General features: G+C 60.5%; 53 protein-coding genes and 4 tRNA genes (1 of these 57 running past the window's edge). 3 read left to right on the plus strand and 54 right to left on the minus strand.

Translation table 11 applies throughout. From position 1 onward, the window contains the following. Window positions 1-621, plus strand: partial view of a diaminopimelate decarboxylase gene (gene lysA, locus QCE58_RS14370; protein WP_250481693.1) — the 3' end only. 642 nt of this gene lie to the left of the window's left edge; only the last 621 of its 1,263 coding nucleotides appear in the window; the start codon falls outside the window, past its left edge; the stop codon is at window positions 619-621. A gap of 50 nt (window positions 622-671) precedes the next feature. Here the strand turns inward: lysA and msrQ are convergent, their stop codons facing one another. From msrQ to QCE58_RS14395, 5 genes are all read right to left on the minus strand, one after another. Next, window positions 672-1,310, minus strand: a complete 639-nt coding sequence (gene msrQ / locus QCE58_RS14375) for a protein-methionine-sulfoxide reductase heme-binding subunit MsrQ (RefSeq protein ID WP_250481694.1) — start codon at window positions 1,308-1,310, stop codon at window positions 672-674. 3 nt (window positions 1,311-1,313) lie between these two features. After that, on the minus strand, window positions 1,314-2,303 hold the full coding sequence (gene msrP / locus QCE58_RS14380) for a protein-methionine-sulfoxide reductase catalytic subunit MsrP (RefSeq protein WP_175983045.1): 990 nt from the start codon (window positions 2,301-2,303) through the stop codon (window positions 1,314-1,316). Window positions 2,304-2,435: 132 nt separating this feature from the next. Next, window positions 2,436-3,638, minus strand: coding sequence for a c-type cytochrome biogenesis protein CcsB (ccsB, locus tag QCE58_RS14385; protein WP_008344060.1), 1,203 nt, complete (start codon window positions 3,636-3,638; stop codon window positions 2,436-2,438). A gap of 4 nt (window positions 3,639-3,642) precedes the next feature. Beyond that, window positions 3,643-5,874 carry a cytochrome c biogenesis protein ResB gene (locus QCE58_RS14390; protein ID WP_250435271.1) on the minus strand — a complete coding sequence of 744 codons (2,232 nt, stop codon included), beginning with the start codon at window positions 5,872-5,874 and terminating at the stop codon, window positions 3,643-3,645. Window positions 5,875-6,050: 176 nt separating this feature from the next. Further along, window positions 6,051-6,725, minus strand: coding sequence for a cytochrome c (locus QCE58_RS14395; RefSeq protein WP_033536975.1), 675 nt, complete (start codon window positions 6,723-6,725; stop codon window positions 6,051-6,053). A 301-nt stretch (window positions 6,726-7,026) separates the two neighbouring features. Here QCE58_RS14395 and yihA point away from each other — a divergent pair, with 301 nt between their 5' ends. After that, window positions 7,027-7,689 carry a ribosome biogenesis GTP-binding protein YihA/YsxC gene (yihA, locus tag QCE58_RS14400; RefSeq protein ID WP_008344055.1) on the plus strand — a complete coding sequence of 221 codons (663 nt, stop codon included), beginning with the start codon at window positions 7,027-7,029 and terminating at the stop codon, window positions 7,687-7,689. A gap of 254 nt (window positions 7,690-7,943) precedes the next feature. Beyond that, window positions 7,944-8,942 (plus strand): porphobilinogen synthase, encoded by a 999-nt coding sequence (hemB, locus tag QCE58_RS14405; RefSeq protein WP_008344053.1) that lies wholly within the window; start codon window positions 7,944-7,946, stop codon window positions 8,940-8,942. Window positions 8,943-8,978: 36 nt separating this feature from the next. Here the strand turns inward: hemB and dsbD are convergent, their stop codons facing one another. From dsbD to QCE58_RS14650, 49 genes are all read right to left on the minus strand, one after another. After that, window positions 8,979-10,799 carry a protein-disulfide reductase DsbD gene (gene dsbD / locus QCE58_RS14410; protein WP_008344051.1) on the minus strand — a complete coding sequence of 607 codons (1,821 nt, stop codon included), beginning with the start codon at window positions 10,797-10,799 and terminating at the stop codon, window positions 8,979-8,981. Further along, on the minus strand, window positions 10,792-11,124 hold the full coding sequence (gene cutA, locus QCE58_RS14415) for a divalent-cation tolerance protein CutA (RefSeq protein ID WP_250480724.1): 333 nt from the start codon (window positions 11,122-11,124) through the stop codon (window positions 10,792-10,794). Before cutA ends, dsbD begins: the two co-directional genes overlap by 8 nt. Window positions 11,125-11,271: 147 nt before the next feature. Next, window positions 11,272-11,667 (minus strand): 50S ribosomal protein L17, encoded by a 396-nt coding sequence (gene rplQ, locus QCE58_RS14420; RefSeq protein WP_008344047.1) that lies wholly within the window; start codon window positions 11,665-11,667, stop codon window positions 11,272-11,274. A gap of 138 nt (window positions 11,668-11,805) precedes the next feature. Then, complete coding sequence (locus QCE58_RS14425; protein WP_008344045.1) at window positions 11,806-12,783, minus strand: DNA-directed RNA polymerase subunit alpha; 978 nt, start codon at window positions 12,781-12,783, stop codon at window positions 11,806-11,808. A 134-nt stretch (window positions 12,784-12,917) separates the two neighbouring features. Beyond that, window positions 12,918-13,541, minus strand: a complete 624-nt coding sequence (gene rpsD / locus QCE58_RS14430) for a 30S ribosomal protein S4 (protein WP_008344042.1) — start codon at window positions 13,539-13,541, stop codon at window positions 12,918-12,920. Window positions 13,542-13,701: 160 nt separating this feature from the next. Beyond that, window positions 13,702-14,106, minus strand: a complete 405-nt coding sequence (rpsK, locus tag QCE58_RS14435; protein WP_006052224.1) for a 30S ribosomal protein S11 — start codon at window positions 14,104-14,106, stop codon at window positions 13,702-13,704. Between the two features lie 28 nt (window positions 14,107-14,134). Further along, window positions 14,135-14,500: a 30S ribosomal protein S13 gene (gene rpsM, locus QCE58_RS14440; protein ID WP_008344037.1), complete on the minus strand. Its 366-nt coding sequence runs from the start codon at window positions 14,498-14,500 to the stop codon at window positions 14,135-14,137. Window positions 14,501-14,541: 41 nt separating this feature from the next. Then, window positions 14,542-14,658 (minus strand): 50S ribosomal protein L36, encoded by a 117-nt coding sequence (gene rpmJ / locus QCE58_RS14445; protein WP_004199844.1) that lies wholly within the window; start codon window positions 14,656-14,658, stop codon window positions 14,542-14,544. Between the two features lie 20 nt (window positions 14,659-14,678). Further along, entirely contained in the window at window positions 14,679-14,897 is a 219-nt protein-coding gene (infA, locus tag QCE58_RS14450; RefSeq protein WP_004521905.1) for a translation initiation factor IF-1, read from the minus strand. A gap of 8 nt (window positions 14,898-14,905) precedes the next feature. Further along, window positions 14,906-16,252, minus strand: coding sequence for a preprotein translocase subunit SecY (gene secY / locus QCE58_RS14455; RefSeq protein ID WP_008343935.1), 1,347 nt, complete (start codon window positions 16,250-16,252; stop codon window positions 14,906-14,908). Between the two features lie 41 nt (window positions 16,253-16,293). After that, window positions 16,294-16,728, minus strand: coding sequence for a 50S ribosomal protein L15 (gene rplO, locus QCE58_RS14460; protein ID WP_008343934.1), 435 nt, complete (start codon window positions 16,726-16,728; stop codon window positions 16,294-16,296). Window positions 16,729-16,757: 29 nt separating this feature from the next. Further along, window positions 16,758-16,940, minus strand: coding sequence for a 50S ribosomal protein L30 (gene rpmD / locus QCE58_RS14465; RefSeq protein ID WP_250481695.1), 183 nt, complete (start codon window positions 16,938-16,940; stop codon window positions 16,758-16,760). A 10-nt stretch (window positions 16,941-16,950) separates the two neighbouring features. Continuing rightward, window positions 16,951-17,469: a 30S ribosomal protein S5 gene (rpsE, locus tag QCE58_RS14470; protein WP_008343875.1), complete on the minus strand. Its 519-nt coding sequence runs from the start codon at window positions 17,467-17,469 to the stop codon at window positions 16,951-16,953. 14 nt (window positions 17,470-17,483) lie between these two features. Beyond that, entirely contained in the window at window positions 17,484-17,849 is a 366-nt protein-coding gene (rplR, locus tag QCE58_RS14475) for a 50S ribosomal protein L18 (protein ID WP_008343872.1), read from the minus strand. 12 nt (window positions 17,850-17,861) lie between these two features. Further along, window positions 17,862-18,392 (minus strand): 50S ribosomal protein L6, encoded by a 531-nt coding sequence (rplF, locus tag QCE58_RS14480; protein WP_008343868.1) that lies wholly within the window; start codon window positions 18,390-18,392, stop codon window positions 17,862-17,864. Between the two features lie 18 nt (window positions 18,393-18,410). Continuing rightward, entirely contained in the window at window positions 18,411-18,806 is a 396-nt protein-coding gene (gene rpsH / locus QCE58_RS14485; RefSeq protein ID WP_008343866.1) for a 30S ribosomal protein S8, read from the minus strand. A 14-nt stretch (window positions 18,807-18,820) separates the two neighbouring features. Then, window positions 18,821-19,126 (minus strand): 30S ribosomal protein S14, encoded by a 306-nt coding sequence (gene rpsN, locus QCE58_RS14490; RefSeq protein WP_008343864.1) that lies wholly within the window; start codon window positions 19,124-19,126, stop codon window positions 18,821-18,823. A gap of 7 nt (window positions 19,127-19,133) precedes the next feature. Next, entirely contained in the window at window positions 19,134-19,673 is a 540-nt protein-coding gene (gene rplE / locus QCE58_RS14495; RefSeq protein WP_008343862.1) for a 50S ribosomal protein L5, read from the minus strand. 14 nt (window positions 19,674-19,687) lie between these two features. Further along, window positions 19,688-19,996 carry a 50S ribosomal protein L24 gene (gene rplX / locus QCE58_RS14500; RefSeq protein WP_008343860.1) on the minus strand — a complete coding sequence of 103 codons (309 nt, stop codon included), beginning with the start codon at window positions 19,994-19,996 and terminating at the stop codon, window positions 19,688-19,690. Between the two features lie 9 nt (window positions 19,997-20,005). After that, complete coding sequence (gene rplN / locus QCE58_RS14505; protein ID WP_006998478.1) at window positions 20,006-20,374, minus strand: 50S ribosomal protein L14; 369 nt, start codon at window positions 20,372-20,374, stop codon at window positions 20,006-20,008. 302 nt (window positions 20,375-20,676) lie between these two features. Continuing rightward, window positions 20,677-20,949, minus strand: a complete 273-nt coding sequence (gene rpsQ, locus QCE58_RS14510; RefSeq protein WP_008343854.1) for a 30S ribosomal protein S17 — start codon at window positions 20,947-20,949, stop codon at window positions 20,677-20,679. Continuing rightward, entirely contained in the window at window positions 20,946-21,140 is a 195-nt protein-coding gene (rpmC, locus tag QCE58_RS14515) for a 50S ribosomal protein L29 (RefSeq protein WP_008343853.1), read from the minus strand. The genes rpsQ and rpmC overlap by 4 nt, the downstream gene beginning before the upstream one ends. Before the next feature lie 10 nt (window positions 21,141-21,150). Then, window positions 21,151-21,567 (minus strand): 50S ribosomal protein L16, encoded by a 417-nt coding sequence (rplP, locus tag QCE58_RS14520; RefSeq protein WP_008343852.1) that lies wholly within the window; start codon window positions 21,565-21,567, stop codon window positions 21,151-21,153. Window positions 21,568-21,569: 2 nt separating this feature from the next. Continuing rightward, entirely contained in the window at window positions 21,570-22,364 is a 795-nt protein-coding gene (rpsC, locus tag QCE58_RS14525) for a 30S ribosomal protein S3 (protein ID WP_008343851.1), read from the minus strand. 10 nt (window positions 22,365-22,374) lie between these two features. After that, window positions 22,375-22,704, minus strand: coding sequence for a 50S ribosomal protein L22 (gene rplV / locus QCE58_RS14530; protein ID WP_007730533.1), 330 nt, complete (start codon window positions 22,702-22,704; stop codon window positions 22,375-22,377). Between the two features lie 12 nt (window positions 22,705-22,716). Continuing rightward, window positions 22,717-22,992 carry a 30S ribosomal protein S19 gene (rpsS, locus tag QCE58_RS14535; protein WP_008343850.1) on the minus strand — a complete coding sequence of 92 codons (276 nt, stop codon included), beginning with the start codon at window positions 22,990-22,992 and terminating at the stop codon, window positions 22,717-22,719. Window positions 22,993-23,002: 10 nt separating this feature from the next. Continuing rightward, the gene (gene rplB, locus QCE58_RS14540; protein WP_008343849.1) at window positions 23,003-23,830 is read right to left on the minus strand and encodes a 50S ribosomal protein L2; all 828 of its coding nucleotides are present in this window, start codon (window positions 23,828-23,830) and stop codon (window positions 23,003-23,005) included. 2 nt (window positions 23,831-23,832) lie between these two features. Continuing rightward, window positions 23,833-24,147 (minus strand): 50S ribosomal protein L23, encoded by a 315-nt coding sequence (gene rplW / locus QCE58_RS14545; protein ID WP_008343846.1) that lies wholly within the window; start codon window positions 24,145-24,147, stop codon window positions 23,833-23,835. Further along, entirely contained in the window at window positions 24,144-24,764 is a 621-nt protein-coding gene (gene rplD, locus QCE58_RS14550) for a 50S ribosomal protein L4 (protein WP_008343845.1), read from the minus strand. Before rplD ends, rplW begins: the two co-directional genes overlap by 4 nt. Then, a complete protein-coding gene (gene rplC, locus QCE58_RS14555; protein ID WP_008343843.1) occupies window positions 24,764-25,423 on the minus strand; it encodes a 50S ribosomal protein L3 in 660 nt (219 codons plus the stop codon). The genes rplD and rplC overlap by 1 nt, the downstream gene beginning before the upstream one ends. 210 nt (window positions 25,424-25,633) lie before the next feature. Next, window positions 25,634-25,945, minus strand: a complete 312-nt coding sequence (gene rpsJ / locus QCE58_RS14560) for a 30S ribosomal protein S10 (RefSeq protein ID WP_006998489.1) — start codon at window positions 25,943-25,945, stop codon at window positions 25,634-25,636. A gap of 145 nt (window positions 25,946-26,090) precedes the next feature. Continuing rightward, on the minus strand, window positions 26,091-27,281 hold the full coding sequence (tuf, locus tag QCE58_RS14565) for an elongation factor Tu (RefSeq protein ID WP_008343820.1): 1,191 nt from the start codon (window positions 27,279-27,281) through the stop codon (window positions 26,091-26,093). 69 nt (window positions 27,282-27,350) lie between these two features. After that, a complete protein-coding gene (gene fusA / locus QCE58_RS14570; RefSeq protein ID WP_008343818.1) occupies window positions 27,351-29,453 on the minus strand; it encodes an elongation factor G in 2,103 nt (700 codons plus the stop codon). 119 nt (window positions 29,454-29,572) lie between these two features. Then, window positions 29,573-30,043: a 30S ribosomal protein S7 gene (gene rpsG, locus QCE58_RS14575; RefSeq protein ID WP_008343817.1), complete on the minus strand. Its 471-nt coding sequence runs from the start codon at window positions 30,041-30,043 to the stop codon at window positions 29,573-29,575. 183 nt (window positions 30,044-30,226) lie between these two features. Continuing rightward, window positions 30,227-30,607 (minus strand): 30S ribosomal protein S12, encoded by a 381-nt coding sequence (rpsL, locus tag QCE58_RS14580; protein WP_006998493.1) that lies wholly within the window; start codon window positions 30,605-30,607, stop codon window positions 30,227-30,229. 218 nt (window positions 30,608-30,825) lie between these two features. Then, window positions 30,826-32,673 (minus strand): DNA helicase RecQ, encoded by a 1,848-nt coding sequence (recQ, locus tag QCE58_RS14585; RefSeq protein WP_008343806.1) that lies wholly within the window; start codon window positions 32,671-32,673, stop codon window positions 30,826-30,828. 166 nt (window positions 32,674-32,839) lie between these two features. After that, a complete protein-coding gene (gene rpoC, locus QCE58_RS14590; RefSeq protein WP_008343805.1) occupies window positions 32,840-37,081 on the minus strand; it encodes a DNA-directed RNA polymerase subunit beta' in 4,242 nt (1,413 codons plus the stop codon). A 21-nt stretch (window positions 37,082-37,102) separates the two neighbouring features. Beyond that, window positions 37,103-41,209 (minus strand): DNA-directed RNA polymerase subunit beta, encoded by a 4,107-nt coding sequence (gene rpoB, locus QCE58_RS14595; RefSeq protein ID WP_008343804.1) that lies wholly within the window; start codon window positions 41,207-41,209, stop codon window positions 37,103-37,105. A 368-nt stretch (window positions 41,210-41,577) separates the two neighbouring features. After that, window positions 41,578-41,955 (minus strand): 50S ribosomal protein L7/L12, encoded by a 378-nt coding sequence (gene rplL / locus QCE58_RS14600; protein ID WP_008343803.1) that lies wholly within the window; start codon window positions 41,953-41,955, stop codon window positions 41,578-41,580. 83 nt (window positions 41,956-42,038) lie between these two features. Further along, window positions 42,039-42,536, minus strand: coding sequence for a 50S ribosomal protein L10 (rplJ, locus tag QCE58_RS14605; RefSeq protein WP_008343799.1), 498 nt, complete (start codon window positions 42,534-42,536; stop codon window positions 42,039-42,041). A gap of 303 nt (window positions 42,537-42,839) precedes the next feature. Beyond that, window positions 42,840-43,538: a 50S ribosomal protein L1 gene (gene rplA / locus QCE58_RS14610; RefSeq protein ID WP_008343797.1), complete on the minus strand. Its 699-nt coding sequence runs from the start codon at window positions 43,536-43,538 to the stop codon at window positions 42,840-42,842. After that, window positions 43,539-43,970: a 50S ribosomal protein L11 gene (gene rplK / locus QCE58_RS14615; protein WP_008343796.1), complete on the minus strand. Its 432-nt coding sequence runs from the start codon at window positions 43,968-43,970 to the stop codon at window positions 43,539-43,541. A gap of 147 nt (window positions 43,971-44,117) precedes the next feature. After that, complete coding sequence (gene nusG / locus QCE58_RS14620) at window positions 44,118-44,675, minus strand: transcription termination/antitermination protein NusG (protein WP_014192489.1); 558 nt, start codon at window positions 44,673-44,675, stop codon at window positions 44,118-44,120. Window position 44,676: 1 nt separating this feature from the next. Further along, window positions 44,677-45,057: a preprotein translocase subunit SecE gene (secE, locus tag QCE58_RS14625; protein ID WP_008343790.1), complete on the minus strand. Its 381-nt coding sequence runs from the start codon at window positions 45,055-45,057 to the stop codon at window positions 44,677-44,679. 35 nt (window positions 45,058-45,092) lie between these two features. Continuing rightward, a tRNA-Trp gene (locus QCE58_RS14630) sits at window positions 45,093-45,168 on the minus strand. A gap of 67 nt (window positions 45,169-45,235) precedes the next feature. Next, window positions 45,236-46,426, minus strand: a complete 1,191-nt coding sequence (gene tuf, locus QCE58_RS14635) for an elongation factor Tu (protein ID WP_008343820.1) — start codon at window positions 46,424-46,426, stop codon at window positions 45,236-45,238. Window positions 46,427-46,488: 62 nt separating this feature from the next. Beyond that, a tRNA-Thr gene (locus QCE58_RS14640) sits at window positions 46,489-46,563 on the minus strand. 16 nt (window positions 46,564-46,579) lie between these two features. Further along, a tRNA-Gly gene (locus QCE58_RS14645) sits at window positions 46,580-46,653 on the minus strand. 30 nt (window positions 46,654-46,683) lie between these two features. Then, window positions 46,684-46,769: transfer RNA gene (locus QCE58_RS14650), tRNA-Tyr, on the minus strand. Window positions 46,770-47,012 lie beyond the last annotated feature (243 nt).

Below are 47,012 nucleotides of genomic sequence, written 5' to 3' on the forward strand. Positions count from 1 at the left end.
GCGCTCGACAAGCTGCTCGAACTCGTCGAGCAGATCGAAGCGGACGGCATGAGCATTCGTCACGTCGATGTCGGCGGCGGTCTCGGCATCACCTACGACGACGAAACGCCGCCCGATATCGGCGTGTTCGTGAAGACGCTGCTCGATCACATCGAGAAGCGCGGCCACGGTCAGCGCGAAGTGTATTTCGAGCCGGGGCGCTCGCTCGTCGGCAACGCGGGCGTGCTGCTGACGCGCGTCGAGTTCCTGAAGCCGGGCGAGGAAAAGAACTTCGCCATCGTCGATGCCGCGATGAACGACCTCGCGCGTCCCGCGATGTACGAGGCGTTTCATCGCATCGTGCCGGTCGTGAAGCGCGACGAGAAAGCGCATACATACGATGTCGTCGGTCCGGTATGCGAAAGCGGCGACTGGCTCGGACGCGATCGCGAGCTGTCCATCGCGCCCGGCGATCTGCTCGCGATCTGCTCGGCGGGCGCGTACGGCTTCGTGATGAGCTCAAACTACAACACGCGTCCGCGCGCCGCCGAAATCATGGTCGATGGGGAACGCGCGCGGCTCGTGCGCGAGCGTGAGGAAGTGAAGCGGCTGTTCGCCGGCGAATCGATTCTGCCGGACTGAAGCGCCGCGCTTCGAACGAAAAAGCGATGCCCTGACAAGCATCGCTTTTTTTATGCGCGTCGCGCTTTGAGCCAGGCGATCACGCGCCAGCCGAGCAGCACGATCACGATCGAGCCGTATATCTTCGGCAGTTCGAGATCGTGTTTGCCCGCCTTCATCCACCAGAAATGCAGGATCGCGAGCGCGGCGATCAGATAGATCGCGCGATGCAAGGTCTGCCAGCGACGGCCGAGCTTGCGCACCATCGCTTTCGGCGATGTGACCGCGAGCGGAATCAGCAGCACGAACGCCGCGAAACCGACCGTGATGAACGGCCGCTTGCCGATGTCCTTCAGCATCGCGGCGACATCGAACCATTTGTCGAACCAGATGTACGTCGTGAAGTGCAGTACGGCGAAGAAGAACGAGAAGAGACCGATCATCCGGCGAAAGCGCGCGAGCGCCGTCACGCCCGTCAGGCGGCGCACGGGCGTGATCGCGAGCGTGATGCACAGATACACGAGCGTCCAGAGGCCGGTCGAGCGCGTGATGAATTCGATCGGATTCGCGCCCAGGCCGCCCGTCGCGCCGAGCAGCACGAGACGTGCGAGCGGAAACAGCATCGCGACGAACACGACGATCTTGACCGGAACGATCCATCGCGGTCCCGTCGCGACGCGCGCGCTTTTGATCTGGGAAGCGGACGACATCGTTCAGAAGTTCTTCTTCAGATCCATGCCGGCATACATCGACGCGACCTGATCGCCGTAGCCGTTGAACATGAGCGTCTTGCGTTTCGGCTGAAAGAAACCGTCCTCGCCGATGCGCCGCTCGGTCGCCTGACTCCAGCGCGGATGATCGACATTCGGATTCACGTTCGAAAAGAAGCCGTATTCGCTCGGCGCGTAGAGATTCCAGCTCGTTGGCGGCTGTTTCTCGACAAAGCGGATTTTCACCAGCGATTTCGCGCTCTTGAAACCGTACTTCCACGGCACGACGACACGCACCGGCGCGCCGTTCTGGTTCGGCAGCACTTCGCCGTACAAGCCGACGGTCAGCAGCGTGAGCGGATTCATCGCCTCGTCCATGCGCAGACCTTCGGAATACGGCCATTCGAGGATCGGCGTCGAAAGTCCCGGCATCTGCGACGGATCGGCCAGCGTGATGAACTGCACGTACTTCGCGTTGCCCGTCGGCTCGGCGCGCTTGATGAGCTCCGACAACGACACGCCGATCCACGGAATCACCATCGACCAGCCTTCGACGCAGCGCAGCCGGTACACGCGTTCCTCGAGCGGCGCGAGCTTGAGAATGTCGTCGATGTCGTAGACCTTCGGATTCTTGATCGCGCCCTCGACGGACACTTTCCACGGCCGCGGACGCAGCGTGCCGGCGTGGGCGGCGGGATCGTCCTTGTCGGTGCCGAACTCGTAGAAGTTGTTGTAGCTCGTGATGTCCTTGAACGGCGTCGGCTTGTCGAGCGCGACGAACTTCGGGTTGGTCGTCGCGGCCAGCTTCTGGCCTTTGGCGTCGGGCGATGTCAGCGTCGCGTGGGCGAGGCCGCTCGCGCCGGCGAGTCCTGTCGCGGCGAGCGCGCCGAGCGAACGAAGCGTGCGCCGGCGATTCTCGAACACGTCGCGCGGCGTGATTTCGTGACTCGCAATGTCATCGCCGTACAGATTACGGCCTTGTTTGATCCACATGAAGCGTGACTCCTTCCGTTCATTCTTGTACGGAGAAAACAGCAGATTGGATGCCAGTATTCCACCGCAAAACGAAAAAAAACCGCCAGCGCTCGTCACGCATGGCGGTCTTTTTCGATTCGACGCTGCCGATCAGAGCTTGCCGTAACTATGCAAGCCCGAAAGGAACATGTTGACGCCGAGGAACGCGAAGGTCGTGACGATCAGGCCCGTCAGCGCCCACCATGCGGCGGCGGCGCCGCGCAGGCCTTTCATCAGGCGCATGTGCAGCCACGCGGCGTAGTTCAGCCAGACGATCAGCGCCCAGGTTTCCTTCGGATCCCAGCTCCAGTAGCCGCCCCACGCTTCCGCCGCCCACAGCGCGCCGAGGATCGTCGCGATGGTGAAGAACGCGAAGCCGACGGCGATCGACTTGTACATCACGTCGTCGAGCACTTCGAGCGACGGAAGGCGGTCCGCCATGAAACCGCGCTGCTTCGCGAGATACGCGACGGAGACCATCGCCGAGAGCGCGAAGCTGCCATAGCCGATGAAGTTCGCCGGAACGTGGATCTTCATCCACCAGCTTTGCAGCGCGGGGACGAGCGGCTGAATCTGCTGTGCATCGCGCGCGATCGAATACCACATCAGGAAACCGACCGCCGCGCTGATCACGAGCAGCACGAACGCGCCCATCGCGCGCGTCGAGTAATGCTGCTCGTAGTAGAGATAAAACAGCGACGTGATGAGGCAGAACAACACGAAGACTTCGTACAGATTCGAAATCGGAATATGGCCGACGTCCGAGCCGATCATGTAGGACTCGTACCAGCGCACCATCAGGCCGGTGAAGCCCATCAGCACCGCGACCCACGTCATGCGCGAGCCGATCGCGCCGCCCGTCTGCGAGCGCGTCGCAAGGCCGATCCAGTAGAAGAGCGTCGCGAGGATGAAGAGCGCGCTCATCCACAAGATCGCGGACTGGCTCGACAGGAAGTACTTGAGGAAGAAGTTCGTGTCGGCGCGAGCGAGGTCGTGCTGATAGAGCTGGATGGAGAAAAGCGACAACACCGCGATCAACGCGATCAGCAGGCGTACCGGTTTCCAGCGCCAACCGAGCACGACGAACGTCGGTACGGCGCCGACCAGCACGGCCGTGTCGTACACGTCCATGTACGCGTGATAGCGGTTCAGCGCGAAACCCGCGCCCGCGACCATCGCGAGGGCGAAGAGCCAGTCGATCAGCGTGAGCCTGCGCAGGAACGGACGATCGTCGAACTCGGCGACATCGGGAAGCCCCGATGCCGGACGTTCCGTCTTGGCGGAGGCGTGGGAGGAAGTCTGTGTGAGGTCCATGATCTTACCGTGTTGAAACTTCCGAGCTCGGGGTCTCGGTTTGCGAATGCCGGTGCGCGTTTTGCGCCGGGGACGGATCGGCCGGTACTTCCGGCTTCACGCCGAGCGCCGCTGCGATCTGCGCGCGCGTACGCACGAACTCTTTCTCGAAATCGAACGTGCGGCGGGCAGTGGACATCGCCATCAGCACGCTCGCGCCGCCCTGGCCCGTATCTTTGAGCCAGAACCAGAGCCGGCGTTCGCGCACGTAAAACATCGCGAAAATGCCGACGACCAGCAGAAGGCTGCCAAGATACACCAGATTTTTACCCGGCGCGCGCGTCAACTGGAATACCGAAGCTTGCACCTGCCTGAAGTTGTCCAGTTGCAGAAAGACCGGCGAACCGTACAGAAAGCTGTCGGAAAGCGCGTTGATGGACGATTGCACGAACGCGGCGTTCTTATCGTCCACTTTAGCCGCGGGCTGGCCGTTTTGCTCTCGGGAAATCTGCCATACGTCCCACATCGCCCCTTCGAGCATCCTCATCAGCAGGCCGGCGGCTTTCTCCTGCTCGCCCTTCGGCACCGATTTGTCGATAAACATCGCGATGCTCTGGAAACCGCCAATCATCTGCGGATTCGTCGTCGCCTTGCCGGTTTCATCGGCGCCTGCGAAAAGATTCAGCACGCGGACGGCGCTTTCCTCCAGATGTTTCTGCAGTTCACCGTTTTCCTGCGGCACCGAACGCAACGCGAAACGATGCGCGGCTTCGGCGCGCGTCGCCGGCGTCGCGAGCGCGGCGCGCAGGTCCATCCACTGTTTGACGGTGCCCTGATCGTCGGCGGGAATGCGCAGATAGCGGAACGGATCGTTCGGGCTCAGGCGCATGCCCGCGAGGAACATACGCTGGCCGCTCACGTCCACGGGCACCATGTAGTTGCTGTATTCGCGCGCCTGGCCGTCCGTGCCGCGCACCTTGTATTGCACCGACGGGCCGATATTGCGCAGATCCGTCGGTCTCGACGTTTTGGCGCCTGAGCCGAGGCGCTCGTCGAATGCATCGCGCAGCGTTTCCTTCTTGCCGACGCCGCGCGCGTCGGGCGCGCCGCTGCCGTCGGTCATGTTCTCGACGTTGATCGCGCGGAAATCCGTGAACTCGACCGTCTCGCCCTGCGCGCCCGCGAACTGCGCGCCGATGGGCGCCGTGCCGCCGATCGTCCCGCTGAACGGCGCGGTCTTCGCGCTGCCGCCGGTCATCGGCCAGGCGGTCATTTCGAGTTTCGAGCCGCCGTCCTGAAAGCTCGATTGATAGATCGAAATGCCGTCGTAGGTGAACGGCTTGTTCACTTCGATGCGCGCCGGAATGCGCTTGCCTGTCTTGTGATCGATCACGACGATATCGCTCGCGAAGAGCTTCGGCATGCCGGTCGAGTAGTAATCGACGATGAACTTATTGAGCTGAATCGAGAACGGCAGGTCCTGAATGATCGAGCCGTCTTGCTGATTGAGTATCGCCGTGCCGACGAACTGCCCTTCGGGCACCCATGCGTAGCCGCGGAAAGTCGGATTCGACGTTGAAAGACGATGCTCGCGCGGAATGTCGTTGATGACGGCGTTGCTGTTGATCGGCGTCTTGTTGAACATCCACATCTGCAGCTTGATGGGCAGATTGCTGTCCAGCAGACCGCCGATACAGATCACGACGATCGCCAGATGCGCCGAGATATAGCCGATCTTGGTCATCGCGCCGCGCTTGGCGGTGATGAGCGTCGCGCCGTTGTCGGTCTCGCGCGTCTTGAAGCGGTAGCCCATCTTCGCGGACAGGCGTTCGAGCGTCGCGGCGGTCTGCGCGCGATCGGCCGTGACCGTGAACTCGCCCTTGTGATGGAACGCGCGCAGCCCGCCTTCGTGCACGCGATCCTTCCAGCTCTTGATGTCCGCGATCATCTTCGGGCTGTTTCGGATCACGCACAGCGACACCGAGATTACGAGGAAAATCAGGATCAGCATGAACCACCATGCGCTGTACACGGTGTAGATGCTCAAGCCACGGAAGATGTCCGCCCAGAACGGGCCGAATTGATTGACGTAGTTCGGATACGGATCGTCCTGCGTAAGCACCGTGCCGATGATGCTCGCGATCGCCAGAATGACCAGCAATGCGATGGCGAAGCGCATCGAACTGACGAGTTCGACGAAATGCCTGATGGCCCGACGGCTCGACTTCGACTGCAAACCCGATGTGGTGACGCTCATTCAAACTCCGGCTGGACAGCAAAAAAGGGTGGAGACGCTGGCGGTCTTTGTCGACCGACGTCCCACCCTTTTCTTGTTTTCGCGCCGGTCTTCTCGGATAGTCCGGGACCGGCTTCGTAGTATGGGCGATTCTCCGTCTCTGCATGGAGAACCGCTGGACGCTGACTGCTATGCGTTCAATGCAAACCGGCGATGTAGTCGGCGACCGCCTTCATCTCCGCTTCGTTCAGGCGCGAGGAAATCTGGTGCATCGGCTCGCTGTTGTTGCGTTGTCCCGATGCGAAGGCGTTCAACTGCGCCACTGTGTAATCGCCCCACTGCCACGACAGCCGCGGATACTGCACCGGAATGCCCATGCCCGTCGCGCCGTGGCACGCCGCACACGCCGGCACGCCCTTGTCCGCGATGCCGCCGCGGTAGATCTTCTGGCCCAACGCGACGTCGTTCTTGTCGCGCGCGTAATTGGGCTTTGCCTTCTGCGACGCGAAGTACGCCGCGACGTTCACCATGTCCTGATCCGATAGCGCGCCCGCGATGCCCGCCATGATCGGATTGTTGCGCGCCGGTGCCTTTGCACCCGGCTGCGTCTTGTAATCCTTCAACTGCTTGACGATGTACTCGGCGTGCTGCCCCGCGAGCCGCGGAAATGCCGCGCCGGCGCTGTTGCCGTCTGCCGCGTGACACGCCGCGCACACCTGAGTCGCGATAGCCTGGCCTCGCGTCACATCCGGCTTGGCCGGTTGCGCGGGCTCCGCCGCACTCACTGACGTCGATACCGCCAGACCACTCAAACCTGCACCGAAAGCCGCCGCTGCCCGAATCACCACCAGAGACCTGTACAGTCGGTTCATTCGCGTACCCTGTTTTTCGTCTTGTGAGAATGTGAGGTTCTGCAAAAAACGACGGCGACCGATCATCGCCGCAAGATACCCGAACTCGCTGAACGAAGAGGCCCAAAAGTACGCCTCTGAAAACTGTCTCGCTCCTTGTGGGTGCCGCCTGCGGCTTGGGTCTTGCGTGCCCGCTGATCTTTAAAAATCCGTCGTATTGTACAATAACCCGCTATACGCAAAGACGCCAGTCGGGGCATGCCCAGTATTTGCCGGGTTCTCAAGGCTTCGGTTTTCGCAGCGCTTTCGATTGGACCCGCCCATGTCATTCCTGCTTCATCAATCCCGCTTCTTCACCACCGTCAACCATCTGCGCGATCTGCCGCCGACGCCGCAACCCGAAATCGCATTTGCGGGGCGCTCGAACGCCGGTAAATCGACGGCGATCAACATCCTCTGCAATCAGAAGCGGCTTGCTTTCGCGAGTAAAACGCCGGGGCGCACGCAGCATATCAACTACTTCTCCGTCGGTCCGGAAGCCGCGCCGGTCGGCTATCTCGTCGACCTTCCCGGATACGGTTACGCCGAAGTGCCGGGCGCCGCGAAGGAACATTGGCAGCGGCTGCTTTCGACGTACCTGCAAAGCCGCGCGCAACTGTGCGGCATGATCCTGATGATGGATTCGCGCCGGCCGCTCACCGACCTCGATCGCATCATGATCGACTGGTTCGCGCCGACCGGAAAACCGATTCACGCGCTGCTCACCAAATGCGACAAATTGACGCGACAGGAGATGACGAACGCCCTGCGTGCGACCAAGAAATCCTTCGCCGAATATAAAGACGCGGGCTATCGCGGCGAACTTACGGCGCAGCTCTTTTCGGCGCTCAAACGGACGGGCATCGACGAGGCTCACGAACAGATCGAAAGCTGGCTGATACCGGAAGAAGCCGGCGAAAACGCGTCAGAAGACGCAGCCGAGTGAGCGCGGCGCGTGCGCGCCGGCATAAAAAAACCCGCCGCATAACGGCGGGTTAATAGCCTAATCGAATAACGACAGGCACCCGCTCAGGGAGGAGAAGCGGGGAGTCCGGCGGCAAGCGCCTCGCTCGATCGGTATGATATACCATTGTCTCAAAGCGGTTTCAGACGCAGCCAAGTGCTTGTTCGGCAAGGGTTTAGGCGTCTCGGAACACGTTTTCGACCTCCCCTGAAGACCACCCAAATTCGAGTCGAAATATGAGCTTCTATCCTCACCATCGCCCGCGCCGGATGCGCCGCGATGACTTCTCGCGCCGTCTGATGCGCGAAAACATCCTCACGACGAACGACCTCATCTATCCCGTGTTCATCGTCGAAGGTACGAATGTGCGGCAGGCCGTGCCGTCGATGCCCGGCGTCGAGCGCACGTCCGTCGATTTGCTGATGAAAGTCGCCGAGCAATGCGTCGAACTTGGCGTGCCGGTGCTGTCGCTGTTCCCGGCGATCGAACCGTCGATCAAGACGCCCGATGGCCGCGAAGCCACGAATCCGGACGGTCTCATTCCGCGCGCCGTGCGCGAGCTGAAAAAGAACTTCCCGATGCTCGGCGTGCTGACCGACGTCGCGCTCGATCCGTACACGAGCCACGGCCAGGACGGCGTGCTCGACGAAGAAGGCTACGTGAAGAACGACGAAACGAGCGAAATTCTCGTCGAGCAGGCGCGCACCCAAGCTGAAGCGGGCGTGGATATCGTCGCGCCGTCGGACATGATGGACGGGCGCATCGGCGCGATCCGCGAGATGCTCGAAAGCGAAAGCCACATCCACACGCGCATCATGGCGTATGCGGCGAAGTACGCGTCGGCATTCTACGGCCCGTTCCGTGACGCCGTCGGTTCCGCAGCGAATCTCGGCAAGAGCAACAAGATGACGTATCAGATGGACCCGGCCAACTCCGACGAAGCGATGCGCGAAGTGCGCATGGACATCGAGGAAGGCGCGGACATGGTGATGGTCAAGCCGGGCATGCCGTACCTCGACATCGTGCGGCGCGTGAAGGACGAGTTCCGCTTCCCGACGTACGCGTATCAGGTGAGCGGCGAGTACGCGATGATCAAGGCGGCCGCGCAGAACGGCTGGATCGATCACGACAAGGTCATGATGGAAGCGCTGCTCGCGTTCAAGCGCGCGGGCGCGGACGGCGTGCTGACGTACTTCGCGCTGGATGCGGCGCGGATCATTCGCGCTTCCGTGTAAGCGCCAAAAGGGCGATGCGAGTGCATCGCCCTTTTTTTATCCGTTCAGTTTATCGAGACTCTTCAGGAACGTATCCGCCGATTCATACCCGACCACGCGCGCGACTTCGTTGCCCTGCGCATCGAAGAAGATGATTCCCGGCGGCCCGAAAAGCTTGAAGCGCTTGAGGAGAATTTGATCGTTCGTGTTGTTGGCGGTCACGTCCGCGCGCAGAAGATTCAGTTGCGCGAGGCGCGCTTGCACACGGGCGTCGGAGAAAGTCAGCTTCTCCATTTCCTTGCACGACACGCACCAGTCCGCGTAGAAATCGAGCATCGCGGGACGCGCCGCCGCTTTGACCGCCGAGTCCAGTTCCGCCGATGAACGCACCGGCGCGAAGATCAGGCCCTGCGATCGCGCATTCGCCGACGGCTCGCTGCGGGAAGCCAGCACGGCAAGCGGGCGCAGCGGATCTGTCGAACCCGCCGCCAATCCGACGAGCAGCGTCGCCGCCCAGATCGCGAATGCCGCTCCGAGCCCGCGCCCGAGCCGCTTCCACACACCGACAGGCGCCGCCGCGCCCGACGAGAACAATCCGAGCGATGCCGCCGCGATCAGCAGCCATAGCGCCGCGAGCAGCATCTGCGCAACGCCGCCGATGACCGGCCAGACGATCCACAGCGCGGCCGCGAGCAGCACGACGCCGAAGAAGACCTTCACGCCGTCCATCCACGCACCGGCGCGCGGCAGAACCGAACCCGCGCCGAGCCCGATGACGAGCAGCGGCACGCCCAGTCCGATGCCCATTGCGAAGAGCGCGGCGCCGCCGAGCGCAGCGTTGCCGGTGTGCGCGATGAACGCGAGCACCGCGAAAAGTGGCGCAGTCATGCACGCGCCGACCACGAGCGCGGACAGCGCGCCCATCGCCGCGACTGCCGCGAACTTGCCGCCGCTGCGCTTCTGCGATGCTTCGTTGACGCCCGCTTGCCAGCGCGCGGGCAGCGCGATATCGACGCCCGAGATCAACGCGATGGCGAACGCCGCGAGCAGCAGGCCGAACGCGCCGAGCACCCACGGGTTCTGCAGCCACGCGCCGAGGCTTTGTCCGATCAACGCGGCAGCGACGCCGAGCGCGGTATAGACGAGCGCCATGCCGATCACGTACGAAACCGACAATGCGAATCCGCGCGAACGCGTCACACGCGCGCCTTCGCCGACGATGATCGCGGACAGAATCGGGATCATCGGATACGAGCATGGCAGGAGGCTCAGCACCATGCCGGCAAGGAAATAGAGTCCGACGACTGTGAAGAATCCGCCGCCCTCGAGCATCGATTGCGCGTAGTCGGCGCTGGTCGCGCGCTCGAACCAGGTGTCGCCGGTGTTTGCGCTCGTCGTCGCGGTCGGTGCCGCGCCCGCGGGCTGGAGCGCGTCGCCGCGCACACGATAGGCCTTCTCCATCGGCGGATAGCAGATGCCGCCATCCGCGCAACCCTGCGACGTCACCGCGAGCTCGAACGGCCCGTTCGCTTTCGTCACCGGAATACGGATGATCAGTTCGCCGCGATACGTCTCGACGTCCTTGTTGAACGTCTGATCGAAATGAACTTTGCCCGCCGGAAGTTGCGCCGCGCCGATGGTCGCGTCGCCGCTCTTCACCGCGAACGCGAAACGCTCACGGTACATGTAGTAGCCGTCGGCGATCTTGTAGCGCACGTCCACTTCGCCCGGCTTTTCGGATGCGCTGAATTTGAACGCGACGTCGGGCTCGAGGAAATCGTCGGCTGCGCGCGCGGCGCCCGACAGCAGCGCGAACGCCGCCAGGAAGAGAAACGCGCCGAAAAGTCGCCGCGTGACAAGGCGAGAAAACTCAAACATGAAGAGGACGCTGCGTTTCTGCGTTGAGCCACTGGCCGTATCCCGGCGATGCATCGACCTGCCAGACGAGGATTTCGGGCGTTTCATACGGATGTCGAGCCTCGACGAAGCGCTGCAATTCTGCGCTGCGCGCGACGCTCGTCTTGAACAACAACTGCACTTCCTGCGACGACTCCAGCACGCCCCTCCAGTGATATTGCGACGACACGGCGCCGAGATTCGTCACGCACGCCGCGAGCCGCGCGTCCAGCGCCGCTTGCGCGAGCGCATCGGCTGCGGCGGCGTCGGGCAGCGTGGACAGCATCAAAACGACGGGGACGTTCACTCGGCGTGCTCCGAGAGGTTAATTGCGTATCGTAGCATCGGCGGCTGACACTCACTTTTACGCCTCGGCGCGCTGAAATGTCGCAGCCAGAAAGCAAAAAGGCCAAGCTCTAAGCCTGGCCTTTCTGGTAACAACCGAAAACGGGATTTATTCCGCTTCTTGCACTTCTTCCGTCTCTTCGACTTCCGGGCGATCCATCAGTTGGACCAGCGCCATCGGGGCGTTATCGCCGACGCGGAAACCGAACTTCAGGATGCTCAGGTAGCCGCCCGGGCGGTTCGCGTAGCGCGGGCCGAGGACGTCGAACAGCTTCGCGACGGAATCACGATCGCGCAGGCGGTTGAACGCCAGACGACGGTTCGCGAGCGACGGCTTCTTGCCCAGCGTGATGAGGGGCTCGACGACCTTGCGCAGTTCCTTGGCCTTCGGCAGCGTCGTCTTGATGACTTCGTGCTCGATCAGCGAGTTCGACATATTGCGGAGCATTGCCAGACGATGGCTGCTCGTGCGGTTCAGTTTCCGCAGACCATGCTTATGACGCATTTCAGTTCCTTTAACGAGTTTTGATCCAGCTCTTCTATCGCACCCTAATTTGGGTGCACGGGCCGGTCAGGTAAAAGCAAGACGCGGATTTTAAAGCAAAATCCGCGTCTTTGCCAAGTTACGCGACTGCGTTTGGTATTACTTGTCCAACCCGGCCGGCGGCCAGTTTTCGAGCTTCATACCGAGCGTCAGACCGCGCGAAGCCAGCACTTCCTTGATTTCGTTCAGCGACTTGCGGCCGAGGTTCGGCGTCTTCAGCAGCTCGTTTTCCGTGCGCTGGATCAGGTCGCCGATGTAGTAGATGTTCTCGGCCTTCAGGCAGTTCGCCGAGCGAACCGTGAGTTCGAGATCGTCCACCGGACGCAGCAAGATCGGGTCGATCTGCGGTGCGCGCGACGGTGCTTCTGCTGCCGCTTCCGTGCCTTCCAGTGCGGCGAACACCGACAACTGATCGACCAGAATGCGAGCCGACTGCCGGATCGCTTCTTCCGGCGAAATCACGCCGTTGGTCTCGATGTTCATCACGAGCTTGTCGAGGTCGGTGCGCTGTTCGACACGTGCGCTTTCGACGGCGTAGCTCACGCGGCGAACCGGCGAGAACGACGCGTCCAGCACGATGCGGCCGATGATCTTGGCCGACTCTTCGCCATAGCGACGCACGTTGCCCGGCACGTAGCCGCGGCCCTTTTCGATCTTGATCTGAACGTCGAGCTTGCCGCCCTTCGACAGGTGAGCGATCACGTGTTCCGGATTGATGACCTCGCAGTCGTGCGCGAGTTCGATATCGCCGGCCGTGACAACGCCTTCGCCTTCCTTGCGCAGCGTCACCGTGACTTCGTCGCGGTTGTGCAGCTTGAAGACGACACCCTTCAGGTTCAACAGCAGGTTGACCACATCCTCTTGCACACCATCGAGCGTCGAGTATTCGTGCACGACGCCTGCGATCGTCACTTCGGTCGGCGCGTAGCCGATCATCGACGACAGCAGCACGCGCCGAAGCGCGTTACCCAAGGTGTGGCCATAGCCGCGTTCGAACGGCTCCATAACCACTTTCGCATGGTTCTCACCAAGCGATTCAACTGCAATGATCTTGGGCTTCAACAAACTGGTTTGCATAGGTTTTCCTTTTCAATACCCTCGGCTCGTTACACCGATAAGGCTGACCGGTGACAACCTGAAAATAAACAGCCGAGGCCACCTCTTGCCACGAGCAATCAGGCTCCCCGGCTGTCCATCCATTACCGCCGCGATTAACGCGAATACAATTCGACGATCAGGCTTTCGTTGATGTCGCCGGCGATGTCGCTACGCTCGGGCATCGACTTGAACGTGCCTTCGAACTTCTTCTCGTCGACCGACACCCAGCTCGGCATGCCGCCTTGCTGCGCCAGCGAGAGAGCTTCGACGATACGAGCCTGCTTGCGCGACTGCTCGCGCACGGACACGACGTCGCCCGACTTCACTTGCAGCGACGGGATGTTCGCGACTTGGCCGTTCACCATGATCGCCTTGTGGCTTACGAGCTGACGTGCTTCAGCGCGCGTCGAGCCGAAGCCCATGCGATACACGACGTTGTCGAGACGCGACTCGAGCAATTGCAGCAGGTTTTCGCCCGTCGGGCCCTTGCGGCGGTCGGCTTCAGCGAAGTAGCGGCGGAACTGACGCTCCAGCACACCGTAGATACGCTTCACTTTCTGCTTTTCGCGCAACTGGGTACCGTAGTCGGACGTACGCGCGCCCGAGGTGCGGCCGTGCTGGCCGGGCTTGCTGTCGAGCTTGCACTTGTCGGCGAGGGAGCGGCGTGCGCTCTTCAGGAACAGATCAGTGCCTTCACGGCGGGACAGCTTTGCTTTGGGACCGGTATAGCGTGCCACGTTGCATCCTTAAATATTGATCACGCAAACTTCCGTTGAACTTCAGTCTGCGCTAGTCCGAACCCTTTGGGCCGAACGGTGGGCTTAGTCAAAACTTACTAACGCACGAAACCCGCCGATACTCGCGCATCGACAGGCAACATGCGGTTGCGTCGACGTATTAGATACGACGGCGCTTCGGCGGACGGCAGCCGTTGTGCGGGACCGGCGTCACGTCGGAGATCGCGGTGATCTTGATGCCAAGACCATGCAACGCGCGCACCGCCGATTCGCGGCCAGGACCGGGGCCCTTGATCCGCACTTCGAGGTTCTTCACGCCGTATTCCATTGCCACGCGACCAGCCGATTCGGCTGCGACCTGAGCTGCGAAGGGCGTCGACTTACGCGAGCCCTTGAAGCCCTGACCACCCGAGGTCGCCCATGCCAGCGCGTTACCTTGACGGTCGGTGATCGTGATAATGGTGTTGTTGAACGACGCGTGAACGTGAACCACGCCCTCGGCGACGTTCTTCTTGACCTTCTTGCGAACGCGTTGCGCCGCGGAGTTGTTCGAAGCCTTAGCCATTACGTTTTCCTGTAACTGTCAGTTCCGCTTACTTCTTCAGCGATTGCGCTGCACGACGCGGACCCTTGCGCGTACGGGCATTCGTGCGCGTACGCTGGCCACGCAGGGGCAGGCCCTTGCGATGGCGCATGCCGCGGTAGCAACCCAAGTCCATCAGGCGCTTGATGTTCATCGTCACTTCACGGCGCAGGTCGCCTTCGACGATGAACTTGCCCACTTCGTCACGCAGCTTTTCGAGGTCTGCGTCGGTAAGGTCTTTGACCTTCTTCGAAAATTCCACGCCAGCAGCGGTGCAGATGCCACGCGAACGCGTGCGGCCGATGCCGAAGATTGCCGTCAGGCCGATCTCGGTATGCTGGTGATTCGGGATGTTAACCCCTGCGATACGAGCCATTGTTTTTCCTCAAACAAAAAGCGCAAGCAAAAGCGCGGCGTTCAGCCTTGACGCTGTTTGTGGCGCGGATCAGAGCTGCAAATCACGCGCACAACGCCCTTGCGCTTGATGATCTTGCAATTGCGGCAAATGCGCTTAACCGATGCCATCACTTTCATGATATTACCCTTTTTTCAAATCACTTCGCCCGGAACACGATCCGCGCACGAGACAGATCGTAAGGCGTCAATTCAACCGTAACCTTGTCGCCCGGCAGGATGCGGATGTAGTGCATCCGCATCTTTCCGGAAATATGTCCCAGGACGACATGGCCATTTTCCAATTTCACCCGGAAAGTAGCGTTGGGAAGGTTTTCGATGACCTCACCCTGCATCTGGATAACATCGTCTTTGGCCATAGTCCTTATTAACGCATCGGGACGTTGCCACCCTTGAAGTTTGCCTTCTTGAGCAGCGATTCATATTGTTGCGACATAACGTACGACTGCACCTGAGCCATGAAGTCCATCGTGACGACGACAATGATCAGCAGCGACGTTCCACCAAAATAAAACGGCACGTTCCAGCGCAACACCAGAAACTCAGGCAGCAGGCACACGAATACGATGTAGATCGCACCAGCCAGCGTAAGACGCGTGAGGATGCGGTCGATATATCGTGCAGTCTGATCGCCCGGACGGATACCCGGAACGAAAGCACCGCTCTTCTTCAAGTTGTCGGCGGTCTCCCGGCTGTTGAACACCAATGCGGTGTAGAAGAAGCAGAAGAAGACGATCGCCAACGCATACAGCAGCACGTACACGGGTTGACCGGGCTTCAGCGCCTCGGCCACGTTGTGCAGCGTGTTCGCGAACCAGTTGGTGCGCGTACCCGAACTGAACCAGTTCAGGATGGTTGCCGGGAAGAGGATGATCGACGACGCGAAGATCGGCGGAATCACACCCGACATGTTCAACTTCAGCGGCAGATGAGACGACTGTCCGCCGTAAATCTTGTTACCGACCTGGCGCTTCGCATAGTTCACGAGGATCTTGCGCTGACCGCGTTCGATGAACACGACCAGATACGTGACCGCCGCGATCAAGACCACGATGATGATCGCCGAGATGATGCTCATCGAACCGGTGCGAACCAGCTCGAACAGACCACCGATCGCGTTCGGGAAACCCGCTGCGATACCACCGAAGATGATGATCGAGATGCCGTTGCCGAGACCGCGCTCCGTGATCTGCTCACCGAGCCACATCAGGAACATCGTGCCCGTCACGAGCGTGACGACCGTCGTCAGCCGGAACACCATGCCGGGGTCCAGCACCAGAGCCGGCTGGTTTTCCAGCGCGACCGCGATACCGAACGCCTGGAAGGTCGCCAGAACCACCGTGAAGATACGCGTGTACTGCGTGATCTTACGCTGTCCCGCCTGCCCTTCCTTCTTCAGCGCCTCCATCTGCGGCGACACGATCGACAGCAACTGCATGATGATCGACGCCGAAATGTAGGGCATGATGCCCAGCGCAAAGATCGTGAACCGCGACAGTGCGCCACCCGAGAACATGTTGAACATGCCAAGGATGCCGCCCGACTGGCTCTGGAACAGCTTCGCCAGTTGATCCGGATCGATGCCGGGCACCGGAATATGCGCCCCAATGCGGTAGACGATCAGCGCAAGCAGCAGGAACACTGCACGCCGGCGCAGATCGCCGAATTTCGCCGCGCTTCGACCGGTTTTTGCGAGACTCGGGCTGTTAGCCAAGTACCTTCTCCGATGCTAGTGCTAGTAACGGCGAAAGCGCGTTACTCGGCGAAAGAGCCGCCAGCGGCTTCGATTGCCTCACGGGCGCCCTTCGTTGCCGTCAGGCCCTTCACCGTGACCTTGCGCGTGATCTCGCCGGTCTTGATGATCTTCGCGCTCTTGATGAGCTCGCCGACCAGACCCGCTTGCTTCAACGCCAACAGATCGATTTCGTCGACCGGCAGCTTCTCGAGATCAGCCAGGCGCACTTCACCGACGAATTCCTTCGTCAGCGAGGTGAAGCCGCGCTTCGGCAGACGACGCTGCAGAGGCATCTGACCGCCTTCGAAGCCGACCTTGTGAAAGCCGCCCGAACGCGATTTCTGACCCTTGTGGCCGCGGCCAGCGGTCTTGCCGAGGCCCGAACCGATACCGCGACCGACGCGACGCTTAGCGTGCTTCGCGCCTTCCGCCGGCTTCAGGTTATTCAATTCCATGTTCAACTCCTTGGATCCGTAGGTCGCGCTTAGGCGATGACCTTAACGAGGTACGAGACCTTGTTGATCATCCCGCGCACTGCCGGCGTGTCCTGCAGCTCGGAAACCGAGTTCAGGCGACGCAGGCCGAGGCCACGCACCGTTGCGCGGTGCGATCCGCGGGTCCCGATCAGGCTCTTGACGAGCTGAACCTTGACAGTTTTTTCAGACATGGTGACCACCTTAGCCCAGAATGTCTTCGACGGACTTACCACGCTTCGCAGCGATGTCTGCCGGGGTCGACTGCTTGCGCAGGCCGTCCAGCGTCGCACGAACGAGGTTGTACGGGTTCGTCGAACCGTGGCTCTTGGCCACAACGTTTTGAACGCCCATCACGTCGAACACTGCGCGCATCGGGCCGCCAGCGATCACGCCGGTACCGTCCTTCGCCGGAGCGAGGAGAACCGCCGATGCGCCGTGCTTGCCGTGCACTTCGTGTTGCAGCGTGCCGTTCTTCAGGGGCACCTTGAACATGTTGCGGCGGGCCTGCTCCATTGCCTTTTGAACGGCAACCGGAACTTCCTTGGCCTTGCCCTTGCCCATGCCGATCCGGCCGTCACCGTCGCCAACCACGGTCAGTGCGGCGAAGCCGAGAATACGGCCACCCTTCACGACCTTGGTCACGCGGTTGACCGAAATCATCTTTTCGCGCAGGCCGTCGTCGCGTTCGTCAGCCTGAACTTTCGCTTGCATCTTTGCCATGACGAATTCTTCCCTTAGAACTTGAGCCCGGCTTCACGCGCCGCATCAGCCAGCGCCTTCACGCGGCCGTGGTAGCGGAAACCCGAGCGGTCAAAGGCGACGGATTCGATGCCGGCAGCCTTGGCCTTTTCGGCGATACGCTTGCCGATCAAGGTCGCGGCGTTGACGTTGCCGCCCTTGCCCGACTTGTCGGCCAGTTCAGCGCGCACTTCAGCTTCCAGCGTCGAGGCGCTTGCCACGACCTTCGTGCCGCATGCCGAGAACACTTGCGCGTAGATATGCGTATTCGTGCGATGCACGGCCAGACGCGGAACCTGCAGCTCAGCGATCTTGATACGCGTCTGACGAGCGCGGCGCAGGCGAGATTGAGTCTTATCCATGATTGCGCACCCTTACTTCTTCTTCGTTTCTTTGAGGATCACGACCTCGTCGGAATAGCGCACGCCCTTGCCCTTGTACGGCTCGGGCGGACGATAGCCGCGCACTTCTGCTGCGGTCTGTCCGACTTTCTGCTTGTCGATCCCCTTGATCACGATTTCGGTCTGCGACGGGGTTTCAGCCTTGACGCCTTCCGGCATCTGGTGCACCACGGGGTGCGAGAAACCCAGCGACAGGTTCAGCTTGTCGCCTTGCGCTTGCGCACGATAACCGACGCCAACCAGCGTCAGCTTGCGCTCGAAACCCTTGGTGACGCCTTGCACCATGTTCGCCAGGAGGGCGCGCATCGTGCCGGACATCGCGTTCGCTTCGCGGCTTTCATCCGTCGGAGCCAGCTTCAACGTGCCGTCTTCGTTCGTCACGGCAACCAGCTTGTTGACCGGTTGCGAGATCGTGCCGAGCGGACCCTTCACGGTGATGACGTCGCTCTTGATGGCCACTTCCGCGCCTTGCAGCGCGATCGGGCTTTTACCTACTCGAGACATGTTTCTTCTCCTTAGGCGTTAAGCGACGTAGCAGATGACTTCGCCGCCGACGCCGTTCTGGCGCGCCTTGCGGTCGGTCATCACACCCTTCGGCGTCGACACGATTGCAACGCCCAGGCCGTTCATCACGGTCGGGATGTCATTGCGACCGCGGTACACGCGCAGACCGGGCTTCGATACGCGCTCGAGGCGCTCGATAACCGGACGGCCAGCGTAGTACTTCAACGCGATGTTCAATTCCGTCTTCGCACCTTCCGACTTGACTGCGAAGTCGTCGATATAACCTTCGTCCTTCAAAACCTGCGCAATCGCAACCTTGACTTTCGACGAGGGCATAGTCACCGAAACCTTCTCGACCATCTGCGCATTGCGGATGCGAGTCAGCATATCGGCGATAGGATCACTCATGCTCATTTATGTTTCTCCTATTACCAGCTCGCCTTGGTCAGGCCAGGGATTTCGCCGCGGAAAGCGATTTCACGAATCTTGCCGCGTGCGAGTCCGAACTTGCGGAACGTGCCACGCGGACGACCCGTGATCGCGCAGCGGTTACGCTTGCGAGTGGGGTTCGAGTTACGCGGCAGTTGTTGCAGTGCCAGACGCGCGAGGTAACGCTCTTCGTCCGACTTGCTTGCGTCGTCGATCACAGCCTTCAGCTCAGCACGCTTCGGAGCGTACTTGGCTGCCAGGCGCGCGCGCTTCTTTTCACGTTCGATCAGTGCCAGTTTAGCCACGGTAACCTCAGTTTCTGAACGGGAACTTGAAGCCGGCGAGCAATGCCTTTGCTTCTTCGTCGGTCTTCGCGGTGGTCGTGATGCTGATGTTCAGCCCACGCAGCGCGTCGATCTTGTCGTAGTCGATTTCGGGGAAAATGATTTGCTCTTTCACACCGATGTTGTAGTTACCACGGCCGTCGAACGCCTTGCCCGACACACCGCGGAAGTCGCGCACGCGAGGCAGCGCAACCGTCACGAAACGGTCCAGGAATTCGTACATGGCATTGCCACGCAGGGTGACCATCGTGCCAATCGGGTAGCCTTCGCGGATCTTGAAACCAGCGATTGCCTTGCGCGACTTGGTGATGACGGGCTTTTGGCCCGCGATCTTCGTGAGGTCACCAACGGCGTGCTCAAGCACCTTCTTGTCAGCGACGGCTTCGCCAAGCCCCATATTCAGGGTGATCTTGGTGAGGCGCGGCACTTCCATAATCGACTTGTAGCCGAACTTTTCAACCAGTTCCGGCACAACCTTTTCTTTGTAAATCTCTTGCAGACGAGCCATTTTTTAACTCCGCGTCAGGCGTTAAGCGTGGCGCCGGTCGACTTCAAGAAGCGAACCTTCTTGCCGTCTTCGACCTTGATGCCCACACGCGATGCCTTGCCATTCGCGTCGACCAATGCGACGTTCGAAATATGCAGCGGCATCGTTTTGGCTTCCACACCGCCCGTCGTACCCTTCATCGGGTTCGGCTTCACGTGCTTCTTGACGAGGTTGATGCCCTCGACGGTGACACGGTCGTCCGCAACGGCCAGCACGGTGCCGCGCTTGCCCTTGTCCTTGCCGGTGGTGACGATGACTTCGTCACCCTTGCGAATCTTGTTCATCGCGACTCCTTACAGCACTTCCGGAGCGAGCGAAACGATCTTCATGAATCGTTCGCTACGCAGTTCACGCGTAACCGGCCCGAAAATACGCGTGCCGATCGGCTCGAGCTTCGTGTTCAGCAGAACGGCGGCATTGCCGTCGAACTTGATGAGCGAGCCATCCTGGCGACGCACGCCCTTGGCCGTACGAACGACCACGGCGTTGTAGATTTCGCCCTTTTTCACGCGTCCGCGCGGCGTCGCTTCCTTGACGGTCACCTTGATGATGTCGCCAATGCTTGCGTAACGACGCTTCGAGCCGCCGAGCACCTTGATGCACATGACTTCACGCGCACCCGTGTTGTCGGCCACTTCAAGCCGAGTTTCGGTCTGGATCATGGTTTATCTTTCCCAACTTAATCCGATTGCACCACCATGGCACAGCCGGTCAGTCTTGGTCCCGTCAGCCAAATGGCTGCTTGGGTTAGAACAGGCAGCAACGGCAGACGAAACCCGCCATCGCAATCCGGTGAATCTGTCGACTCAGGCTAGCGCCCGAACCGGCTTCCCCCACCAATTTCGCCCGCGACGGGGCTCCCACAAAGAGGGAAGACCGAGATTATAACAAATAATCCCGGTCTTGCAAGCGAAACTTACTGCGATACAACTACTTACAGCATCGCGGCACTACAACTTCAGCTTTAGATCACGCGAGCCGCTTCAACCAGCTTCGACACAACCCAAGCCTTCGTCTTCGAAATCGGACGAGTTTCCTGGATTTCGACGAGATCGCCTTCGTTGTACGTGTTCGCGTCGTCATGCGCGTGGTACTTCTTCGAACGCACGACGTACTTGCCGTAGATCGGATGCTTCACGCGGTGCTCGACCAGCACGGTGACCGTCTTGTCCATCTTGTTGCTGACGACCTTGCCGACCAGCGTCCGCTTGAGCGAGGTTTTTACGCTATCGTTCATTTCTGGTTCGCCTTCTCGGTCATGACGGTACGCACGCGTGCGATGTCGCGACGGACCTTCTTCAGCTGGCTCGTGTTCGTGAGCTGCTGGGTCGCGAGCTGCATACGCAAGCCAAATTGCGCCTTGAGCAGATCCGACAGCTCCTTGTTGAGCGCGGCCTGGTCTTTTTGGCGAAGTTCAGTTGCCTTCATCATTTACTCCTTAGGCGCCGAGCTGACGGACCACGAAGTTCGTCTTGAGCGGCAGCTTGGCTGCCGCCAGACGGAACGCTTCGCGCGCCAGTTCTTCGGAGACACCGTCCATTTCGTACAGCATCTTGCCCGGTTGAATTTCAGCGACGTAGTACTCAGGGTTACCCTTACCGTTACCCATACGCACTTCGGCCGGCTTTTGCGAAATCGGCTTGTCCGGGAAGATACGGATCCAGATCCGGCCGCCACGCTTGATGTGACGCGTCATTGCACGACGCGCCGCTTCGATTTGACGCGCGGTCAAACGGCCGCGACCGATAGCCTTCAGACCGTATTCACCGAACGACACCGCGTTGCCGCGCGTCGCCTTACCGGTGTTACGACCCTTCTGCTCTTTGCGATACTTTCTGCGTTTCGGTTGCAGCATCGTTATTCTCCAGTCTTCGCGTCACCGCCAGCGCGACGGGGTGCGCCACGACGCGCGCCGCCCGGAGCGCCTTCACCGTCACGGCGCGGACGGCGATCGCCGCCCGGACGTGCGTTGCGGCGCGGACGCTTTTCTTCCGCCACTTCTTCCACGACCGGCGCTTCGTTGCGGCCCAGGGTATCGCCCTTGTAGACCCACACCTTCACGCCGATGATGCCGTACGTGGTCTTCGCTTCGGACGTCGCGTAGTCGATATCCGCACGCAGCGTATGGAGGGGCACGCGACCTTCGCGATACCACTCGGTACGAGCGATTTCGATACCGTTCAGACGACCCGCGCTCATGATCTTGATGCCTTGTGCACCAAGACGCATCGCGTTTTGCATCGCGCGCTTCATCGCACGGCGGAACATGATCCGGCGCTCGAGCTGCTGCGTGATGGAATCGGCGATCAGTTGCGCGTCCGTTTCCGGCTTGCGAATCTCTTCGATGTTGACGTGAACCGGAACGCCCATGCGCTTCTGCAGTTCAGCCTTCAGCGATTCGATGTCCTCGCCCTTCTTGCCGATGACAACGCCCGGACGCGAGCTGTAAATCGTGATGCGCGCGTTCTTCGCCGGACGCTCGATGACGACGCGACCAACCGAAGCGTTCTTCAGCTTCTTCTTCAGGTATTCACGAACACCGATGTCTTCCTGCAACATCGCCGCGAAATTGTTGTTGTTCGCATACCAGCGCGAAGCCCAATTGCGGCTGACGGCCAAACGGAAGCCAGTCGGATGAATTTTCTGTCCCATCGTTGGCTCCTTAATTCCCGACCGTCACAGTGATGTGACAGGATTGCTTCTCGATGCGGTTACCACGACCCTTTGCGCGTGCGGTGAAACGCTTCAGCGAAGCAGCCTTGTCGACGTAGATGCTCGTGATCTTGAGCTCGTCGATGTCGGCGCCTTCGTTGTGTTCCGCATTCGCGATCGCAGACAGCACGACCTTCTTGACGATACCCGCCGCCTTCTTCGGCGAGAACGTCAGGACGTTCAGCGCCTTGTCGACCGGCAAACCACGAATCTGGTCAGCCACAAGGCGCGTTTTCTGCGCCGAGATGCGGGCACCGCGATGAATTGCTTTCACTTCCATCTTGATTGCCCCTTATTTCTTGGCCTTCTTGTCGGCCGCGTGACCCTTGAACGTACGGGTCAGTGCGAACTCGCCAAGCTTGTGGCCGACCATGTTTTCCGTGACGTACACCGGAACGTGTTGGCGACCGTTGTGAACAGCGATCGTCAGACCGATGAAGTCCGGCAGAATCGTCGAACGACGCGACCAGGTCTTGATCGGCTTCTTGTCACGCGTCGATGCAGCCGCCTCAACCTTCTTCAGCAAATGAGCGTCGCAGAACGGACCTTTTTTAGCAGAACGTGTCATTGCCTACTCCTTAACGCTTGTGACGGCGCTGGACGATCATCGTCGTCGTGCGCTTGTTGCTGCGGGTGCGATAACCCTTCGTCGGCGTGCCCCACGGGCTCACCGGATCGCGACCTGCAGCCGTCTTACCTTCACCACCGCCGTGCGGGTGATCGACCGGGTTCATTGCAACACCACGCACCGTCGGACGGATACCGCGCCAGCGGTTCGCACCGGCCTTACCGATTTGACGGAGGCTGTGCTCTTCGTTGCCGACTTCACCGATCGTTGCGCGGCACTCGACGTGCACGCGGCGGATTTCGCCCGAACGCAGACGCACTTGAGCGTAGACGCCTTCGCGCGCCAGCAGCATTGCCGACGTACCAGCCGAACGCGCGATCTGCGCGCCCTTGCCCGGCAGCATTTCGATGCAGTGGATCGTGGTACCGACCGGGATATTGCGGATCGGCAGAGCGTTTCCTGCGCGGATCGGCGCTTCCGAACCGGACATCAGTTGCGCGCCGACCGCCACGCCCTTCGGCGCGATGATGTAGCGACGCTCGCCGTCTGCGTACAGAACCAGCGCGATGTTCGCGCTACGGTTCGGGTCGTACTCGAGACGTTCGACCTTTGCCGGAATGCCGTCCTTGTTGCGACGGAAATCGACGATACGGTAGTGCTGCTTGTGACCACCACCTTGGTGACGCGTGGTGATACGGCCGTTGTTGTTACGGCCCGCCGACTTGGATTGCGTGTCGAGCAGCGCTGCGTGCGGCTTGCCCTTGTGCAGATCCTTGTTGACGATCTTGACCATCGCGCGGCGACCCGGCGAGGTCGGCTTAACTTTCACGATTGCCATGATTACTTGGCCTCCGCTTCAAAGTTGATTTCCTGGCCGGGCTTCAGGCAGACGTACGCCTTCTTCACGTCCTTGCGCTTGCCATTGAAGCGGCCAAAGCGCTTTGCCTTGCCCTTCGTGACGAGCACGTTGACGGAATTGACTTCGACCTTGAACAGCAGCTCGACAGCAGCCTTGACTTCCTGCTTCGTGGCGTCCGGCGCGACTTCGAACACGACTTGTTCGTTCTTGTCGGCAACCAGCGTCGCCTTTTCGGAGATCACCGGCGCGAGCAGAACTTGCATCAAACGATGATCGTTTTTGCGAATCTCGCTCATGACAGCAACTCCTCGATCTGAGCGACCGCAGCCTTCGTGATCAGAACCTTCTTGAAGTAGATCAGCGAGAGCGGGTCGGCGTAACGCGGCTCGACAACCGCCACGTGGGCCAGGTTGCGCGACGCGAGGTACAGGTTTTCGTCGACCGTATCGGTGATAACCAACACGGAGTCGAGACCCATTGCCTTGAATTTTTCGGCCAGCAGCTTGGTCTTCGGGGCTTCGAGCACGAAGTCTTCGACCACGGCGATACGACCTTCGCGAGCCAACTGCGAGAAAATCGAGCGGAGACCCGCGCGATGCATCTTCTTGTTGACCTTGTGCGAGAAGTTTTCTTCCGGCGAATTCGGGAAGATACGACCACCGCCGCGCCACAACGGGCTCGACGACATACCGGCACGAGCGCGGCCCGTACCTTTCTGACGCCACGGCTTCTTGGTGGTGTGCTTGACCTGCTCGCGGTCCTTCTGCGCGCGGTTGCCGCTACGTGCGTTCGCCTGATAAGCGACGACGACCTGGTGAATCAGGGCTTCGTTGTAATCGCGACCGAACACGACGTCCGATGCGTTCACGCCAGCGCCTTCCTGACCATTGGCATTCAGGAGCTTAAGTTCCATTATTTCGCTCCTTTCACAGCACGCGTCTTGACGGCCGGGGTCACGAAGACCTTGCCGCCCTTCGCACCCGGAACAGCACCGCGGACGAGCAGCAGATTGCGCTCAGCGTCGATGCGGGCGATTTCGAGATTCTGGACCGTGACGGTCTCGTCACCGAGGTGACCGGTCATGCGCTTGCCCGGGAACACGCGGCCCGGATCCTGCGCCATACCGATCGAACCCGGAACGTTGTGCGAACGCGAGTTACCGTGCGATGCGCGGCCCGAAGCGAAGTTGTAGCGCTTGATCGTACCGGCGTAGCCCTTACCGATCGACGTGCCTTGCACGTCAACTTTCTGGCCGACTTCGAAAATATCCGTACCGACGACGGCACCATTCGACAGTTCACCTGCCTTGGCCGCATCGATATGGAATTCCTTGAGGATTTCACCGGCTTGAACGCCGGCTTTGGCGAGGTGGCCCGCCAACGGCTTCGTCACGCGCGATGCGCGGCGAGTACCGAATGCAACCTGAACGGCGGTATAACCATCCGTTTCAACGGTCTTGATCTGCGTCACGCGGTTGTCCGACACGTCCAGCACGGTGACGGGGATCGAATCCCCCTCAGGCGTGAAGATACGGGTCATGCCAACCTTGCGACCTACGAGTCCAAGGCTCATCGTTTTCTCCATTCCCAACTGCGATTGGTCGGGGCTGATTTACAAATGCCGGCTTCGTTACGAGAAACTGGGTCGGCTATTCTTGCACCACTTTCTTGCGCCTTTGCATGCGCATAGGCGCGAAAAGCCTTGGAGTATAACAAGGCTTTTCGAATCCTGCAAGCAATCAAAGACTTAGCTCCGTCTGGCACGCCAGCGGAGCTTTTGGACTTACTGCAGCTTGATTTCGACGTCGACGCCTGCCGGCAGGTCGAGCTTCATCAGCGCGTCGACGGTCTTGTCCGTCGGATCGACGATGTCCATCAGGCGCTGGTGGGTACGGATTTCGAGCTGGTCGCGCGACGTCTTGTTGACGTGCGGCGAACGCAGGATGTCAAAACGCTGAATACGCGTCGGCAGCGGCACCGGGCCACGAACGATCGCGCCAGTCCGCTTCGCCGTGTCGACGATCTCGGCTGCCGATTGATCGATCAGGCGATAGTCGAAAGCCTTCAGACGAATGCGGATTTTCTGGTTCTGCATGACGATTCCTTGAAAAGAGCGAGGCGGTATTGCACCGCACATTGGCAAAAGAGCGTGGGACTAAGCGCTCGCGGAGAGCGAACGCCCGGTCCCGGTCGATACTGCTACTGCTTTACTTCGAGTTCAATCGAGCAAGCCCGATATCTTACTCGATAATCTTCGCCACGACACCGGCGCCGACGGTACGGCCGCCTTCGCGGATTGCGAAGCGCAGACCTTCTTCCATGGCGATCGGAGCGATCAGCTTGACCGTGATCGACACGTTGTCGCCCGGCATCACCATTTCCTTGTCCTTCGGCAGCTCGATTGAGCCGGTCACGTCCGTCGTACGGAAGTAGAACTGCGGACGGTAGTTGTTGAAGAACGGCGTGTGACGGCCGCCTTCGTCCTTGCTCAGCACGTACACTTCAGCCGTGAAGTGCGTGTGCGGCGTGATCGAACCCGGCTTGGCCAGAACCTGGCCGCGCTCCACGTCTTCACGCTTCGTGCCGCGCAGCAGGATACCGACGTTGTCGCCTGCCTGACCTTGGTCGAGCAGCTTGCGGAACATTTCCACGCCCGTGCAGGTCGTCTTCACCGTCGGCTTGATACCGACGATCTCGATTTCCTCGCCGACCTTGACGATGCCGCGCTCGACGCGACCCGTCACCACCGTGCCGCGACCCGAGATCGAGAACACGTCTTCCACCGGCATCAGGAACGCGCCGTCAACTGCACGCTCCGGCGTCGGGATGTACGAATCCAGCGCGTCGGCCAGGTTCATGATCGCCACTTCGCCCAGCTCGCCCTTGTCGCCTTCCAGCGCCAGCTTGGCCGAACCCTTGATGATCGGGGTGTCGTCGCCCGGGAAGTCGTACTTCGACAGCAGTTCGCGCACTTCCATTTCGACGAGCTCGAGCAGCTCGGCGTCGTCCACCATGTCGCACTTGTTCAGGAACACGATGATGTACGGCACGCCAACCTGACGGGCCAGCAGGATGTGCTCACGCGTTTGCGGCATCGGGCCGTCAGCAGCCGAACACACCAGGATTGCGCCGTCCATCTGCGCGGCGCCCGTGATCATGTTCTTCACGTAGTCGGCGTGGCCCGGGCAGTCGACGTGTGCGTAGTGGCGGTTAGCCGTTTCGTACTCGACGTGCGCGGTGTTGATGGTAATACCGCGCGCCTTTTCTTCCGGCGCTGCGTCGATCTGGTCGTACGCCTTCGCTTCGCCGCCGAACTTCTGCGTGAGAACCGTCGTGATCGCTGCCGTCAGCGTGGTCTTGCCGTGGTCAACGTGACCGATCGTGCCCACGTTCACGTGCGGCTTGGTCCGCTCGAATTTACCTTTTGCCATGATTACCTTCGTTCAAAAGTTTGGTTATCGGTTTAAAGCTTGTGGCTTGCGCCGAATTACTTGCGGGAATTACTTACCCTTGGCGTTGATGATCGCGTCGGCGACGTTACGCGGAGCTTCAGCATAGTGCTTGAATTCCATCGTGTACGTTGCACGGCCTTGCGTCAGCGAACGCAGCGAGGTCGAGTAGCCGAACATTTCCGACAGCGGCACTTCGGCGCGGACGATCTTGCCGCCGCCAACCATGTCTTCCATGCCCTGGACGATACCGCGACGGCCCGACAAATCGCCCATCACGTTGCCCATGTAGTCTTCAGGCGTTTCGACTTCCACAGCCATCATCGGTTCGAGGATGACCGGGCTTGCCTTGCGCATTGCTTCCTTGAAGGCCATCGAACCGGCCATGCGGAACGCGTTTTCGTTCGAGTCGACGTCGTGGTACGAACCGAACGTCAGGTGAACCTTCACGTCCACAACCGGGAAGCCAGCCAGCACGCCCGACTTCAGCGTTTCCTGGATGCCCTTGTCCACTGCCGGGATGTATTCGCGCGGAATCACACCGCCCTTGATCTCGTCCAGGAACTCGTAGCCCTTGCCCTGCTCGTTCGGCTCGAGCGTGATGACCGCGTGACCGTACTGGCCGCGACCACCCGACTGCTTGACGAACTTGCCGTCGACGTCTGCCGCCGTCGTGCGGATCGTTTCGCGGTATGCAACCTGCGGCTTGCCGACGGTCGCTTCCACGTTGAATTCGCGCTTCATGCGGTCGACCAGAATTTCGAGGTGGAGCTCGCCCATGCCCGAAATGATGGTCTGGCCCGATTCTTCGTCCGTCTGGACGCGGAACGACGGGTCTTCCTGCGCGAGACGGTTCAGCGCCAGGCCCATCTTTTCCTGGTCAGCCTTCGTCTTCGGCTCGACTGCCTGCGAAATCACCGGTTCCGGGAAAATCATGCGTTCCAGAACGATCGGGTGCTGCGGATCGCACAGCGTGTCGCCCGTGGTCGCTTCCTTCAGGCCGACGGCCGCGGCGATGTCGCCCGCGCGAACTTCCTTGATTTCTTCGCGCTGGTTCGCGTGCATCTGCAGAATACGGCCCAGACGTTCCTTCTTGTCCTTGGTCGCGTTCAGCACGGTGTCACCCGAATTCACGACGCCCGAGTACACGCGGAAGAAGATCAGCTGACCGACGAACGGGTCCGTCATGATCTTGAACGCCAGCGACGAGAACTTCTCGTCGTCGGCTGCGCGACGCTCGGCCTTTTCACCGCTTTCGAGTTCGCCCGTAACCGGGGGAATGTCGACCGGCGACGGCAGGAAGTCGATCACGGCGTCGAGCATGCGCTGCACGCCCTTGTTCTTGAACGCGGTGCCGCACAGCATCGGCTGGATTTCGCACGCGATGGTCCGGTCGCGGATCGCCTTGACGATCTCCGCTTCGCTCAGCTCTTCGCCGCCGAGGTACTTTTCCATCAGCTCTTCGCTGGCTTCCGCAGCCGACTCGATCATCTTCTCGCGCCACTCGTTGCACGTGTCAACGAGTTCGGCCGGGATGTCGACGTAGTCGAACTTCGTGCCTTGCGATGCTTCGTCCCAAATGATCGCTTTCATCTTCAGGAGGTCGACGACGCCCTTGAAGTTTTCTTCAGCGCCGATCGGCACGACGACGGGAACCGGGTTCGCCTTCAGGCGGTTCTTCAGTTGGTCATAGACCTTGAAGAAGTTCGCGCCGGTACGGTCCATCTTGTTGACGAACGCGAGACGGGGAACCTTGTACTTGTTCGCCTGGCGCCACACGGTTTCCGACTGCGGCTGAACGCCGCCCACTGCGCAGTAGACCATGCACGCGCCGTCGAGAACGCGCATCGAGCGTTCCACTTCGATCGTGAAGTCGACGTGTCCCGGCGTGTCGATGATGTTGATGCGGTGCTCGGGGTAGTTGCCGCCCATGCCCTTCCAGAAGGCCGTGGTAGCAGCCGACGTGATGGTGATGCCGCGCTCCTGCTCCTGCTCCATCCAGTCCATCGTTGCTGCGCCGTCGTGAACTTCACCGATCTTGTGGTTCACGCCCGTGTAGAACAGGATGCGCTCGGTCGTCGTCGTCTTGCCGGCGTCGATGTGAGCGCTAATACCGATATTGCGGTAGCGCTCGATAGGTGTCTTGCGAGCCACTTTGGATCCTTTTTCGGTCGACGCGCCGGCGAAATACCGGCCGCGTCCTAACACAAACGGGCGAGGCGCCAAAACTAGCGCACCCGCCCTGATTTTCCGTTTGCCCGGTGAGCGGGAGCTTAGAAACGGAAGTGCGAGAATGCCTTGTTGGCTTCTGCCATGCGGTGAACTTCGTCGCGCTTCTTCATTGCGCCACCACGGCCTTCAGCCGCTTCCTGCAGTTCACCTGCGAGACGCAGGGCCATCGACTTTTCGCTGCGCTTCTTCGCGGCTTCACGCAACCAACGCATCGCCAATGCCATACGACGCGAGGGACGCACTTCGACCGGAACCTGATAGTTCGCACCACCAACGCGACGGCTCTTCACTTCGACCACCGGCTTCACGTTGTTGAGCGCAACCGTGAACACTTCCAGCGGGTCCTTGCCACCCTTGGTCTGGATCTGTTCAAAAGCGCCGTACACGATACGCTCGGCAACCGACTTCTTGCCGGAGAGCATCAGCACGTTCATGAACTTGGCTACATCTACGTTGCCGAACTTCGGATCCGGCAACACTTCCCGCTTGGGGACTTCGCGACGACGCGGCATGATTCTTCCTTTACTTTTTCAGTTGGAGCGATTCCCCGCTCCGCGGCCACCAACTAACCCGATCCATCTATTCGACTAAACCAGCTTGGCCGGGTGACCACTTACTCGATAGCACCGGCACTTCCGGCACCACCGCCTTTACCGCCTTGCGGCGACCTTGATTCGTTACTTCCGACCGGCGACTTACTTGCCAGCCTTAGCGCGCTTCGCACCGTACTTCGAGCGAGCTTGCTTACGGTCCTTGACGCCCTGGGTATCCAGCGAGCCGCGAACCATGTGGTAACGCACACCCGGCAAGTCCTTCACACGGCCGCCGCGGATCAGCACGACCGAGTGCTCTTGCAGGTTGTGGCCTTCACCGCCGATGTACGAAATGACTTCGAAGCCGTTGGTCAGGCGAACCTTGGCGACCTTACGGAGTGCCGAGTTCGGCTTCTTCGGCGTCGTCGTGTACACGCGGGTGCACACGCCGCGACGCTGCGGGCAGTCCTGCAGGGCCGGCGACTTGCTCTTCGTCGTTTCCGACGCGCGGCCTTTGCGAACCAGTTGATTGATGGTTGGCATTGTCTAATCCTAAAAATGAACAAAATCCACGCAATTCGATCGGGCAAAGCGAAAAGAATTGCGTGTTTAGCAATCTCGCCGACGATTCCCGCGCTTCGCATCCGGCACTAGGCCAGATCCGAAGACGGACCGATGACGAGAACCAAGCATGATATTCTGAAAATCGCAATCGGGTCAATACGTTGCGACGATTTCGATGGATTTTCGAGCGACGAATCTCAATCCGAACCGACGACGTCGAGCAGTTCGTCGCCGAAACGCTCCAGTTTGCGCACGCCGATGCCGGGAATATGGCGCAAGTCGTCGATCGTATCGGGGTCGCTGCGCGCGATTTCGGCGAGCGTCGCGTCGTGGAAGATGACGTAGGCGGGCACGCCGTCGCTCTTTGCGGTTTCCGCGCGCCAGGTCCGCAAGCGCTCCCAGCGCGACTTCTCGCGCGGTGACATGCCAGCGGTCGGATCCGCGCGTTCGCCCGTGCGGCTCGACGACTGCCGCGCGCGCGTCGGCTTCACGTATTTGCGCAGCGTGACGCGCTCTTCGCCCTTGAGTACTGGCTTGCTGGCATCCGTCAGAACGAGCGCGCCGAAGCCGTCGTGATCGACTGCGAGATAGCCGAACGCCACCAATTGCCGGAACACTGCGCGCCACTCGGGCTCGGACAGCGCCGCGCCGACGCCAAACGTCGAAATTTTCTCGTGGCCGCGTTGCAGGACCTTTTCGCTGCGCGTGCCGCGCAGAATGTCGATCAGGTGCCCGGCACCGAAATGGAATCCGCTCGCCCGCTGTGCGCGATACACGCACGACAGCGCCATCTGCGCCTCGCGAGTGGCATCGAAGGACGCGGGCGGCTCGATGCACGTATCGCAATTGCCGCACGGCGTGCTCGTCTCGCCGAAGTACGCGAGCAAACGCACGCGGCGGCACGTGGCCGCCTCGCAAAGTCCAAGCAGTGCATCGAGCTTGCCGGTCTGCACCCGCTTGTGGGCGTCGTCGGCGTCGGATTCGTCGATCATCTTCCGCTGCTGCACGACGTCGCCCAATCCGTAAGCCATCCACGCGTTCGCCGGCAAGCCGTCGCGGCCCGCGCGTCCGGTTTCCTGGTAGTAGCCCTCGACGCTCTTCGGCAAATCCAGATGCGCGACGAAGCGCACGTCCGGCTTGTCGATGCCCATGCCGAACGCGATGGTCGCGCACATGACGATGCCTTCCTCGCGCTGGAACATCTCCTGATGCTTCTGGCGCGTCTCGAACTCCATGCCCGCGTGATACGGCAACGCGCGGATGCCCTGGCCCTTCAGCCAGTCTGCGGTTTCCTCGACTTTGCGGCGCGACAGACAATAGACGACGCCCGCATCGGTGGTGCCATCCTTGTTCGTATGCTCCGCGCGGATGAAATCGAGCAGCTGCGAGCGCGCATTGTCCTTTTCGACGATCCGATAACGAATGTTCGGCCGATCGAAGCTCGAAACGAAGATGCGCGCGTCGTCGAGCGCGAGGCGATGCACGATTTCGTCGCGCGTGATCGCATCGGCGGTCGCGGTGAGCGCGATGCGCGGCACATCGGGAAACCGCTCGTGCAGCACGGAAAGCTGAATGTATTCAGGGCGGAAATCGTGCCCCCATTGCGAAACGCAATGTGCCTCGTCGATCGCGAAAAGACCGACCGGCGCGCTGTCGAGGAGATCGAGAAAGCGCGGTGTCATCAGGCGTTCAGGCGCGACATACAGCAAGTCGATCTCGCCGTTGCGCAGGGCGCGCTCGGTCGCGGCCGCTTCGGCGCCGGACAAGGTGGAATTGAGATACGCGGCGCGCACGCCCACCTCGGTCAGCGCGGCGACCTGATCCTGCATCAACGCGATGAGAGGCGACACGACGATGCCCGCCCCGAAACCCGCCTCGCGCCGTACCAGCGACGGTATCTGATAGCACAGCGACTTGCCGCCGCCGGTGGGCATCAGCACGAGGGAATCGCCGCCGTTCGCGACATGCTCGACGATCTCCGCCTGTTGTCCGCGAAATGCGGGATAGCCGAAGATTTCGTTGAGTATTTCGAGCGACCGGGACATGTGGAAAAGCGCGCACTGCGACGTGGGAGATAACGAATTCTACCAACGCATTAGCGCGTGAAACCGGCGTTAGCCATTCGGACGATGCCGACAGCGAAACGTGCAGACGAAAAAAAACCGCCCAGCCGAAGCTGAGCGGTTCATCGATGCTACTAGCGAGAGACGCTTACTCGTTGGTGTGCGGCTGCTGCTCCGCCGCCGGCGTTTCCGGCGTACCGAAGTCGAAAGCCTCTTCGGCCGCGATCTGGTCGAAACGCTCGCGATCCGACGATTCCTTCGCCTTGCGCGCCTTGTGGAACGCGAGACCCGTACCGGCCGGAATCAGACGGCCGACGATCACGTTTTCCTTCAGGCCACGCAGATCGTCGCGCTTGCCCATGATCGCCGCTTCGGTCAGCACGCGGGTCGTTTCCTGGAACGACGCCGCCGAGATGAACGAATCGGTCGACAGCGATGCCTTCGTGATACCGAGCAGCACGTTGTCGTACGTCGCCGGACGCTTGTCTTCCGCGATCATCTTGTCGTTCTCGTCGAGCATGTCCGAACGCTCGACTTGTTCGCCAGGAATGAAACGCGTATCGCCGTTGTCGACGATCTGCACGCGGCGCAGCATCTGACGCACGATCACTTCGATGTGCTTGTCGTTGATCTTCACGCCCTGCAGACGGTACACGTCCTGCACTTCGTCCACGATGTAGCGCGACAACGCCTCGATACCCTGCAGACGCAGGATGTCGTGCGGATCGGCAGGACCGTCGACGATCATTTCGCCCTTGTTGACGACCTGACCGTCGTGCACCAGCACCTGCTTTTCCTTCGCGATCAGGAACTCGTGCTGATTGCCCTCGAGGTCCGTGATGACGAGACGCTGCTTGCCCTTCGTGTCCTTGCCGAACGACGTCGTGCCCGTGACTTCCGCCAGAATGCCGGCGTCCTTCGGCGAGCGCGCTTCGAACAGTTCGGCCACGCGCGGCAGACCACCGGTAATGTCACGCGTCTTCTGCGCTTCAACCGGGATACGCGCCAGCACTTCACCGACCTGCACCTGCTGACCATCCTTCACGGTGATCAGTGCGCCGACCTGGAAGCCGATCTGCACCGAATGCTCGGTGTTCGGGATCTTCACTTCCTCGCCGTTCGCGTCGAGCAGCTTCACCTGCGGACGCACGCTCTTGCCAGCCTGCGAGCCACGGCGCTTCGCGTCGATCACGACCAGGGTCGAAAGACCGGTCACGTCGTCGATCTGCTTCGCGACCGTCACGCCTTCCTCGACGTTCTCGAACTTCACCGTACCGCCCCACTCGGTGATGATCGGACGCGTCAGCGGATCCCATTGAGCCAGTTGCGTACCGGCCTTGATCGCAGCGCCGTCGAGTTGCAGCAGCGTTGCGCCGTACGGAATCTTGTGACGCTCACGCTCGCGGCCGAAGTCGTCCGCGATGATCGCCTCGCCGGAACGCGAAATGACGACCTGCTCGCCCTTCGCGTTGGTGACGTAACGCATCGTGGCCGTGAAGCGCAGCGTACCGTTGCTCTTCGCTTCCACCGTCGAAGCCACCGCCGCACGCGATGCCGCACCACCGATGTGGAACGTACGCATCGTCAGCTGCGTGCCCGGCTCGCCGATCGACTGAGCAGCGATCACACCGACTGCCTCACCGACGTTCACGCGCGAACCGCGGCCCAGGTCGCGGCCGTAGCACGCGGCGCACAGGCCATAACGCGTCTCGCAGGTGAGCGGTGTGCGCACGCGCACTTCGTCGATGCCGAGGCGCTCGATTTCCTCCACCGCATCTTCGTCGAGCAGATCGCCCGAAGCGTAGATCGTTTCCTGCGTTTCCGGATTGACGACGTCCGCCACCGCGACGCGACCGAGAATACGGTCACGCAGCGCTTCGACGACTTCACCGCCTTCGACCAACGCCTTCATCGCCACGCCGTTCGACGTGCCGCAATCGTCTTCGACGACGACCAGATCCTGCGTCACGTCGACGAGACGACGCGTCAGGTAACCCGAGTTCGCGGTCTTCAACGCCGTGTCCGCCAGACCCTTACGAGCGCCGTGCGTCGAGATGAAGTACTGCAACACGTTCAGGCCTTCGCGGAAGTTCGCGGTAATCGGCGTCTCGATGATCGAGCCGTCCGGCTTCGCCATCAGGCCGCGCATACCGGCGAGCTGACGAATCTGCACCGCGGAACCACGCGCGCCCGAGTCGGCCATCATGTAGATGGAGTTGAACGACTCCTGCTTCGTTTCGTTGCCGTCGCGATCGACCACCGGCTCCGTTGCGAGCTGCTCCATCATCGCCTTGCCGACCGCTTCCGACGTTGCCGACCAGATGTCGACCACGTTGTTGTAGCGTTCCTGCGCGGTGACGAGACCCGACATGTACTGACGGTCGTATTCCTTCACCTTCTTCGCGGCGTCGCCGACGATGGTTTCCTTCTGCGGCGGCACGAGCATGTCGTCGACGCAAATCGAGATACCGGCGCGCGTTGCGAGACGGAAGCCCATTTGCATCAGCTGGTCGGCGAAGATCACCGTTTCGCGCAGACCGCACTTGCGGAACGCCGTGTTGATCAGCTGCGAAATCTGCTTCTTCTTCAGCGGCTTGTTCAGCACCGTGAACGGCAGGCCCGGCGGCAGAATCTCCGACAGGATCGAACGGCCGACGGTCGTCGCGTACAGCGAGATCTTCGGCACGAACTTCGGCGCACCTTCACTCTGGTCTTCGTTCGCCACCATTTCGGTGATACGCACGTTGACGCGCGATGCGAGTTCGACTTCCTTGTTCTCGTACGCGCGGATCACTTCCGACACGCCCGTGAACGTCATGCCTTCGCCCTTGCCGTTGATCGCTTCGCGCGACGCGTAGTACAGGCCCAGCACGATATCCTGCGACGGCACGATCGACGGATCGCCGTTGGCCGGGAACAGGACGTTGTTCGACGCCAGCATCAGCGTGCGCGCTTCCATCTGCGCTTCGAGCGACAGCGGAACGTGCACGGCCATCTGGTCGCCGTCGAAGTCGGCGTTGAACGCCGCGCAAACGAGCGGATGCAGCTGGATCGCCTTACCTTCGATCAGCACCGGCTCGAAAGCCTGAATGCCGAGACGGTGAAGAGTAGGCGCGCGGTTCAGCATCACCGGATGCTCGCGAATGACTTCTTCGAGAATGTCCCACACGACCGGCGTCTGGTTCTCGACTTCCTTCTTCGCGGCCTTGATGGTCGTCGCGACGCCCATCACTTCCAGCTTGTTGAAGATGAACGGCTTGAACAGTTCGAGCGCCATCAGCTTCGGCAGACCGCACTGATGCAGCTTGAGCGTCGGGCCGACCACGATCACCGAACGGCCCGAATAGTCCACACGCTTACCGAGCAGGTTCTGACGGAAACGACCGCCCTTACCCTTGATCATGTCAGCGAGCGACTTCAGCGGACGCTTGTTCGCGCCGGTCATCGCCTTGCCGCGACGGCCGTTGTCGAGCAGCGAATCGACGGCTTCCTGCAGCATCCGCTTTTCGTTGCGGACGATGATTTCAGGCGCCTTCAGTTCGAGCAGACGCTTCAACCGGTTGTTACGGTTGATGACGCGGCGATACAGGTCGTTCAGGTCCGACGTCGCGAAACGGCCGCCGTCCAGCGGCACGAGCGGACGCAGTTCCGGCGGCAGAACCGGCAGCACGTCGAGCACCATCCAGTCAGGCTTGATGCCCGAACGCTGGAAAGCCTCGAGCACTTTCAGGCGCTTCGCGTACTTCTTGATCTTCGCTTCGGAACCGGTGTTCTTCAGTTCCGTGCGCAGCGTCTCGACCTGTTCGTCGATGTTGATCGCGCGCAGCAGTTCGCGCACGCCTTCCGCGCCCATTTCGGCACGGAACTCGTCACCGTACTCTTCGACCTTGTTGTAGTAATCCTCTTCGGTCATGATCTGGCGCGCTTTCAGCGGCGTCATGCCCGGATCGATCACCACGTATGCTTCGAAGTACAGCACGCGCTCGATGTCGCGCAGCGTCATGTCGAGCACCATGCCCAGACGCGACGGCAGCGACTTCAGGAACCAGATGTGCGCGACCGGCGAGGCCAGTTCGATGTGGCCCATCCGTTCGCGGCGCACCTTGGCCAGCGTCACTTCGACGCCGCACTTCTCGCAGATCACGCCGCGATGCTTCAGGCGCTTGTACTTGCCGCACAGGCATTCGTAGTCCTTGATCGGACCAAAAATCTTCGCGCAGAACAGACCATCCCGCTCCGGCTTGAACGTGCGGTAATTGATGGTCTCCGGCTTCTTCACTTCGCCGAACGACCAAGAACGAATCTTGTCGGGCGACGCGAGGCCGATCTTGATCGCATCAAAAACTTCTTCTTGTTGGACTTGCTTGAATAGATCGAGCAGAGCTTTCATTGCTTTCTCTCCGTAGTCCGATTAGTTGCGGTCCAGATCGATATCAATACCGAGCGAGCGGATTTCCTTCACCAACACGTTGAAGGATTCCGGCATGCCCGCGTCGATGACGTGATCGCCCTTGACGAGGTTCTCATAAACCTTCGTCCGGCCCGTCACGTCGTCCGACTTGACCGTCAGCATTTCTTGCAGCACATACGACGCGCCATACGCCTCGAGTGCCCACACTTCCATCTCACCGAAGCGCTGACCACCGAACTGCGCCTTACCACCCAGCGGCTGCTGCGTGACGAGCGAGTACGGACCGGTCGAACGTGCGTGCATCTTGTCGTCGACCAAGTGGTGCAGCTTCAGGTAGTGCATGTAGCCGACCGTGACCGTGCGCTCGAATGCTTCGCCGGTGCGGCCGTCGTACAGGGTGACCTGGTTCTTCGACGGCGTCATGCCGAGATTCGTGGCGATGTCGTCCGGGAACGCCAGATCGAGCGCACGCGTCATTTCGTGTTCCGTCGCGCCGTCGAACACCGGCGTCGCGAACGGCACACCTTCGCGCAGGTTCTTCGCGAGTTCGAGGATCTCGTCGTCGGAGAACTTGTCCAGCTCTTCCTGACGGCCCGACTCGTTATAGATCTGCGTGAGGAACTGACGCATTTCTTCGATCTTCGCCTGACGCTGCATCATCTCGCCGATGCGCCAGCCGAGACCCTTCGCGGCCCAGCCGAGGTGCACTTCGAGAATCTGACCCACGTTCATCCGCGACGGCACGCCGAGCGGGTTCAGCACGACGTCGGCCGGACGGCCATCGGCCATGTACGGCATGTCTTCGATCGGCACGATCTTCGACACGACACCCTTGTTACCGTGACGACCCGCCATCTTGTCGCCAGGCTGCAGGCGACGCTTCACGGCGAGATACACCTTGACCATCTTCAGCACGCCCGGCGGCAGTTCGTCGCCTTGCGTGAGCTTCTTGCGCTTCTCTTCGAACGCGAGATCGAACTGGTGACGCTTCTGCTCGATCGAGTCCTTGATCGCTTCCAGCTGTGCCGCGGCTTCTTCGTCCGCGAGGCGGATGTCGAACCAGTGGTAGTGATCGAGATCTTCGAGGTACGCGAGGTCGATCTTCGTGCCCTTCGCGAGCTTCTTCGGACCGCCATTCGCGACCTTGCCGTTCAGCATGCGGGCGAGACGCGAGAACGCGTCGCCTTCCACGATGCGCAGCTGGTCGTTCAAATCGAGGCGATAACGCTTCAGTTCGTCGTCGATGATCTGTTGCGCGCGCTTGTCACGCGTGATGCCTTCGCGCGTGAACACTTGCACGTCGATGACCGTACCGCTCATGCCCGAGGGCACGCGCAGCGACGTATCCTTCACGTCCGATGCCTTCTCGCCGAAGATCGCGCGCAGCAGCTTTTCTTCCGGCGTCAGTTGGGTTTCGCCCTTCGGCGTGACCTTGCCGACCAGCACGTCGCCCGCCTCGACTTCCGCGCCGATGTACACGATGCCCGACTCATCGAGACGGCCAAGCTGCACTTCCGCGAGGTTCGAGATATCGCGCGTGATTTCTTCCGGTCCGAGCTTCGTGTCGCGAGCAACGACATTCAGTTCTTCGATGTGGATCGACGTATAGCGATCGTCCGCAACGACCTTCTCCGATATCAGAATCGAGTCTTCGAAGTTGTAGCCGTTCCACGGCATGAACGCGACCAGCATGTTCTGGCCGAGCGCGAGCTCGCCCAAATCCGTCGATGCACCGTCAGCCAGCACGTCGCCGCGCGCAACCTTGTCGCCGACCTTCGCGATCGGACGCTGGTTGATGTTCGTGTTCTGGTTCGAACGCGTGTACTTGATCAGGTTGTAGATGTCCACGCCGACGTCGCCGGCGACGGCTTCATCGTCGTTCACGCGAATCACGATACGGCCCGCGTCGACGTAATCCACCACGCCACCGCGCAGCGCCTGAACCGTCGTGCCCGAGTCGACCGCGACCGTGCGCTCGATGCCCGTACCGACGACCGGCTTTTCCGGACGAAGGCAAGGCACGGCCTGACGCTGCATGTTCGAACCCATCAACGCGCGGTTCGCGTCGTCGTGCTCGAGGAACGGGATCAGCGATGCAGCCACCGACACGATCTGCGACGGCGCCACGTCCATGTACTGGATGCGGTCCGGCGTGACCATCAGCGTTTCGCCCGCTTCACGCGACGACACGAGTTCGTCGGTCAGCGTGCCGTCTTCGCTCACGGCGGCATTCGCCTGCGCGATCACGTAGCGGCCTTCTTCGATCGCCGACAGATAGTCGATCTGATCCGTCACCTTGCTGTCCACGACCTTGCGGTACGGCGTTTCGAGGAAGCCGTACTCGTTGAGGTGCGCGTACAGAGCGAGCGAGTTGATCAGACCGATGTTCGGACCTTCCGGCGTTTCGATCGGGCACACACGGCCGTAGTGCGTCGGATGCACGTCGCGGACTTCGAAGCCCGCGCGCTCGCGCGTCAGACCGCCCGGGCCCAGTGCGGAAACGCGACGCTTGTGCGTGATTTCCGACAGCGGGTTGGTCTGGTCCATGAACTGCGAGAGCTGCGACGAACCGAAGAACTCGCGAATCGCCGACGAAATCGGCTTCGAGTTGATCAGGTCGTGCGGCATCAGGTTTTCGCTTTCGGCCTGGCCGAGGCGTTCCTTCACAGCCCGTTCGACGCGCACGAGACCCGCGCGGAACTGGTTCTCCGCGAGCTCGCCGACGCAACGCACGCGACGATTGCCGAGGTGGTCGATATCGTCCACTTCGCCCTTGCCGTTACGCAGCTCGACGAGGATCTTGATGGTCGCGAGGATGTCGTCGTCCTGCAGCGTCATCGGTCCGATGATTTCGTCACGGCCGACGCGGCGGTTGAACTTCATGCGGCCGACCTTCGACAGGTCGTACGCGTCTTCGCTGTAGAACAGACGGTTGAACAGCGCCTCGACCGCTTCTTCGGTCGGCGGCTCGCCCGGGCGCATCATGCGGTAGATCGCGATGCGCGCGGCCATCTTGTCGGCGGTTTCGTCGATACGCAGCGTCGACGAAATGTACGGACCCTGATCCAGATCGTTCGTGTAGAGCGTCTGAATGTCCTTGACCTTCGCTTCGCGCAGCTTCTCGAGAACCGTCTCCGTGATTTCTTCGTTGGCGTTCGCGATCACTTCGCCCGTTTCGGGGTCGATCACGTTCTTCGCCAGCACGCGGCCGAGCAGGTATTCCTCCGGCACCGAGATGAACTTCGTCTTGGCGTTTTCGAGGTCGCGAATGTGCTTCGCGTTGATCCGCTTGTCCTTCGTGACGATGACGTTGCCATCGCGATCCTGGATGTCGAAGCGCGCGACTTCGCCGCGCAGACGCTCAGGCACGAATTCCATTTGCGCGCCTTCGCTCATCAGCGCGAAGTTGTCGAACACGAAGAAGTTCGCGAGGATCTGCTCCGGCGACATGCCGATAGCCTTCAGCAGGATCGTGACCGGCATCTTGCGGCGACGGTCGACGCGGAAGTACAGCACGTCCTTCGGATCGAATTCGAAGTCGAGCCACGAGCCACGATAGGGAATGATACGAGCCGAGAACAGCAGCTTGCCGGAGCTGTGCGTCTTGCCCTTGTCGTGCTCGAAGAACACGCCAGGCGAACGGTGGAGCTGCGACACGATCACGCGCTCGGTACCGTTGATGACGAACGAACCCGTCGGCGTCATGAGCGGAATTTCGCCCATGTACACTTCCTGCTCCTTCACTTCCTTGACGACCGGCTTGCTCGGCGATTCCTTGTCGAGCAGAACCAGGCGCACTTTCGCGCGCAGCGCCGAGCAGTACGTCAGACCGCGCTGCTGGCATTCCTTGATGTTGAACGCGGGCGGCGACAGCATGTAGCTGACGAACTCGAGACGCGCGAAACCGTTGTGCGAGACGATCGGGAAAACAGAGCTGAACGCAGCCTGCAAGCCTTCGGACTTGCGCTGCGAGGAAGACGTGTCCGCTTGCAGAAACGTCTGGAATGATTCAAGCTGGGTCGCCAGCAAAAAGGGAACTTGGTGAACGATGGGGCGCTTCGCGAAACTCTTGCGAATACGCTTCTTCTCGGTGAAGGAATATTGCATACGATCTCCGAATCACGGCGGGCGTTACCGAGGCGGGATACCTCGATGCCACAGCCCGGTGTTCACCGACTGAGACCCGCGCAACTGTCCGGGGAGGACGCGCGAATCTAGAAGCTTGGTGGTTGGCCGCTACCAACCGCTGGCTGACGGCAGCGGATGCCTGTGTTTCCCGCTACCCGACCAAACTTGCCTTCTGCAGTCGCTTCAGAAGACAAAGAGAACAATCGGAAAATTCTGCCGTTCCGACCGTTATCTTTGGCTTCTGTGGAGACATTTGTGCTTGCTGACCAGCATACAAACTGCGTCCCCACAAAGCACAAAAAGGCCGGCGGTGAAAAACCGCCAGCCTTCGCATAGCGCAATGAAACTTACTTGATTTCAGCCTTCGCGCCAGCGTCTTCCAGCTTCTTCTTGGCTTCTTCAGCAGCAGCCTTGGGCACCGCTTCCTTGATGGGCTTCGGTGCGCCGTCAACCAGATCCTTCGCTTCCTTCAGGCCGAGACCCGTCAGTTCACGAACAGCCTTAATGACGGAAACCTTGTTCGCGCCTGCTTCGAGCAGGTTCACGGTGAACTCCGTCTGCTCTTCAGCAGCAGCAGCGGCGCCACCGGCACCTGCGGGCCCAGCAACTGCGACAGCAGCAGCCGACACGCCAAACTTCTCTTCGAACGCCTTGACCAGCTCGTTCAGTTCCAGCACCGACATCGAGCCAACGGCTTCGAGGATGTCTTCTTTTGCGATTGCCATGTGAAATACTCCTAGATTGAATTCGGATCGAGCTAGCGATCTAGCTTTGCCTAACTTAAGCGACTAGCGCCCAAGCGCGGTCGTTACACAGCTTCGCCCTGCTTCTTTTCAGCCAGCGCGGCCAGAGCGCGCGCAAAGCCGGAAACAGGTGCCTGCATGACGAACAGCAACTTGGAGAGCAGTTCTTCGCGGCTCGGGATGTTGGCCAGCGCTTGCACGCCTGCCTTGTCCATCACGTTGCCTTCGTAGGAACCAGCCTTGATGATCAACTTGTCATTGCTCTTGCCGAAGTCGTTGACGACCTTGGCAGCGGCAATGGCATCTTCCGAGATGCCGTAGATCAGAGGACCGGTCATCTGCTCAGCCAGCGGAGCGAACGGCGTACCTTCGACGGCGCGACGCGCCAGCGTGTTCTTCAACACGCGCAGATACACCTGTTGCTCACGCGCTTTCGCGCGCAGCTTGGTCAGATCGCCAACCGTGATCCCACGATACTCAGCGAGCACCATCGTCTGAGCCTTCGCGACTTGCGCGGCGACTTCAGCGACGACTGCCTGCTTATCTTCTTTGTTCAGTGGCACGGTTAAACCTCCAGATTCGATGCACTCGGGCGAACTACCCTCATGCACCACGTTCAACAACGGCGTCCGACTGTTAGGAGTATTTCGATCGATTGGTGAGACGTCTCACGACGCTCGATAACCGACTTCAACCACTGCAAAACTGTTTCGGGTTCGCCATCTGCGTTGGCTTGAATTAAGGCAATGCCTGCCTGCTGCACCGCCACCAACGGTCTTTGACAACCGGTTGCTCAATCGAAACTGCAATCTTGCAACCGCCCAAAGCCCATATGAAGCGCGGTCATCTGACCGCGCTCGAAATTCTTACTGTTGCGCCAGCGTGGCTTGATCCACGCGAACGCCGACACCCATCGTGCTCGACACAGCGATCTTGCGCAGGTACACGCCCTTGCTGGTCGCCGGCTTCGCCTTTTGCAGCGCTTCGATCAGCGCCGACAGGTTCTGACGCAGCGATGCCGGCTCGAACGATGCGCGACCGATCGTGCCGTGGATGATACCGGCCTTGTCTACGCGGAACTGAACCTGACCCGCCTTCGCGTTCTTGACCGCTTGAGCGACGTCCGGCGTAACCGTACCGACCTTCGGGTTCGGCATCAGACCACGCGGACCGAGGATCTGACCCAGCGTACCGACGACACGCATCGTGTCCGGCGAAGCGATCACGACGTCGAAATTCAGATTGCCGGCCTTGACTTGCTCGGCCAGGTCTTCCATGCCGACCACGTCTGCGCCAGCTGCGCGAGCCTGTTCAGCCTTGTCGCCTTGCGCGAACACTGCGACGCGAACCGACTTGCCGGTACCAGCCGGCAGAACCACGGAGCCGCGAACCACCTGATCCGACTTCTTCGCGTCGATGCCGAGCTGCACTGCAACGTCGATCGACTCGTCGAACTTGGCGCTCGCGCATTCCTTCACGAGAGCCAGCGCGTCGTCGATCGCGTACAGCTTCTGACGATCAACCTTGTTCGCAAATGCCTGAAGGCGCTTAGAAAGCTTAGCCATTTACACGCCCTCCACAGTGATGCCCATCGAACGCGCGCTGCCGGCGATCGTACGCACGGCTGCATCCAGATCAGCTGCCGTAAGATCCGGCATCTTGGTCTTCGCGATTTCTTCCGCTTGAGCGCGGGTGATGTTGCCGACCTTGTCGGTGTGCGGCTTGCTCGAACCCTTCTGCACTGCGGCCGCCTTCTTGATCAGAACGGTAGCCGGCGGCGTCTTCATGATGAAGGTGAAGCTCTTGTCCGCGAATGCCGTAATGACGACCGGCACCGGTAGACCCGGCTCCATGCCCTGAGTCTGCGCGTTGAACGCCTTGCAGAACTCCATGATGTTCAGGCCACGCTGGCCCAGTGCCGGTCCGACCGGCGGCGACGGGTTGGCTTTACCTGCAGGAATCTGCAGCTTGATAAAGCCGATGATTTTCTTTGCCATGTTGAAAACCTCTGCTGAACGCGTGAGCGTTCGGTGAGTGATAGCGCGCGTTCGACGTTGCCGACTACTGACGCTCCTCAACGGTCATGACGCGGACCGTAAGCGCGAATCGCGCGATGGCCCGAAAGCCACGCGCGATGTATTCGATTAAAGCTTCTCGACCTGACCGAACTCGAGTTCGACCGGCGTCGAACGCCCGAAAATCGTGACAGAAACACGCACTCGGGACTTTTCGTAATTCACTTCTTCGACGTTGCCATTGAAGTCGGTGAACGGACCTTCCTTCACGCGGACCATCTCGCCGACTTCGAAGAGCGTCTTCGGCCGCGGCTTCTCGACGCCTTCCTGCATCTGCGACATGATCTTTTCGACTTCACGTGGCGAGATGGGACTCGGGCGATTGCGCGCACCACCAACGAAACCCGTTACTTTGGCCGTGTTCTTGACCAGATGCCACGTTTCGTCCGTCATTTCCATTTCGACCAGGACGTAACCCGGGAAGAAACGACGCTCGGTGACCGATTTGTGGCCGCCCTTTACTTCAACAACTTCTTCGGTCGGGACAAGAATCTGACCGAATTGATCTTGCATGCCTGCGCGCTCGATGCGCTCCTGAAGCGCACGTTGCACGCTCTTCTCCATGCCGGAGTAGGCGTGCACCACATACCAACGCTTTCCACTCGGGGATGTCGGAGTATCGCTCATATCATTTCCAACCCAGAATCGCCGAGAAAATCACCCATTCGATCGACTTATCGCTAAGCCAAAGGAAGATGGCCATGATCAGAACAAACGCGAAGACCACCAGGGTCGTTTGCGTGGCCTCTTTGCGAGTCGGCCAGACAACCTTGCGGACTTCCTTGTACGAGTCTTTGGCAAAAGCGATGAAACCCTTGCCCGGCGCAGAGAGCAGACCGACTGCGACACCCGCGATGACACCAACAGCAAGCGCTGCGCCGCGGACGTACCATTCTTGGCCCGAGAGCCAGAAGAATCCAACGAACCCGGCCAAGACCAACAATACGCCCGCCACCAACATCAACTTGTCGCCGGAAGTATTTACAGTTTCGACGGAAGGATTCGCCATAACACCTTAAACAGCGCCACTTGGCGCGAGAATTTTGGCAGGGGCAGAGGGAATCGAACCCCCAACCTTCGGTTTTGGAGACCGACGCTCTGCCAGTTGAGCTATACCCCTAAACCATTTGGGGTCGACGGACATTGCCGACCCCGAAACCACTAACTACCGAGAAGATTTCTGGCTCTTACTCGATAATCTTCGCCACGACACCGGCGCCGACGGTACGGCCGCCTTCGCGGATTGCGAAGCGCAGGCCTTCTTCCATGGCGATCGGAGCGATCAGCTTGACCGTGATCGACACGTTGTCGCCCGGCATCACCATTTCCTTGTCCTTCGGCAGCTCGATCGAGCCGGTCACGTCCGTCGTACGGAAGTAGAACTGCGGACGGTAGTTGTTGAAGAACGGCGTGTGACGGCCGCCTTCGTCCTTGCTCAGCACGTACACTTCAGCCGTGAAGTGCGTGTGCGGCGTGATCGAACCCGGCTTGGCCAGAACCTGGCCGCGCTCCACGTCTTCACGCTTCGTGCCGCGCAGCAGGATACCGACGTTGTCGCCTGCCTGACCTTGGTCGAGCAGCTTGCGGAACATTTCCACGCCCGTGCAGGTCGTCTTCACCGTCGGCTTGATACCGACGATCTCGATTTCCTCGCCGACCTTGACGATGCCGCGCTCGACGCGACCCGTCACCACCGTGCCGCGACCCGAGATCGAGAACACGTCTTCCACCGGCATCAGGAACGCGCCGTCAACTGCACGCTCCGGCGTCGGGATGTACGAATCCAGCGCGTCGGCCAGGTTCATGATCGCCACTTCGCCCAGCTCGCCCTTGTCGCCTTCCAGCGCCAGCTTGGCCGAACCCTTGATGATCGGGGTGTCGTCGCCCGGGAAGTCGTACTTCGACAGCAGTTCGCGCACTTCCATTTCGACGAGCTCGAGCAGCTCGGCGTCGTCCACCATGTCGCACTTGTTCAGGAACACGATGATGTACGGCACGCCAACCTGACGGGCCAGCAGGATGTGCTCACGCGTTTGCGGCATCGGGCCGTCAGCAGCCGAACACACCAGGATTGCGCCGTCCATCTGCGCGGCGCCCGTGATCATGTTCTTCACGTAGTCGGCGTGGCCCGGGCAGTCGACGTGTGCGTAGTGGCGGTTAGCCGTTTCGTACTCGACGTGCGCGGTGTTGATGGTAATACCGCGCGCCTTTTCTTCCGGCGCTGCGTCGATCTGGTCGTACGCCTTCGCTTCGCCGCCGAACTTCTGCGTGAGAACCGTCGTGATCGCTGCCGTCAGCGTGGTCTTGCCGTGGTCAACGTGACCGATCGTGCCCACGTTCACGTGCGGCTTGGTCCGCTCGAATTTACCTTTGGCCATTTTCGACTCCTAACAGGATTTTCGCACCTTGCGCCGCGCGCAACTTACTAGACTGATACAGCTGGTGCCCATGGGCAGGATCGAACTGCCGACCTCTCCCTTACCAAGGGAGTGCTCTACCACTGAGCCACATGGGCACTACAAAATCGACACTGGAGCGGGTGAAGGGAATCGAACCCTCGTCGTAAGCTTGGAAGGCTTCTGCTCTACCATTGAGCTACACCCGCGAGGGCTGGATTCCCTTACCGCTTGAATTCTGGTGGAGGAGGTTGGATTCGAACCAACGTAGGCGTAAGCCAACAGATTTACAGTCTGCCCCCTTTAGCCACTCGGGCACCCCTCCGCAGAGAACTATCGATTATGGGGTAACAACACGCCGTTGTCAAGCGTTTCTTACGACCCGAAAAATTCGAGGCTCTCACTTATAGGTGAGACGAAAAACGCAAAAAGCCCCAACTCGTTGGAGTTGGGGCTTTCGCTTGCTTTCAGCATGAGGAGCCTGACGATTACCTACTTTCACACGGGTATCCGCACTATCATCGGCGTGGAGTCGTTTCACGGTCCTGTTCGGGATGGGAAGGGGTGG

This window comes from Caballeronia sp. LZ028, from assembly GCF_031451415.1.
Lineage (GTDB): Bacteria > Pseudomonadota > Gammaproteobacteria > Burkholderiales > Burkholderiaceae > Caballeronia > Caballeronia zhejiangensis.

What these genes read in the sequence shown, in the direction of transcription:
- rpoC (WP_008343805.1), bottom strand. Translation starts at nt 37,081, where the DNA reads ATGAAAGCTCTGCTCGATCTATTCAAGCAAGTCCAACAAGAAGAAGTT.
- QCE58_RS14425 (WP_008344045.1), bottom strand. Translation starts at nt 12,783, where the DNA reads ATGCAAACCAGTTTGTTGAAGCCCAAGATCATTGCAGTTGAATCGCTT.
- rpsS (WP_008343850.1), bottom strand. Translation starts at nt 22,992, where the DNA reads ATGACACGTTCTGCTAAAAAAGGTCCGTTCTGCGACGCTCATTTGCTG.
- yihA (WP_008344055.1), top strand. Translation starts at nt 7,027, where the DNA reads ATGTCATTCCTGCTTCATCAATCCCGCTTCTTCACCACCGTCAACCAT.
- rpsH (WP_008343866.1), bottom strand. Translation starts at nt 18,806, where the DNA reads ATGAGCATGAGTGATCCTATCGCCGATATGCTGACTCGCATCCGCAAT.
- nusG (WP_014192489.1), bottom strand. Translation starts at nt 44,675, where the DNA reads ATGAGCGATACTCCGACATCCCCGAGTGGAAAGCGTTGGTATGTGGTG.
- rpsM (WP_008344037.1), bottom strand. Translation starts at nt 14,500, where the DNA reads ATGGCTCGTATCGCAGGGGTTAACATCCCGAATCACCAGCATACCGAG.
- rplC (WP_008343843.1), bottom strand. Translation starts at nt 25,423, where the DNA reads ATGAGCCTTGGACTCGTAGGTCGCAAGGTTGGCATGACCCGTATCTTC.
- hemB (WP_008344053.1), top strand. Translation starts at nt 7,944, where the DNA reads ATGAGCTTCTATCCTCACCATCGCCCGCGCCGGATGCGCCGCGATGAC.
- rpsC (WP_008343851.1), bottom strand. Translation starts at nt 22,364, where the DNA reads ATGGGACAGAAAATTCATCCGACTGGCTTCCGTTTGGCCGTCAGCCGC.
- rplV (WP_007730533.1), bottom strand. Translation starts at nt 22,704, where the DNA reads ATGGAAGTGAAAGCAATTCATCGCGGTGCCCGCATCTCGGCGCAGAAA.
- rplQ (WP_008344047.1), bottom strand. Translation starts at nt 11,667, where the DNA reads ATGCGTCATAAGCATGGTCTGCGGAAACTGAACCGCACGAGCAGCCAT.
- rplD (WP_008343845.1), bottom strand. Translation starts at nt 24,764, where the DNA reads ATGGAACTTAAGCTCCTGAATGCCAATGGTCAGGAAGGCGCTGGCGTG.
- rplR (WP_008343872.1), bottom strand. Translation starts at nt 17,849, where the DNA reads ATGGATAAGACTCAATCTCGCCTGCGCCGCGCTCGTCAGACGCGTATC.
- tuf (WP_008343820.1), bottom strand. Translation starts at nt 27,281, where the DNA reads ATGGCAAAAGGTAAATTCGAGCGGACCAAGCCGCACGTGAACGTGGGC.
- rpsK (WP_006052224.1), bottom strand. Translation starts at nt 14,106, where the DNA reads ATGGCTAAGGCTTCGAACAACTCCGCGGCGCAACGCGTTCGCAAGAAG.
- rpsJ (WP_006998489.1), bottom strand. Translation starts at nt 25,945, where the DNA reads ATGCAGAACCAGAAAATCCGCATTCGTCTGAAGGCTTTCGACTATCGC.
- rplL (WP_008343803.1), bottom strand. Translation starts at nt 41,955, where the DNA reads ATGGCAATCGCAAAAGAAGACATCCTCGAAGCCGTTGGCTCGATGTCG.
- rpoB (WP_008343804.1), bottom strand. Translation starts at nt 41,209, where the DNA reads ATGCAATATTCCTTCACCGAGAAGAAGCGTATTCGCAAGAGTTTCGCG.
- rplW (WP_008343846.1), bottom strand. Translation starts at nt 24,147, where the DNA reads ATGAGCGAGATTCGCAAAAACGATCATCGTTTGATGCAAGTTCTGCTC.
- rpsE (WP_008343875.1), bottom strand. Translation starts at nt 17,469, where the DNA reads ATGGCAAAGATGCAAGCGAAAGTTCAGGCTGACGAACGCGACGACGGC.
- ccsB (WP_008344060.1), bottom strand. Translation starts at nt 3,638, where the DNA reads ATGGACCTCACACAGACTTCCTCCCACGCCTCCGCCAAGACGGAACGT.
- rplA (WP_008343797.1), bottom strand. Translation starts at nt 43,538, where the DNA reads ATGGCTAAGCTTTCTAAGCGCCTTCAGGCATTTGCGAACAAGGTTGAT.
- rpsG (WP_008343817.1), bottom strand. Translation starts at nt 30,043, where the DNA reads ATGCCGCGTCGTCGCGAAGTCCCCAAGCGGGAAGTGTTGCCGGATCCG.
- QCE58_RS14395 (WP_033536975.1), bottom strand. Translation starts at nt 6,725, where the DNA reads ATGAACCGACTGTACAGGTCTCTGGTGGTGATTCGGGCAGCGGCGGCT.
- rplO (WP_008343934.1), bottom strand. Translation starts at nt 16,728, where the DNA reads ATGGAATTGAATAACCTGAAGCCGGCGGAAGGCGCGAAGCACGCTAAG.
- rplN (WP_006998478.1), bottom strand. Translation starts at nt 20,374, where the DNA reads ATGATCCAGACCGAAACTCGGCTTGAAGTGGCCGACAACACGGGTGCG.
- rplP (WP_008343852.1), bottom strand. Translation starts at nt 21,567, where the DNA reads ATGCTGCAACCGAAACGCAGAAAGTATCGCAAAGAGCAGAAGGGTCGT.
- msrQ (WP_250481694.1), bottom strand. Translation starts at nt 1,310, where the DNA reads ATGTCGTCCGCTTCCCAGATCAAAAGCGCGCGCGTCGCGACGGGACCG.
- rpmD (WP_250481695.1), bottom strand. Translation starts at nt 16,940, where the DNA reads ATGTCTGAAAAAACTGTCAAGGTTCAGCTCGTCAAGAGCCTGATCGGG.
- rplX (WP_008343860.1), bottom strand. Translation starts at nt 19,996, where the DNA reads ATGAACAAGATTCGCAAGGGTGACGAAGTCATCGTCACCACCGGCAAG.
- QCE58_RS14390 (WP_250435271.1), bottom strand. Translation starts at nt 5,874, where the DNA reads ATGAGCGTCACCACATCGGGTTTGCAGTCGAAGTCGAGCCGTCGGGCC.
- rpsL (WP_006998493.1), bottom strand. Translation starts at nt 30,607, where the DNA reads ATGCCAACCATCAATCAACTGGTTCGCAAAGGCCGCGCGTCGGAAACG.
- infA (WP_004521905.1), bottom strand. Translation starts at nt 14,897, where the DNA reads ATGGCCAAAGACGATGTTATCCAGATGCAGGGTGAGGTCATCGAAAAC.
- recQ (WP_008343806.1), bottom strand. Translation starts at nt 32,673, where the DNA reads ATGTCCCGGTCGCTCGAAATACTCAACGAAATCTTCGGCTATCCCGCA.
- secE (WP_008343790.1), bottom strand. Translation starts at nt 45,057, where the DNA reads ATGGCGAATCCTTCCGTCGAAACTGTAAATACTTCCGGCGACAAGTTG.
- rpmJ (WP_004199844.1), bottom strand. Translation starts at nt 14,658, where the DNA reads ATGAAAGTGATGGCATCGGTTAAGCGCATTTGCCGCAATTGCAAGATC.
- tuf (WP_008343820.1), bottom strand. Translation starts at nt 46,426, where the DNA reads ATGGCCAAAGGTAAATTCGAGCGGACCAAGCCGCACGTGAACGTGGGC.
- rplB (WP_008343849.1), bottom strand. Translation starts at nt 23,830, where the DNA reads ATGGCAATCGTGAAAGTTAAGCCGACCTCGCCGGGTCGCCGCGCGATG.
- msrP (WP_175983045.1), bottom strand. Translation starts at nt 2,303, where the DNA reads ATGTGGATCAAACAAGGCCGTAATCTGTACGGCGATGACATTGCGAGT.
- rpsQ (WP_008343854.1), bottom strand. Translation starts at nt 20,949, where the DNA reads ATGAACGATAGCGTAAAAACCTCGCTCAAGCGGACGCTGGTCGGCAAG.
- dsbD (WP_008344051.1), bottom strand. Translation starts at nt 10,799, where the DNA reads ATGTTTGAGTTTTCTCGCCTTGTCACGCGGCGACTTTTCGGCGCGTTT.
- rplK (WP_008343796.1), bottom strand. Translation starts at nt 43,970, where the DNA reads ATGGCAAAGAAAATCATCGGCTTTATCAAGCTGCAGATTCCTGCAGGT.
- rplF (WP_008343868.1), bottom strand. Translation starts at nt 18,392, where the DNA reads ATGTCTCGAGTAGGTAAAAGCCCGATCGCGCTGCAAGGCGCGGAAGTG.
- rpmC (WP_008343853.1), bottom strand. Translation starts at nt 21,140, where the DNA reads ATGAAGGCAACTGAACTTCGCCAAAAAGACCAGGCCGCGCTCAACAAG.
- rplE (WP_008343862.1), bottom strand. Translation starts at nt 19,673, where the DNA reads ATGGCTCGTCTGCAAGAGATTTACAAAGAAAAGGTTGTGCCGGAACTG.